Annotated in this window: 34 protein-coding genes; 10 read left to right on the top strand and 24 right to left on the bottom strand. The window is 61.9% G+C overall.

What is annotated here, in order from left to right; translation table 11 throughout:
- Positions 1-117: 117 nt before the first annotated feature.
- The 6 genes from adhP to HMPREF2779_RS08035 form a co-directional block, all read right to left on the bottom strand.
- Positions 118-1158 carry an alcohol dehydrogenase AdhP gene (adhP, locus tag HMPREF2779_RS08060; protein ID WP_083311214.1) on the bottom strand — a complete coding sequence of 347 codons (1041 nt, stop codon included), beginning with the start codon at positions 1156-1158 and terminating at the stop codon, positions 118-120.
- A 422-nt stretch (positions 1159-1580) separates the two neighbouring features.
- Positions 1581-2981 carry a phosphoenolpyruvate synthase gene (locus HMPREF2779_RS08055; protein ID WP_105361259.1) on the bottom strand — a complete coding sequence of 467 codons (1401 nt, stop codon included), beginning with the start codon at positions 2979-2981 and terminating at the stop codon, positions 1581-1583.
- A gap of 506 nt (positions 2982-3487) precedes the next feature.
- Complete coding sequence (gene lgt / locus HMPREF2779_RS08050; RefSeq protein WP_105361258.1) at positions 3488-4492, bottom strand: prolipoprotein diacylglyceryl transferase; 1005 nt, start codon at positions 4490-4492, stop codon at positions 3488-3490.
- On the bottom strand, positions 4492-5346 hold the full coding sequence (gene trpA, locus HMPREF2779_RS08045) for a tryptophan synthase subunit alpha (protein WP_105361257.1): 855 nt from the start codon (positions 5344-5346) through the stop codon (positions 4492-4494). The genes lgt and trpA overlap by 1 nt, the downstream gene beginning before the upstream one ends.
- Positions 5346-6680, bottom strand: a complete 1335-nt coding sequence (trpB, locus tag HMPREF2779_RS08040; RefSeq protein WP_049337950.1) for a tryptophan synthase subunit beta — start codon at positions 6678-6680, stop codon at positions 5346-5348. Before trpB ends, trpA begins: the two co-directional genes overlap by 1 nt.
- A 322-nt stretch (positions 6681-7002) precedes the next feature.
- Positions 7003-10302, bottom strand: coding sequence for a chromosome segregation SMC family protein (locus tag HMPREF2779_RS08035; protein WP_105361317.1), 3300 nt, complete (start codon positions 10300-10302; stop codon positions 7003-7005).
- Between the two features lie 324 nt (positions 10303-10626).
- Between HMPREF2779_RS08035 and HMPREF2779_RS08030 the strand changes: the two genes are divergently transcribed.
- From HMPREF2779_RS08030 to HMPREF2779_RS08020, 3 genes are all read left to right on the top strand, one after another.
- Positions 10627-11679, top strand: coding sequence for a 3-oxoacyl-ACP synthase III (locus HMPREF2779_RS08030; RefSeq protein WP_105361256.1), 1053 nt, complete (start codon positions 10627-10629; stop codon positions 11677-11679).
- Positions 11680-11764: 85 nt separating this feature from the next.
- Complete coding sequence (locus HMPREF2779_RS08025) at positions 11765-14779, top strand: alpha/beta fold hydrolase (RefSeq protein ID WP_105361255.1); 3015 nt, start codon at positions 11765-11767, stop codon at positions 14777-14779.
- 33 nt (positions 14780-14812) lie between these two features.
- Positions 14813-16069: an NAD-dependent epimerase/dehydratase family protein gene (locus HMPREF2779_RS08020; RefSeq protein ID WP_105361254.1), complete on the top strand. Its 1257-nt coding sequence runs from the start codon at positions 14813-14815 to the stop codon at positions 16067-16069.
- A gap of 148 nt (positions 16070-16217) precedes the next feature.
- Here the strand turns inward: HMPREF2779_RS08020 and mutM are convergent, their stop codons facing one another.
- From mutM to murA, 14 genes are all read right to left on the bottom strand, one after another.
- Positions 16218-17279 (bottom strand): bifunctional DNA-formamidopyrimidine glycosylase/DNA-(apurinic or apyrimidinic site) lyase, encoded by a 1062-nt coding sequence (mutM, locus tag HMPREF2779_RS08015; RefSeq protein WP_105361253.1) that lies wholly within the window; start codon positions 17277-17279, stop codon positions 16218-16220.
- 75 nt (positions 17280-17354) lie between these two features.
- Entirely contained in the window at positions 17355-18044 is a 690-nt protein-coding gene (gene rnc / locus HMPREF2779_RS08010; protein WP_070686585.1) for a ribonuclease III, read from the bottom strand.
- 16 nt (positions 18045-18060) lie between these two features.
- A complete protein-coding gene (gene rpmF, locus HMPREF2779_RS08005; protein WP_005505656.1) occupies positions 18061-18264 on the bottom strand; it encodes a 50S ribosomal protein L32 in 204 nt (67 codons plus the stop codon).
- A 30-nt stretch (positions 18265-18294) separates the two neighbouring features.
- Positions 18295-18903 (bottom strand): YceD family protein, encoded by a 609-nt coding sequence (locus HMPREF2779_RS08000; protein WP_105361252.1) that lies wholly within the window; start codon positions 18901-18903, stop codon positions 18295-18297.
- A 240-nt stretch (positions 18904-19143) separates the two neighbouring features.
- Positions 19144-19620 (bottom strand): pantetheine-phosphate adenylyltransferase, encoded by a 477-nt coding sequence (coaD, locus tag HMPREF2779_RS07995; protein WP_070686587.1) that lies wholly within the window; start codon positions 19618-19620, stop codon positions 19144-19146.
- A 106-nt stretch (positions 19621-19726) separates the two neighbouring features.
- The gene (gene rsmD / locus HMPREF2779_RS07990; protein WP_070686588.1) at positions 19727-20356 is read right to left on the bottom strand and encodes a 16S rRNA (guanine(966)-N(2))-methyltransferase RsmD; all 630 of its coding nucleotides are present in this window, start codon (positions 20354-20356) and stop codon (positions 19727-19729) included.
- 110 nt (positions 20357-20466) lie between these two features.
- The gene (locus HMPREF2779_RS07985; RefSeq protein WP_105361251.1) at positions 20467-24231 is read right to left on the bottom strand and encodes an ATP-dependent DNA helicase RecG; all 3765 of its coding nucleotides are present in this window, start codon (positions 24229-24231) and stop codon (positions 20467-20469) included.
- Complete coding sequence (locus HMPREF2779_RS07980) at positions 24228-25583, bottom strand: DAK2 domain-containing protein (protein ID WP_105361250.1); 1356 nt, start codon at positions 25581-25583, stop codon at positions 24228-24230. Before HMPREF2779_RS07980 ends, HMPREF2779_RS07985 begins: the two co-directional genes overlap by 4 nt.
- Positions 25584-25861: 278 nt before the next feature.
- A complete protein-coding gene (locus tag HMPREF2779_RS07975; protein WP_070686593.1) occupies positions 25862-27217 on the bottom strand; it encodes a thiamine-phosphate kinase in 1356 nt (451 codons plus the stop codon).
- Positions 27218-27295: 78 nt separating this feature from the next.
- On the bottom strand, positions 27296-28624 hold the full coding sequence (locus HMPREF2779_RS07970) for a PT domain-containing protein (protein WP_233992322.1): 1329 nt from the start codon (positions 28622-28624) through the stop codon (positions 27296-27298).
- A gap of 732 nt (positions 28625-29356) precedes the next feature.
- Positions 29357-30475, bottom strand: a complete 1119-nt coding sequence (locus tag HMPREF2779_RS07965; RefSeq protein ID WP_070686598.1) for a D-alanine--D-alanine ligase family protein — start codon at positions 30473-30475, stop codon at positions 29357-29359.
- Between the two features lie 227 nt (positions 30476-30702).
- A complete protein-coding gene (locus HMPREF2779_RS07960; RefSeq protein ID WP_070686600.1) occupies positions 30703-31821 on the bottom strand; it encodes an NAD(P)H-dependent glycerol-3-phosphate dehydrogenase in 1119 nt (372 codons plus the stop codon).
- A gap of 103 nt (positions 31822-31924) precedes the next feature.
- Positions 31925-32782 carry a lysophospholipid acyltransferase family protein gene (locus HMPREF2779_RS07955; protein WP_105361248.1) on the bottom strand — a complete coding sequence of 286 codons (858 nt, stop codon included), beginning with the start codon at positions 32780-32782 and terminating at the stop codon, positions 31925-31927.
- The gene (gene murA, locus HMPREF2779_RS07950) at positions 32782-34215 is read right to left on the bottom strand and encodes a UDP-N-acetylglucosamine 1-carboxyvinyltransferase (RefSeq protein WP_070686604.1); all 1434 of its coding nucleotides are present in this window, start codon (positions 34213-34215) and stop codon (positions 32782-32784) included. Before murA ends, HMPREF2779_RS07955 begins: the two co-directional genes overlap by 1 nt.
- 697 nt (positions 34216-34912) lie before the next feature.
- Here murA and HMPREF2779_RS07945 point away from each other — a divergent pair.
- Positions 34913-36361 (top strand): transcriptional initiation protein Tat, encoded by a 1449-nt coding sequence (locus tag HMPREF2779_RS07945; protein ID WP_070686606.1) that lies wholly within the window; start codon positions 34913-34915, stop codon positions 36359-36361.
- Between the two features lie 159 nt (positions 36362-36520).
- Here the strand turns inward: HMPREF2779_RS07945 and leuD are convergent, their stop codons facing one another.
- Together leuD and leuC are read right to left on the bottom strand one after the other, a co-directional pair.
- Entirely contained in the window at positions 36521-37114 is a 594-nt protein-coding gene (gene leuD / locus HMPREF2779_RS07940; RefSeq protein ID WP_005505627.1) for a 3-isopropylmalate dehydratase small subunit, read from the bottom strand.
- 26 nt (positions 37115-37140) lie between these two features.
- Positions 37141-38583 carry a 3-isopropylmalate dehydratase large subunit gene (gene leuC / locus HMPREF2779_RS07935; RefSeq protein ID WP_070686608.1) on the bottom strand — a complete coding sequence of 481 codons (1443 nt, stop codon included), beginning with the start codon at positions 38581-38583 and terminating at the stop codon, positions 37141-37143.
- Positions 38584-38994: 411 nt separating this feature from the next.
- Between leuC and HMPREF2779_RS07930 the strand changes: the two genes are divergently transcribed.
- Positions 38995-39882 carry an IclR family transcriptional regulator gene (locus HMPREF2779_RS07930; protein WP_369825422.1) on the top strand — a complete coding sequence of 296 codons (888 nt, stop codon included), beginning with the start codon at positions 38995-38997 and terminating at the stop codon, positions 39880-39882.
- A gap of 112 nt (positions 39883-39994) precedes the next feature.
- Here the strand turns inward: HMPREF2779_RS07930 and HMPREF2779_RS07925 are convergent, their stop codons facing one another.
- Both HMPREF2779_RS07925 and HMPREF2779_RS07920 read right to left on the bottom strand, forming a co-directional pair.
- On the bottom strand, positions 39995-41875 hold the full coding sequence (locus HMPREF2779_RS07925) for a GTPase (protein WP_105361246.1): 1881 nt from the start codon (positions 41873-41875) through the stop codon (positions 39995-39997).
- 48 nt (positions 41876-41923) lie between these two features.
- Entirely contained in the window at positions 41924-43885 is a 1962-nt protein-coding gene (locus HMPREF2779_RS07920; protein ID WP_105361245.1) for a dynamin family protein, read from the bottom strand.
- A 645-nt stretch (positions 43886-44530) separates the two neighbouring features.
- Between HMPREF2779_RS07920 and HMPREF2779_RS07915 the strand changes: the two genes are divergently transcribed.
- The 5 genes from HMPREF2779_RS07915 (at position 44531) to HMPREF2779_RS07895 (ending at position 49875) form a co-directional block, all read left to right on the top strand.
- On the top strand, positions 44531-45352 hold the full coding sequence (locus HMPREF2779_RS07915; RefSeq protein ID WP_233992321.1) for a DUF6318 family protein: 822 nt from the start codon (positions 44531-44533) through the stop codon (positions 45350-45352).
- 271 nt (positions 45353-45623) lie between these two features.
- A complete protein-coding gene (locus HMPREF2779_RS07910; protein ID WP_105361243.1) occupies positions 45624-46796 on the top strand; it encodes a DUF6318 family protein in 1173 nt (390 codons plus the stop codon).
- A 285-nt stretch (positions 46797-47081) separates the two neighbouring features.
- Positions 47082-47936 (top strand): DUF6318 family protein, encoded by an 855-nt coding sequence (locus HMPREF2779_RS07905; RefSeq protein ID WP_105361242.1) that lies wholly within the window; start codon positions 47082-47084, stop codon positions 47934-47936.
- 106 nt (positions 47937-48042) lie between these two features.
- On the top strand, positions 48043-48981 hold the full coding sequence (locus HMPREF2779_RS07900; protein ID WP_105361241.1) for a DUF6318 family protein: 939 nt from the start codon (positions 48043-48045) through the stop codon (positions 48979-48981).
- Between the two features lie 117 nt (positions 48982-49098).
- Positions 49099-49875: a DUF6318 family protein gene (locus HMPREF2779_RS07895; protein ID WP_070686619.1), complete on the top strand. Its 777-nt coding sequence runs from the start codon at positions 49099-49101 to the stop codon at positions 49873-49875.
- Positions 49876-50263: the final 388 nt, after the last annotated feature.

Raw genomic sequence — 50263 nt, 5'->3', positions numbered from 1 at the left:
CCCCCCCCCCCACCACATGGGATGCGCCCTAGGCGTTATAACCATCGAAACTACCGGCAGGACCCCAGCCGAGTGAGATCTTGAAGCCCTACCGGGGGCCTCGAATCATCCGCCAGCTTAGAGGCTGGCGAAGTCCAGAACCATACGGCCGGTAATCTTACCTGCCGCCATTTCCTCGAAGACAGCCGGTGCCTCGTCAACCTCACGAAGCTGAACCACCGGAACCACGATACCGTCAGCACCGAACTGGAACGCCTCCGCCAGATCCTGACGGGTGCCCACCAGGGAGCCCACCACGCGGATGCCATCCAGAATAATCTTCACAATGGACAGCTCCATCATCTCCGAGGGCAGACCAACAGCCACCACGGAACCGCCCGCACGAACCGACTCAACAGCCTGGTTGAATGCAACCTTCGATACCGCGGTCACCACAGCAGCGTGAGCGCCACCGCCGGTCAGCTCGCGAATAAGAGCCGGAACGTCCTCAACCTCACGACCGTTGATGACGTGGTCAGCGCCGGTCTCACGAGCCAGAGCCAGCTTGTCGTCGTTAATGTCAACAGCGATAACCTTGGCGCCAAAAACCTTCTTAGCGTACTGAACAGCCAGGTTACCCAGACCACCAGCACCGTAAGCAACCAGCCACTCACCGGGGCGAACCAGCGACTCCTTGATCGCCTTGTAGGTGGTCACACCAGCGCAGGTAATGGAGCTTGCCTGTGCCGGGTCAAGGCCCTCGGGAACCTTCACGGCGTAATCAGCGGTCACCAGGGTGTACTCGCTCATGCCGCCATCAACCGAGTAGCCTGCGTTCTTCACCGAACGGCACAGGGTCTCACGGCCCGAGGTGCAGTACTCACAGTGGCCGCAGCCCTCGAAGAACCAAGCCACCGACACTCGGTCGCCTTCCTTCAGGGACTCAACACCCTCACCGACCTTGACGACACGACCGATGCCCTCGTGGCCCAGAATACGACCCGGAACCTCGCCAAAATCACCGGAAGCCACGTGCAGGTCAGTGTGGCACACGCCGGAGTACTCAATCTTCACGAGCGCCTGGCCGTGACCGACAGCCGGAACGGGAACCTCACGGACAACAACCGAACCGTCAACCTTCTCAGGGACAACAACAGCCTTCATGGTTTCCTTGCACATGACCTAAACTCCTTAGTTATTGGTGGCCGTGCTCAAGCCGCAATCTGCAATCTGCGCTGTGCAACCTAGCGGGGTGAGCGCGCGTTTTCTTTACATTTCCACCGTAAAATGATGAGCCGCCAATCTAAAGGACCTTCCCCGAATATGACAGAGGGGTTAGATAGAGGCGTTCTCACGAGCAAGGATGATCTTTCGATAAGGTCTATTCCGACCAATGCGCTAAACCGCCAAAGGTTGATATGACGCTATGACGAAACAACACAGAAGATGAGAATGCCTCCCAAAAAAGCGGTTTGGGAGGCACTCAGAAAAAATTTAAATATTAAGTTTGAGGCGCATACCACCCTAAAGAAAGGGTTCAATCTACACCTATACGATTCCTACAGGCACATAGGAACTCTTAGCCGATGAGATTTAGCTGCCTAGAAGCAGAAAGCAACCTCAATATAGCCAGCGCCGCGCTCACCCGGACCATTCGGAGCGTTCAACGCCCACCCCAGATCCATGATGCGCACCGTAGAATCCATGAACGTACCGCCGCCAGCGCCACCGCCAGCCAGCTGCACCGAACCCACCGCATAGCGGGCACGAGCCGAATCGTTATTCCACTTCTGCGACACCACACGAGCCGAAACGCTCAACGCAGCACCGGAGCCGCCGCCGCCATAACCGGCGCCACCGCCTCCAGAAACCACCGACTGGTAGCCGTTAAACAGCTCGCCAGCATTCGACGGGCGGTTATCAGCACCCTCCGGAGTCTGATCCCACTGGTACGAATAGCTCGCCACACCATCAGCGCCCTTCGCGCGGAAACCGCTCGCACCCGCCGCACCGGCAGTCGCAGTGCTCACCAGCTTCTGGGTGGAAGTGCTCGAAAAACCAATCACCGGACCATCAGCAGTCGGCGGGTTCAGCTTCTCGCCGCCAGCACCACCCACACCACCGGCGGCACCCGAACCCGGGTTCACCGTCAGAATCGGATTAGACTGCGCCTCATACGAGGTGAAACCAACAAAACCGGGCGAACCGTCGCCATCACCCGAACCAGCGCCACCACCGGTACTGAACTGGTGCTCACCACCGGAACTATCAAGCGAATAGTGCGCGGTCGGGCGCACAGCACCCGCATTCGCGGGGTTCGGCAGAACCGTCGCATACGACGCCAGAACACCAGCACCGCCGCCGCCACCGGCAACAATCATCGGCACGCCATCCACCTCAATAGCGGACGAACCACCGCCGGACGCCGAATACAGCACGGCACTCATGCCACCGCGACCGGTCACACCGCCAGAAATGCGGGTCAAATCATTGATCGCAGAAACAACATTCGCGGGAACCGGCGAAGAAGCCTTCGAGGAGCCGCCCACACCGTAGCCGTCGCCGCCCTCAGCGGGCTTCAGCTCACCATTACCGATACCGCCCGAACCGGCAGTCAAAGTAATAGTCTGGCCGCCGCGCACAGCCATAGAACCCTCCACCATGGCACCGGAACCGGCATCAGCCACAGTGTAGTTCGTGCCGCCAGCACCGCCCACAGCGGTAAAACGCATACGCTTAGCACCCGCAGGAACCGTCAGCACGGCAACCTTCTTCACGCCGTCACCGGCAGTGACCATCGTCGAATCCTCGTAAGGTCCGGTGCACTCGCCTTCCTCATCAGAAGCCGCATAAGCGGGAATCACCGAAGAAGCCACAACAACCGGAGCAGCCCACGCCGCACCAGCCACCAGACGGCGGCGCGACAGGGCGGAATTCAGGGGGCGAGAAGAAACAGACTGCTCAGTCTCGGAAGAATCAGCCTGGAAAGAAAAAGAGCTCACAATAAGTCCTGTGTTTCTGGAAGAGTGTTTGAGCCAAAACAAGGGGTGCCTCGCGCACATCCCGCCGGAATACGGCGTAAGAAATGATGCGTAAACTGAACCGGGTGAGTTAGTCCGGTCAGCACGGGTGCGCACCCGAGTGATTTGAGTCGGTGAATACGGTCATGCGGCAGCCTCGCAGAAGCCGCCCGTGAACACCCAACGCACAAGGAAAATCAGCAGAAAAAACCCACCACGCAAAATGCGCAGGATGAATCAGCCGCTTGAAAGAAGTCCAGAAGTTGAGTGGACACAACCTAATCATTATGCCTTCTCTCCCGCCTAAATCCATAACATTCGCCGCTATCTGCAGGGCGTGGCGCAAAGATGACGGCATCAAGCCAGGAGGCGGTGCACCCGTACGTGAGCGCAGCTACAGGTGAGGCACAGCTACAGGTACAGCAAACCCGCCGTGCGGAGTGCGCCTCCACACGGCGGGTTCAACCAAGATGAAATTTAGACGAAAGCTAGGAGCCCTTCGTCGAAGACTCAGGAGAGTCAGAATCCTCGGCGGGCTCTGCCTTCTCGGGTGCATTCTCCCCAGCGTCCTCTGCGGACTCATCTGCGGCAGGCTTCGGAGCGAACTCCGCAGGAGTCGGCTCAATACCCGCAGCAGCCTTCGCCGCAGCACGACGACCAGCCACCACAAAACCAGCAGCACCCAGCAGAACCAGCAGCAGAGCAGTCCACACGTGAATACGAACGCCCCAGAGCATCTCCGACGTATCAATACGCAAGAACATCTCAATGAAGAGGCGACCCACACCGTAGTAGAACACGTACAGCCACAGAGTCTGACCCAGCTTCAGCACGCCCTTACGGCCCAGCCACAGCAGCAACGCCACACCCAGCAGGTTCCACAGCGACTCGTACAAGAACGTCGGATGGAACAGCGTACCCGCCGGATACTGCGACGGGAAATTACCGCTCGACGCGCTAATCTCCAAGCCCCACGGCAGAGTCGTCGGTTTGCCGAACAGCTCCTGGTTGAACCAGTTACCCCAGCGGCCAAACGCCTGAGCCAGCAGAATACCCGGCGCTACCGCATCTGCAAAAGCCGGGAAATTCATCCCGTAGCGGCGGCAACCGTACCAGGCGCCCAACGCACCAACCGACACGGCACCCATAATGCCGATGCCGCCCTCCCAAATCTTCAGGAAAGCCCACGGATCAGCAACATTCGGACCGAAATAGCTACCCGGGTCAGTAATCAGCACGTGGTAGGCGCGGGCACCAATAATGCCCGCCGGAATAGCCCACATCGCCACGTCAAAAACGCGTTCAGGGGTACCACCCGCCGCCTTCCAACGGCGAGCGCCCAGCCACAAGCACACCGCCATGCCCGCAAGAATACACAGGGCATAGAAATGCACACGGAACGGGCCCAGCTGCAGGTACGAAATGTTCGGGGAGGGAATCGAAGCCAGCACGTTAGCTACCGGCACGCTCGCCAGCGACAGCACATCAGACATTAGCCTTCACGCCCCGCCAGCTCACGGGTCAGCTTAGCCACCGCCTCAACACCGCCAGAAGCCAAAGCCTTCACCAGCGCGGTACCGACAATCACACCATCCGCATAAGCGCCAATCTCCTCAACGTGGGCACGGGTCGAAACACCCAGACCCACGCACGCACGAGGCGCACCGGCAGCCTTAATGTCCGCAACCAGGGTGCGAGCCGCCTCCGACACGGAGGTGCGGGCACCGGTCACGCCCATCACCGACACAGCGTACACGAAGCCGCTCGACGCCTTCGCAATAGTCGCCAGACGCTCCGGCGACGAAGACAGAGCAGCCAAGAAAATACGATCCAGACCGTACTCGTCAGAAGCCTCAAACCACGACGATGCCTCATCAGGCACCAGGTCCGGGGTAATCATGCCCGCGCCGCCGGCAGCCGCCAAATCACGCGCAAAATTCTTCACACCGTACGCCAGAACCGGGTTCCAGTACGTCATCACGACAACCACTGCGTCAGTCGCCTCGGTAATACGGCGGACCGCCTCAAACAGCTGAGGAAGCTTGAAACCGTTCTCCAACGCCACGCCGGTAGCCTTCTGAATCACCGGACCATCCATGACCGGATCAGAATAAGGCACGCCCAGCTCAATAATGTCCGCGCCGTTATTGCCCAGAGCAATCGCTGCGTCAATCGACTCATCCAGAGTCGGGAAGCCCACCGGCAGGTAGCCGATCAGCGCCGCACGGCCCTGCTTCTCGCACTCAGCCAGACGAGCCGCCAGAGGCGACTGCGCATTCGGAGCGGGGAAAGAACCATCCAGCACCGTAAAAGGTGCCGCCTGAGAAATAGCGTCCTGGTAGCTCATTACTTAGCCTCACTTTCAGCCTGTGCATTCTGTGCAGCGGATGCGGCAGCTTCCTTATTACCGGTCATCAGGGTCGAGGACGGAATCGCCTTACCCAGGCCGAACCACTTCAGCGCGGTCTCCATGTCCTTATCACCGCGGCCCGACAGGCACACAATCATGGTCTTCTCGCGTGCCGCCTCCGGGTCCTCAGCAGCCCAACGCTGGCACACGCGCAACGCGCCCGCCAGAGCGTGCGAGGACTCAATCGCCGGGATAATGCCCTCGGTGCGGCAGAGCAGACGCAGAGCGTCCATCGCCTCGGTGTCAGTCACCGGCTCATAGGTCACGCGACCAATATCGGACAGGTAGGAGTGCTCAGGACCCACACCCGGGTAATCCAGACCAGCAGAAATCGAGTGGGACTCAATGGTCTGGCCGTCCTCATCCTGCATCAGGTAGGTCATCGCGCCGTGCAGCATGCCCGGGCGGCCCAGAGTAATGGTCGCCGCGTGACGGCCGGTCTCCACGCCGTCGCCGCCAGCCTCAAAACCGTAAATCTCAACCGACGCATCGTCCAAGAACGCGTGGAACAGACCAATCGCGTTCGAACCGCCACCCACACAGGCGGCAATACCATCGGGCAGGCGGCCAGTCTCAGCCAGAATCTGCTCGCGCGCCTCCGAACCAATAGCGTCGTGGAAGAAACGCACCATCGCCGGGAACGGGTGCGCACCCGCAGCGGTACCCAGCAGGTAGTGGGTGTTCTCAACGTTCGCAACCCAGTCGCGCAGCGCCTCATTAATGGCGTCCTTGAGGGTGCGGGAACCGTTCTGAACCGCAATCACCTTCGCGCCCAGCAGCTGCATACGAGCCACGTTCAGCGACTGACGCTCAGTGTCTTCCTCACCCATGTAGACCACGCACTCCATGCCGAAGAGCGCAGCCGCGGTCGCAGTCGCAACACCGTGCTGACCCGCACCGGTCTCAGCGATCAGACGGGTCTTGCCCATACGCTTAGCCAGCAGAGCCTGACCAATCACGTTATTAATCTTGTGGCTACCCGTGTGGTTCAGGTCCTCACGCTTGAGGAACACACGCGCACCAGCATGCTCAGAGAACTTCGGAACCTCAGTCAGCAGCGACGGACGGTTCGAATACTCGGCAGAAAGACGCTGGAACTCGGCAATGAACTCGGGGTCGTTCTTCGCCTCGTTGAAGGTTGCCTCCAGCTCATCCATGGCGGCAATCAGCGACTCGGGCATCCACCGCCCGCCGTACTCACCAAAATAGGGACCGGGGGCATTCTTCAACGACTCGCCGTTGAGGAAAGCATCTGCCAGGTTCTCGCTCATCACTATTCCTTCCCTGGATGGTTGCCGCCGGATGCGCACCGCGGGTAGGGCGGGGCATCAGGCCTGATCACAGCGAAACACCACGCCAACCGCGAATAGGTGGGCGGTGTTCGCACATATCCCCCTATAGTACCCGGGCGCAGGCGGTGACCTGTACCCCGGAGTGCACATGACCATTCCTAGGACATGTGACGTTCGCCGGGGTGGGTGCGCCCGCGGGTATGGGCGGCTCGCATGGGGAGGTTTAAACGCTGGGAATGTGCGGCGAGGCAGGGTCGCGCAGGTTGAGGGGCGCACCGCAGGGTCTGGCAAGCGCGGCGGGCTACAGCAGCTCGCGCAACTCCTCCATCTGCTGAGAAAGCACCGTCGACACGCCACCGCGCATCGACACCCCGTACAGGGTCTCCGCAATCTGCATCGTGCGCTTCTGATGCGTAATCACAATCAGCTGCGAACGCTCCCCCAACTCACCAATCACCTGCAACAGGCGCGAGAGGTTGCGGTCATCCAGCGCCGCCTCAACCTCATCGAGGGCGTAGAACGGCGAAGGGCGAGACATATAAATCGCAATCAACAGCGCCAGCGAAGCGAGCGAACGCTCACCGCCAGACAGCAGCGACAGGCGCTTAACCTTCTTACCCGCCGGGCGCGCGTGAATCTCCACACCCGAATTCAGCGGATCGGACGGGTCGTCCAGCTCCAGGTGGCCCTCGCCTCCCGGGAACAGGGTCTCAAAGATGCGGCGGTAGTGGGTGTTAATGTCCTCCATCGCGGCGGTGAACACCTCCGCAATGTGGCTGCTGACCTCATTCATGACCGTGTTCAGGTCGCGGCGGGTCGCCTTCAAATCCTCAATCTGCTGGTTCAGGTAGGCGTGGCGTTCGGACAGCGCCTCGTACTCCTCCAGCGCCAGCGGGTTAATGGCGCCCAGCGCCTCCAGTTCGGCACGGGTTGCCTTGAGGCGAGTGCGCACGCTCTCGGTGGAGGCTTCGGTAGTCTCTGATGCCGTTTCGATAGCAGTATTCTCGGAAGCGGCGTTTTCGGAAGCCTCCTCTGCGGGCACGTCAACCGGCAGCTGCTCGGAGTACTCCTCCTCCAGCTGCTCCAGGGTCAAACCGGTCACCAGGCGGGCACGCTCAGCCAGCGCCTGCACGCGCTCCTGCACGCGCGCCGCCTCCGTCTGGGTGCGGGCTAGCAGGGTCAGCGCCGCCGCGTGCGCCGCCTGCAAATCCTGCACCTCATCATTGGTGCTGGTCAGGCCATCCTGGGCGTTCTTCAAAGCGGTGTTCAGCTCGTGTAGCTGCTGCTCACGCTCGCTCACCTGCTCGGCAAGCACCTCGCCCAGACGCTGGGCGCGGCGCTCAATTGTCGCCGCGGGAGCCTGCTCCTCCGTGCCCGCAAGGTAGAAATCCTCGCGGGTGCGCGCCGATTCGTAGGCGGTGCGTGCTTCGGCTACGGATTCTTCCGCGGCGGTGAGGCGCTCGTTCAGGCGGGCGCGCTCATTCTGAATATTCTGCGCGGAGGCTTCCAGGGACTCCGCCTGGGCGCGGGCGCGGGCATGCTCGGCGCTCGCCACGCCCGCCGCCTTTGCAGCCTCGCGTTCTGCTTCGACCGCCGATTCTGCCGCGGTCTGAGCCTGCTGAACAGCATGTTCGGCTTCGTCCAGTTCGGCGCGGGTGCGGGTCACGACCTGGGCTGCGGCGCGGTATGCGGCGGCAAGTTCCAGGGGGCTGGCGCCCTCAGCCGGGTAGAGCAGGCTGTAGCGGGTGTGCTCGGTGCCTGCGGGGTCAAAAATACGCCACATAGTGCGCTGACCTGCGAGGGGATTCTCTGCGAGCAGGTGCAGGGCTTGCTCTGCGGAGGCGGCATCCGGCGCGAACAGCACACCCGCCAGGCGCTCACCCAGCGCCGCGGTGACGCGCGCCAGGGCGTGCTCGTCGATGCCGGCGAGCGCGGCGGCGTCCTCGCTGAGCGGTTCAATCATCTCGGTTGCGGGGCGGATACCCAGCTCGCGCAGCTCGGCGGCGCAGGATTCTGGCAGGGTGGTTTCAGGCAGTTCTGTTGAAAGTTCCTTCGCGGCAGATTCGCTGCTTTCATCACCCTTATCACCGCGCAGCTGCGATACCTCGGCGCCCTCAGCCGGCACGCTCAACGCCGCGGTTGCCAGCGAGGTCAGCGCAGCAGACGCCGCACGCGCATACTCGGGGTCAATCTGCACGGCATCCAGCACACGCAGCAGGCTCGCACCCTCGCTCGAAGAATCCATGAGCTCGCCAGTCTCGGGATCGAACACCGCCTCAGCAGATTCAGCGTCCAGTTCGGCGGGTGCTTCACCCAGGCTCTGGCCCAGCGCCTCACGCAGGGTTGCGGCACGCTCAGCCGCCGCCGCGTAGGCGCGGGTCGCCTCCACCGCAGCGGTGCGGGCGGCATCCAGCTGGGCCTGCGCGCGGGCACGAGACTGCGCCGCCTCACCCGAGGCGCGCTCAGTCTGCGCCACCTCGGACGCCGCCTTCTCAACGTTCTTCAGCGCCGCATCGTAGCGCTCCTCAAAGCTGGCGTAGCTTTCCACCGCGCGCTCTGCCTCTTCGCGGCGTTCCTCCAGCAGTTCCAGGGCGCGTTCGTATCCGGCGCGGGCGGCGGCGGTCGCCTCGGTCAGCTCCACACGGTAGGTGCGCACGCGCTCGGCGGCGATGGACTGCACGGTGCGCACGCGCGCGGCGGACTCGCGCAGGGTCGACACAGCCTTCTGGCAAGCGGTGACCTCGGCGTTCAGGCGATTCTGCTCCTGCTGATGCTTCGCGGACGCTGCACGCGCCGCCTCCAGCTGTTCTTTCAGGGTTTCGGCGCGGCGGGTGCCTTCCGCCTCGGAGGCGAGAGCCTGCGCCTGCTCAGCCTGCAGAACACCTAGCTGACGGGTCAAAAGCACCGCCTCCAGCTGGCGGATGCGCGCCTGCAGCTGGCGTGCAGTCGCGGCGGATTCTGCCTGCTCGCTCAGCGGCAGCAGCTGCGAATCCAGCTCGGCAACCAGGTCGCTCAGGCGGGTAACGTTCGTTGCCACAGACTCCAGCTTGCGGCTGGTCTTCTCCTGGCGGCGGCGGTACTTGACCACGCCCGCCGCCTGCTCGATCATGTCGCGGCGCTGCTGCGCGGTGGCGTGCAGGACCGCATCCAGCTGACCCTGGCCGACGAGCACGTGCATCTGCTGACCCAGACCCGCCTCCGAGAGCAGGTCCTGAATGTCGGCAAGGCGCGCCGGGGAGCCGTTAATCTCGTACTCGCTGCCGCCGGAACGGAACATGGTGCGCGAAATCTGCACCCGATCAGCAGGAATGCTGAGGATGCCGTCAGAATTATCGAAAGTCAGGGTGACCTTGGCGCGGCCCAGGGGCGCACGCTGGGCGCCGTCGCCCGAACCAGCCTCGCCGGAGCCCGCGAAGATAACGTCCTTCATGCTGCCGCCGCGCAGGCTCTTAGCGCCCTGCTCGCCCATAACCCAGGCGAGCGCATCCAGCACATTGGACTTGCCGGAGCCGTTGGGTCCAACCACCGCGTTAATGCCGGGGGTGAACTCAAAAGTGGTGGCGGAGGCGAAAGACTTGAACCCGCGCAGGGTCAGCGACATCAGGTGCACAAGGGGCCTTTCTGCAGAAGAACTGGTGTGTGCCGGGCACGTTTTGTGGTGCGTGGCGGCATCCCTCTAGTGTACGCGGTGCGGCGGGCGGGCGGCGTGAACGTGCACGAGGTGAAGGGGGTTCAAAGTTCCTCATTGTGCATCATCTTACGCGCGGGGTGAACGGGCGCGTTCATATTGGGTCTACGGATACGGGTTCGCCCGGTCGGTGCGGTAGATTGGAATGAGCATCACGAATTCTGCGGGGCCGCTGTTCGCATCCCCGCGTTTTTCTATGTATCCCACTGACTTCTATTTTCAAGGGCCACACCATTGATGAATGCATCCGCCGATAAGGTCGGCACGAACTCTGACATTCGCCACGCTAATGCAGCTCTGCTGTCTATTACCCATGAGCTGCCTCCGGAGGTCGTCACGAGCGACTACTTCGATGAGCAGCTGGCCCAAACCTATAAGCGTCTGCGCATGCCGAAGGGTCTGCTGGAGCGTCTAGCCGGTATTAGCACTCGCCGCGGTTGGGCTGAGGGCCAGACCTTCGAGGACGGCGTGGTTGCCGCAGCCGAGAAGGCTATCGAGCAGGCGGGTATTGACCGTTCCCAGATTGGCCTGCTGATTAACGCTTCGGTGACTCGCGATAACTTTGAGCCCGCCGTTTCGGTGGGTGTGCACGACCGCCTGGAACTACCGCGTCACGCCCTGAACTTCGATATTACGAATGCCTGCCTGGGCTTTGTGAACGCGATGACTGTCGCCTCCACCATGATTGATGCGGGCGCTATCGACTACGCCCTGATTGTCGCTGGCGAGGACCCCTCCCCGTGGCACCGTACCGCGGTGCGCATCCTGAACAACCCCGAATCGACCCGCGAGGATGTGCTGGCTCAGTTCGCGACCCTGACCCTCGGTTCGGGTGCGGCGGCGGCTGTGATTGGTCGCGCTGACCGCCACCCGGAGGGCCACCGCATCGTCGGTTCGGTGTCCCGCGCGGGCACTGAGCACCGTAACCTGTGCATCGGTGGCGAGGCGGATCAGGGCATGAACACTGACGCCGAGGGCCTGCTCAAGCACGGCCTGGAGCTGGTGGCGCAGGCGTGGGAGCAGGCGCATCAGGACGGCTGGGAGTGGAACGATATGACCTCCTACGTGACCCATCAGATTTCTAACGCCCACACGAACGCCATTATCGAGGCGGTCGGTATTGAGCGTGAGCGCATCCCCTTGACCTTCCCGAAGTGGGGCAATGTGGCTGCGGCGGCTCTGCCGATGACTCTCGCCGAGTGCGCGCCGACCTACACGGAGGGCGACCGTATTCTGTGCATGGGTGTGGGTTCTGGCCTGAACACTGCCCTGCTTGAGATTCAGTGGTAACCCGGTAGCCAGCAACCTTTAGCCGGTAACCCGTTAGCTTTTGCGGTAGACATTCACCGATTCGATCCGGAAGGATTCCCCCAGCATGCGCCATTTGAACTTCCCTAAGGCTCAGCCCCCGTATAACCCGGAGGAATGGGCGGGCGTGAACCCGCGCTACTCCCACCTTCTGGAGGTGCCCACCTCCGCCCCCATTGAGCAGCGGGCGCAGCAGGCTGGCGCGCGCCGCTGGCACTACCTGGATAACCTTCCAGTGCTGGTCGAGCAGGGTTTGGAGCCGATTGGCACGATTCTGTGCGTGCACGGTAACCCGACTTGGTCGTACCTGTGGCGTACCGTACTGGATGCGGGCGTGAATGAGCGCGCCCCGTGGCGTGTGGTTGCGGTTGACCAGATTGATATGGGTTATTCGGAGCGCACCCACCTGGATTTAGAGGGTGAGCGCCGCTCCCTGACCGACCGTATCGCTGACCTGGGTGATTTCACGAAGGCACTCGGCCTGGATGAGACCGATAAGCCGCTCGTGACTCTCGCCCATGACTGGGGTGGGCTGGTGTCCTTTGGGTGGGCGCTGGAGCATCGTGAGATTCTTTCGGGCGTGATGCTGACGAACACCGCGGTCTACCATGACGGCATTGAAAATATCCCTGCCGCCCTACGCCTGGCGTTGGGTGTGCACGAGTGGGGTACTCACGATTCGACCGCGTTTATTGATGTGACCTTGGGTTTGGCTCAGAATGAGGGCCGCCTGCCCGCGCCGGGTTCTGCCGGTGCCGGGGCGCTTGATGGTGCCCTGCCGCAGCCGGTGGGTCAGCAGCCCAAGCGCCTGTACCCGAGCCCTCTGAACGAGGCGATTTACCGTACGTACCGTGCGCCGTACGCTCATTCGGCGTGGCGTGAGGGTGTGCGTAATTTTGTGGGCGATATTCCGACCGGCACCGACATTCCTTCCTATACGCCGATGCAGCGTATTGCCGAGCAGATCCGTGACCTGGACGTGCCCGCGTTCTTCCAGTGGGGCACGAAGGACCCGGTGTTCCAGCGCCGCTACCTGTTCGACCTGATGGAGCGCATGCCGCAGGCGAAGGTGCACCGCTACGAGAAGGCCTCGCACCTGGTCATTGAGGATTACGACATTGCCTCCCCCATGATTTCGTGGCTTGCACAGACTTTCGGCACACTGGAGGATGGTGTGCTGGTTCCGGCGCGTAATGCGGAGGCGGAGCATCGTGCCGCCCGCGCGCGCCGCCACGGCCTGACTACCGGCGAGGGCACTGCCGCGGAGGGTACTGAAGGCGCTGAGGGCGCTGTTCCTGCGGCGTTCCGCCCCATGCTCGCTGCCCTGGCTGAACGCGCCAACGACGCCTCCACCGCCGTGGTGGATATGGACCCCAAGGGTGACGGCACCTCCGTTTCTGTGACCCTGACCTGGGCTGAGCTGAACCAGCAGGTCAACGCCGCCGCGACCCGTCTGCACGCCCTGGGTGTGCGTCCGGGCGACCGTGTGAACCTGATGGTGCCTCCGGGTGCCCGCCTGACCACCCTGATTTACGCCTGCATGAAGCTGGGCGCGGTCATTGTGGTGGCTGATACCGGTCTGGGTATTCCGGGTCTGACTCGCGCGTTGAAGGGCGCTAACCCGAGATTCCTGGTGGGTATTCCCGCCGCGCTCAGTGCCGCCCGTACCCTGCTGTGGCCGGGTGTGCGTATTTCTGTGGAGCCGCTGGGTTCGGTGCAGGAGAAGCTGTTGGGTGTTGCCGGTTCGGTGTTTACCGCGCCCGCCGCTGACGGTACTCCGGGTGCGCCGGTACCCACCCCGACCGTGGTGGAGTTCCCCTCCCCCGTGCCGGATGCTGATGCGGCGGTGCTGTACACCTCCGGTTCGACCGGCCCGGCTAAGGGTGTGGTGTACACGCAGCGTCAGCTGGCGGGTATGCGCGACGCCATTGCGAATACGTACGGTTTTGCGCCCGGTAGCGGCCTGGTAGCTGGCTTCGCGCCGTTTGCGCTGTTGGGCCCGGCGCTGGGTGCTACCAGCGTGACCCCGACGATGGATGTGACCCGCCCGAAGACTCTGACGGCTTCGGCATTGGCATCGGCTGCGGCGGCTATTGATGCGTCGGTCGTGTTTGCTTCCCCCGCCGCCCTGGTGAATGTGGTGGCGACCGCCGATGAGCTGAACGCTGAGCAGCGTGCAGCGTTGGCTAAGGTTCAGACCGTGCTGAGTGCTGGCGCGCCGATTCCCGTGCCGCTGCTGGAGGCGCTCTCCGCCCTGGTGCCGAACGCCTCCCTGCACACCCCGTACGGCATGACCGAGGGTCTGCCGGTGACCGATGTGTCTTTCGAGATGATTCGCCAGGCAATTGCTGAGGGCACCCCGAATGCTGCCGGTGAGGTGCTTGACCCGTTCGCCCGTGACGGCGTGTGCGTTGGTTTCGCGGTGTACGGTGCGGCGGTGGCCATTGCGCCGCTGTTGCAGGACGGTTCGGTGGCGGATGAGCTGACCCATGAGCCGGGTGTGACCGGTGAGATTCTGGTGTCGGCACCGCATGTGAAGGACCGCTACGATACCCTGTGGGTGACTGAGGAGCAGTCCATTAGCACTCCGGGTTGGCATCATACCGGTGACGTCGGACACCTGGACACTTCGGGTCGCCTGTGGGTTGAGGGTCGCCTCGCGCACGTGCTACTGACTTCGCAGGGCGTGCTGACCCCGGTTGCGGCTGAGCAGTCCGCCGAGTCGCTACCCGAGGTTCGCCGCGCCGCCCTGGTGGCGGTGGGCCCTGCAGGTACTGCGGCACCGGTGCTGGTCATTGAGGCATCCGCGAATACTGCTGCGTTGGAGGCGCGCCAGTCAGCATCGGGTCTCAAGCGTGCCCTGCTCAATCGCGTACCCGGCGCGCGCCGCTTCCCCATTGCGGAGGGTGTGGCACCCTTCGAGCTCTCGCAGCTGGTGCGTCAGAAGGTTGCCGATGATACCGGCGTGGAGCTTGCCGCGGTGCTGGTGGTGCACGAGCATCCGACCGATATTCGCCATAATTCGAAGATTGACCGCCCCGCTCTGGGTGAGTGGGCGTCGAAGGTCCTTGCGGGGGCGTAAGCGCCTGCCGGATCCCTATGCCTAAGGAGTATGATGTCCCCTCATTCTTCGCGTGAGTCCTCTTCCCACGAGCCCGCACCCCGCTTGTCTGTGTCCCACCTGTCTGGGCACCGCCTGTCGACTGCGCACGCGGTGACTTCCCCGACGGCGCGGTTCCGCAAGCCTGCGCAGCCGCTGGCGGCACGCTACACCGACCCCGCCCCGCGTTCGCTGCGCCCGGTTGAGGAGCCTGATTTTGCCCCGCGTATTGGCGAGCGCATCCTCTTTACCGGTGCGAGCGGCCTGCTGGGTCGTGAGAGCGTTCTGGCGTTGCTGCGTGCCGGCTATGATGTGCGCGTTTTTCAGCGCGGCGATTCGGGTATTGCGGCGCTTCTGCCCGATTCGATTCGCCCGCGTTTTGAGCAGGTGCGCGGCGATATTACGAACACGCAGGCTGTGGATCTGGCGATGACCGGCGTGAACGGCGTGGTGCATGCCGCGGCGAAGGTTTCGGTCAGCGGCGAGTGGGCTGATTATGAGCGCATCAACATTGAGGGCACCCGCACCCTGTTGCAGGCGGCGCTGAATCACTCAGTGGGTTCGTTCCTGTATATTTCGTCGCCGTCGGTGGCTCATGCCGGTGCGGCGATTGTGGGTGATGGTGCCGGCGTGGCATCCCCGGAGCACGCGCGCGGTAACTATGCGCGTTCGAAGGCTGCCGCTGAGCTTCTGGCGCTGGAGGCGAACGGCACTGCTCTGCCCGGTGGCGGAGTTTTGCGCGTGGGTGCGTTGCGTCCCCACCTGATGTGGGGTCCGGGCGATACCCAGCTGGTCGAGCGTATTCTGGAGCGTTCCGCCGCGGGCCGTCTGCCGCTGCTCTCTGGCGGTACGGGCCTGATTGACACGCTCTACATTGATAACGCCGCGGATGCCGTGGTGCGCGGCTATCAGCGCCTCGACGCTTTTGCGGGCCGGGCGCTGGTGGTGACGAACGGTCAGCCGCGCACTATCGCTGAGCTACTGGGCGGTTTCTGTGAGGCGGTGGGCGTTCCCGCCCCGCGTTTCTCGGTTCCGGCGAAGGTTGCGGCTCTGGCAGGTAAGGTCATTGAGCGCGTGTGGGAGCGTCTGCCGAAGAACGTGACTGCCGGTGATGAGCCGCCGATGACGGAGTTCCTCGCCGAGCAGCTGTCGACCGCACACTGGTTTGATCAGCGCCGCACCCGTGAGCTTCTGCAGTGGGAGCCCGCCGTGTCGATTGAGGAAGGTTACGAGCGTCTGGGCTTGTTCTACGGGGACAGGTACAGCCGCTAAGCGCTTCTTGTCGGGGTGGCTTTCGGGTTGACTCCCTCGCCCCCCGGTATATACAATTGAGGTTTAAACGAATGACGGCGTAGCTACATCCCCCATCTGGGAGGAACGTAGCTACGCCGTCATTCGCATATCTAGCGTGAGCCTTTATCTAGCGAGAACGTGGCGCCCGCTGGCAGTGCGGGCAACGATAGGACGAACGGTTCTGGAACGGTTCGCGCACCATCAGGGAGGTGCGGCCCGCCTCCGCGCAACGGTGGCAGGGCTCCCCGGCACGACCGTAAGCGTTCAGCGAGCGCTCAAAGTAGCCAGACTCGCCCAGCACGTTCACGTACAGGGCGTCGAAGCTCGTGCCGCCAGCCGCCAGGGACTCGTGCAGCACCTGGGTGACCGCCTCCAGCAGTTCGCGGGTTTGAGCGGCGCTAAGGGTGCGTGCGGGCTTCGCGTAGTGCAACCGCGCACGCCACAGCGCCTCGTCGGCGTAGATATTGCCCACGCCGGAGATGACCGACTGGTCCAGTAGCACCTTCTTAATGCCGCTGGAGGTGCGCAGGAACTTGCGGCGCACCGCTGCGGGGTCGAAGAACTCATCCAGCGGGTCGCGGGCAATGTGCTTGACCGCTTCCGGTACCAGAAAACGCTCCGCTACTTCACCCGCCGCTGCTTTATTTGTTGCAACCGCCGCGGGTACGTCCGGTACCAGCGGGCTGAGGAACATGCCGCCGAAAATGCGCTGGTCCACGAAGAGCAAGCGCTGCCTGGTGCTTGCCCGGTTGGTGCTCACCGCGCCGCTGGTAGCTCCCACCGGTCCTAGTTCGAGCGCCACGCGCAGGTGCCGCGGCTGCTCATCAAAGGCCGCGCGAGCCTCCGAATCATTACCCGAGTCGCTGCCGGAATCTCCGCCTGATTCGCCGTCCACATTGCCGCCCGGCTCATCGCGCACGAGCAGCTGACCGCTCATACCCAGATGCACCACGAGCGCCTCCTCGGCAAGCGTGCCGTCCGCCTCGCTCAGGGTCAGCCACAGGTACTTGCCGCGGCGGTAGGCACCGCGCAGCGCCCTGCCGGTCAGTGCCGCCTCAAAGTGGGCGGGACCGGGCAGGTACCTGCGCAGCGAACGGGCATCGACCACGCGCACCGCCCGCACGGGCCGACCCAACGAATGGTCGGCTAGACCTGCGCGAACGGTTTCCACCTCGGGTAGTTCGGGCATGGTTCCCTCCAATCAGCGGGGCTGCAGAATCAAGAGCCCGCAGAGCTAACAGACCTGCAGGATGATTGAAAGAGCCTAAACCAGAACGCGGTACGCCTGCTCAGCGGCAAGGCGCTCCGCCTCCTTCTTGCTCGGACCCACACCGGTACCGGCCTGCTGGTTCGCCACAATAGCGACCGCAGTGTACACGCGCGCGTGGTCGGGGCCCTCGCCGGTCACCTCGTAGCGCACGTCTCCCCAACCGCGGGCGGTGGCGAGGTTCAGCAGCTCGGTCTTCCAGTCACGTCCAGAGTTCAGGACCTTCTCATCGTCGAGCAGCGGCGCAATCAGGCGCAGAACCAGGTCACGAGCCGCCTCGCGACCGCACTCCAGGTAGGTCAGGCCAAAAATCGCTTCCATGGTGTCGGCAAGGATCGAGTCCTTATCGGCGCCGCCGGTGTGAATCTCGCCCTTACCGAGCAGGATGTACCTGCCCAGATCCAGATCGCGTGCCACCTTCGCCAACGCCACCGTAGACACCACCACGTGGTGCAGCTTCACGAGCTCACCCTCGGGCAGGTCGGGGTAGCGTCGGTACACTTCTTCAGCGATCGCCAGGGAAAGCACCGAATCGCCCAGGAACTCCAGGCGCTCATTATGCTCCGCCCCGGGGTTCTCGAAGGCGTAGGAGCGGTGGGTTAGGGATAGCAAAAACGTCTCGGCGTCGATATCGACTCCGAGACGTTTACGCAACTCCCTAGTATCAACACTAGGAAATTCAGTCATAAGGATTCACCGCTTCTTAGGCGTCTGCAACCTTACGGCCCTTGTACTCCAGGAACAGGGCGTTGCCTGCAGCGTCGGTTACAACCTTTGCCTGGTGGGGCAGGCTGTAGGTCACGCGACCGTTTTCAACGGTCTTAACCAGCTGGGGCACGGATGCCTTCCACTGGGAACGGCGTGCGCGGGTGTTAGCGCGGGACATCTTGCGCTTGGGAACAGCCACAGCTATCTCACAATCTCTAGTAACAACAATTTAGTTTTCGGTATCTGCACCGAGCAGGCCCTGTAGGGCCGACCAGCGCGAATCCAACACCTCGTGATGATGCCCGGGGTCATCCTCCAGGCGCGCACCGCAATCGGCGCACAGACCCTGGCAGGTGTCCCTACAAACAGGCTGGAACGGCAGTTGAAGGATTACTGCGTCCCGCAGAGCCGGTTCAAGGTCGATGGAATCATCCTCAACGGCGTACTGCTCATCTACTTCGTCTTCGGGGCCGCCAGCCGGGGCCTTCTCAAAGACGAAAAGCTCTTGAATATTGGCCGACATCTCGTAATCAATCGGATCCAAGCAGAGGCTACACTCGCCGTGTACATCCACAACGACGGAGCCGGTAACTAGGATACCATCAACAACAGACTCCATACGAATATCGAGGTCAATATCCGAACCCTCTTCCACGCCGATGAGCGTGTTACCCAGGTCTGCCGGTGCGGGCAGAACCTCAGTGAGAGTTTCCATGGTGCCGGGGCGGTGAATCAGGTTAGTGACTGATACAACCAGCGGCGATGCGTCTGCACGTGAAATGGCGTTTCTCCTTACGAAATGTATAAACCAAAGTCCCATTTTAGGGGTCATTCGCACCGTTAATCAAGATTAAGCGCCTTTTAAATCTCTTTAAGTGGCGCTCACCTCTTAAATATCCCCTTAAGGAGGCACCGCGCGGCGCTTAATCGGTCGGTCAGGGGTACTACGGGACTACTACTGGAAGGGTTTAATCGCCCGGTCGGCGGTGCGAGTTATTCTGCCGGGCCCTGCCGGTGGGCATGTCGGGCGTGTTGGATGGGTGTGCATCCGGGTTGCCCGGGTTGCTTAGGCGTTTTTCTAGGCGCTCTTCAGGGCGCGGGCGACCGCCTCCGGCACGAAGGGAGTCACGTCACCACCCAGCGACGCCACCTCACGAATAATCGTGGACGACACCGCACCATAGCGGTCCTCACCCGCCAAGAACACCGTCTCAACCTGCGCCAGGTGGCGGTTCATGCTCGCCATCGGAGCCTCATAGCTGTAGTCCGTCGCCGAACGCAGACCCTTCACCAGCACCTTCGCGCCACGCTCTGCCGCGTACTCGGCAAGCAGCACACCCGGCGGAATCGGCTCCACGCTCACGCCCTCAATGCCGAGCTCCTCCAGAGACTCACGCACCAGCTGCACACGCTCCTCCAGAGAGAAACGGTACTTCTTGGAACTATTGTGCGCCACGCCCACGATCACCTCGTCAAAGAGCTGAGCGGCGCGGGCAATGATTTCCAGGTGGCCGTGGTGCACGGGGTCAAAAGATCCGGGGCAGAGGGCAATCATGGCGGTCCCTTCACTAATAAATATCAGATGTTGGAATGAATAGAAGCGGGCGAATTTAGGATGCGGATTAGTGGCATGCGGACGAGCGCAGGCTGAGGCGGCAAGATTAGGCGGCGAGCTCTTCAGCGTCCTCGCCGGATTCGTCGCCCGCCTGCTCCTCCACCTCGTCAGGCTCCACATAGTAGAGAACCGTCTCGCCGTGCTGACGGGTCGAAAAACAGTACAGGCCCTCGCCCCACACAGGCTCCGGGTCGCGCGAAGAACGCTCCACCACGACCACGGCACCCTCGGCAAGCTTGGGGGTGAGCGCCTCCAGCAGCTCGCTGACCTGCTCATTCGGCATGGCGTAGGGCGGGTCAACAAACACCAGGTCCCACGGACCGGAGACGGACTTCACGTAGGTCAGCGCCTGAGACTGCTGCACGCGTGCTGCAGAACCGGTAGCGCTACGGCCCATCGCTTTCTCCACCGCGGCAACGTTCTTGCGAATCACCGCAACAGCCTTCGGGTAGGTGTCCAGCAGAGTCACGGAGGCCGCACCGCGCGAGAGCGCCTCGCAACCGAGTGCACCCGAACCGCCAAAGGCGTCCAGCACGCGGGCGCCACGAATAATGTCGTAGCTCTCCAGCTTGGAGAAGAGGGATTCCTTCACCCGGTCGGTGGTGGGGCGAGTATTATCCCCCGGAACCGAAACAAGGCGAACGCCTCCGGCGGCACCGGAAATAATACGGCTCATAGGGTCTCTCCTCTTAACTAGTGCGGTGTGTTGAAGTCACGGTTTCAGTCGGTGGTGGGCAAGGCAGATTGGTGGGCAGGACTGGCAGAGCGTTCTGCCCCGTTGGGCGCTTATCCCCTGCCGAGGAACGCCTCACGGTCAGCGTCCAGGGCACGGTCAATCGTACGCGCCAAAGACGGATGCTTAGCCAGAGTCGGGTCCTTCTCCACCACCGAGCGGGCATCCTCGCGGGCACGCTCAATAATGTCAGCATCGGCGAGCGCCCGCAAGAAGCGCAGGGTGCTCTTCGAGCCCGATTGTGCAGCACCCAGAATATCACCCTCACGGCGCTGCGCCAGGTCGATGCGGGAGAGCTCAAAGCCGTCCGTGGTAGAGGCGACCGCATCCAGGCGCTCCCGGGACACGCCGCCCTCTTCCTGGCGGGTAACCAGCAGGCAGGTGCCCGCGTAGCCGCCTCGGCCCACACGACCGCGCAGCTGGTGCAGACCCGAGATGCCGAAGCGGTCGGCGTCCATGATGATCATGAGCGTGGCGTTCGGGACGTTCACGCCCACCTCAATGACGGTGGTGCTGATGAGCAGGTCAATTTCACCGCGCTCGAAAGCGGTCATGACGGCGGTCTTCTCTGCCGGGTCCATGCGGCCGTGCAGGGTGCCGATACGCACGCCGACGAGGGCGTCCTCAGCGCTCAGGTAGGAATACATTGAGGCGACCGAGGTCAGCTGAACCTTGCCGTCACTGCTCGCGTTACCGCCCTGACCGAAATAGCCCTGGGCTGAGCTGCCTGCGCCCGCACCGTTCAGGCTGGATGCGCCAAAGAATGCGGCGCCTTCCTCCAGGCTGTCGCCGTCCTCCCCGATTTTGGGTACGACAACATACACCTGGTGGCCCGCATCGATTTCTTCGCGGGCGCGCCTCCACAGCCGGGACGCCCAGGCGGGCTTCTCGGCAAGGGGCACCACGTGCGTTGAGATTTTCTGGCGGCCGACGGGCAGGGTGTCGAGCACGGACACATCCAGGTCACCGAACACGGTCATCGCGACGGTACGCGGAATGGGCGTTGCGGTCATGACCAGGCGGTGCGGCAGGGCGCCATCGGTGCCGCGCAGGCCGTCGCGCTGCTCCACGCCGAAACGGTGTTGCTCATCCACGACGACCAGACCCAAATCGTGGAAGCTCACCTCATCGGAAAGCAGGGCGTGGGTGCCAATCACAATCTGGGCGGTGCCGTCGGCGAGTTCCTGCAGTACCTTGCGCTTGGCGCGGGTACCCATGGAGGCGGTCAGCAGGCGCACACGCACACGGCCGGGCTCCCCCCCGCTCCCCGTGGGGATTCCCTCGGCAGAACCGGCGGCAGAATCATCAGCATCAGAGTCTTCGGGGGCCGCCATATCCCCCAGGATGTCCAGCACCGAACGCAAATGCTGCTCGGCAAGCACCTCGGTCGGGGCGAGCATCGCGGACTGGCCACCCGCATCGGCAACCTGCAGCATGGCGCGCAGAGCCACCACGGTCTTACCGGAACCCACATCACCTTGCAGCAGGCGGTTCATGGGCGATTCACTCGACAAATCGGCTGCAATCTCAGCGCCCACCTTCTGCTGCCCTTCGGTCAGCTCGTAGGGCAGAACCTCAAGCAGCCGATCGGCGAGGCCGCCCTCCACGGCGGGGCGCGGCTGGGTCAGGTCCGCGGCACGCACCGAATGCAGGCGGGCGAGAGCGCTCTGCAGCACGAACGCCTCGCGGTAACGCATCTGTGCCTGCGCGGCACGCCAGGTGTCCTCCGAGTCGGGGGTGTGCAGGGCGCGGTACGTCCACTCCAGCGAGGGCACCTTGCGGGCGCGACGAATCGTGTAGGGCACCGGGTCTTCGAGTTCTTTGAGCGGCACCTTTTCGAGCAGCTGCGCCATGTAGCCGCCAATGCGGTCGGTGGGCAGCTTCACGGGGGCGCGGTAGACGGGCACGGGGGCGGTGGCGGCGTCGGTGACGTCCGCGCCGGAGGCGTCCTTCGAGAGCAGGGCGTAGTGCGGGTTGGTGAGGGTGTATTCGCCGCGGTAGATGCCGACCCTGCCGGAGAACATCATGGTTTCACCCTCGCGGATTTCGCGGGCGGCGGTCCAGGCGTTGAAGAAGGAAAGCTTCATCTGCGAGCCGATGAGCTCACCGGGGTTCGTCATGCTGGGCGCGGGCACGCCAAAGAGGCCTCCCTGCGCGAAACTATCCTGCGCGAACGAATCTTGACCGTAGCTGTCTGCGTAGCCGCTGTAGGAGGCGGGCTGCGCTCCCCTGCCCTGTGCAGGGTTCTGAGCGGCGAGATTCTGGGCGCGGGGAATCTGGGCGGCTGGGTTCTGCGTGGAGTTAGCGAGCGCGTTAATGCGCGGGTTGTGCTTCCCGGTTGCCTGCCAGTTCTGCGCGGGCGCACCGGATACGATGGATGTGCTGGATGCGCCGGGGCGGTTAGCGCGCCCGTGCACCACGGATACAGGACCGTCAGCACCGAGGCCAGCGGCACCAAAACCGGCAGCCCCAAAACCTGCAGGTGCATCCTGCCCGGTGGCGTCGGAGAGCCTGTCGGTGATGGTCACTTCCGTGATTTTGCCGCGGCGCGCCGCCATAGTTCGGGTGCTCACGTGTACCACGCGGGCAATGATGGTGACGTCCTGACCCTCAACAAGTTCGGCGAAGGAGCTGAGCTCACCGCGCGGCAGGTATTTGCGCGGGAAGTATTCGAGCATCTCCCCGACGGTGTGCAGGTCCAGGTGCGTGGAGATTGCCTTGGCGGTGGACGCGGGCAGGTACTTTTTGAGCGGCGCATTTTCGATGCGGTCTTCGGAGGCGTAGCGCGCCAGGGCACGGCTCTTAGCCTCCGCGGCGGCTGATGCGGGCTTCTCAGCCGCAACCTTCGCAGTAGTTGCCTTCTTTGCGGAAGCTTTCGTCGGCGTGGTTTTCTGCGTAGCGTTTTTCGGCGCGGGGGTTTTCTGCGTAGCGGTCTTGGAGTCAGCTACCCTCTTCACCGAGGATTCGGATTCGGTTGCTTTCTTTGCGGGAGCAGTCTTCTTCGCTACAACCTTTTTAGGTGCAGTCTTTTTGGGTGCGGGCTTTTCAGCTTCCGCCTCGGGCTCGATCTTCTTCGGCGCATTCTTCTTCGGCGCAGGCTTCTGCTCGCCCTCTTCGCTTGCCTTCGTTGCCTTTTGCGGGCGCGCCGAAATATCCCGCGCGGCAGTTTCGCTCTCCTGCGGGCTCGGTTTGTTCTGAGTTAGTTCCTTCTGAGCAGGTGCCTTCTGAGTCGGCTTCTTCTGGGCTAGCTTCTTCCGGGCGGGTGCTTTCCGGGCAGGTTCCCCCGGCAGATGTGATTCCGACTGAGGAGATTCTGGCAGATGTGCTTCCGGCTGAGTAGCCTGCCGTGCCGCCAACGCAATATCGACCAGCTCGTAGAGAGCGTCGTCGGTCATGGTGTGCGCGGCGGGACCCAGCGAATGTTTGAGCGTCTTGAGCGCCTTACGATAAGGGGCGCTGGCACGCTGTGCCGCGCGTTCGCTCAGCTCGGCGCGGCTCACCTCGCCTCGGGCGTAGGCGGCAAGATCGCGCACGGTCAGCTCGGCGGTGGTGCGGAGCTGTTCATCGCTCAGTAGCGGTGCATCCTTTTTCCGCGGCTGGGCACGGGTCACAGAACCGGCTCGGGTCGCGGAATCAGCATGGGTCACAGAACCAGCGCGGGTAGGATCCACAACCGTTGAATCTACGGGCTCACCCTGCGCTGCCTCAGCTTTCGCGGGCTTAGTATTTGTCGGCTTAGCTTTGGCGGGAGCAGGCTCGGGAAGCCCCAGGTCCAGGGCTTCCTGCTGCGGGTTCACGGAACGTCGGGCGGGGCTCATGCGCCGCCCTCCGCACCGCACGCGTGGTCGGCGTGGTGACCGTCCGTCAGGGAGGAAATACGCTCATCCGACCACTGACCGTAGCCCATAATCAGCTTGCGGGCGGGGTCGATTTCGGGAACGTGCACGTGCAACGCCCAGAGTCCAGCCGCCATGTCCAGGGGCGTAATGAGCAGGCTGTCGCCCATGGCTTCAAGTTCGGGGCGTAGCTGCGCCAGGGCGAGGGGCTCGCAGGTCAGCGTACCCATGATCTCCCAGCCGCTCTGCCCCGCGTGTTCTGCGTGCCCACCTTCTGCGTGCTCGGCAAGTTCAGAGCCCGCCTGTTCAGAACCCACTCGTGCCGCCGAACCGGCTATAGAAGTCACACCGGCAGAGGGAGCACGCAGCATGGACTCCACCTGCGCCTCGCTCAGAGTTGCGCCCTCCCAGCGCGGGTTGGAGTGCACCACGGCAAGGTAGAAGCCGAGCGCGCCGGCATCCACGAAACCGGCAAGCTCGGGCGAGGGCGGGAATTGTGCGGTACGTTCCAGGGCGGCACGCATCAGCGCACGTCGACGCTCTTTCAGCGTCTCGTCAGTGGCTTCTGCGTCCTGCGATGCATCATAGTGTGCATCCAGGCGGGCGAGCTCCACCATGACCGACAACATCGTGGAGGGCACCATCTGCTCCCCCACGCTGGCTCGAATACGCTCAGCCGCGAACGCCATCGCGCGCGCCTCCGCGTGGGCGTACTCCAGCTTCACTTCGCGATGCTTCGGCTGGGAACCGCCAGCCAGCACACGCTCGTAGTCTGTCTCCAGGGCACGCACGAGCGGCAGCTCATCGGCTGCGTCGCCGAGCTCCCGAGCGAGGTTTCCGGGCAGGAACCAGTAACTACGCACCGCCTCCAGCGCCCAAGCGCAAAGCAGGGTACCCGAGTTGCCGCGTGCTACGCGGGATGCGCGCATAATCGCGTGCTCGTAGATTCCGCCCAGCTGAATCCACAGGTGGGCGAGGGTTTCCTCTTCGGAGGCGCCCGCCGCCTCGGGCACGCAGGCACCCTCTCCGCCGGGAATTTCGCCAGCGGGAAGAACCTCACTAGGCAGAACCTTACGGGGCAGAGCCTCACTGGGCAGAACCTGTTCCATGCCTCGCTCAAACTCTTCGGTCAGGGTCAGCAGGGTATGGGCGATATTGGAGCCGGTGTCCTTATCGGGCACGGGGAACCCATTGAGTTCGTTGAGCGCCTCGCGGTAGCGTTCGATGGTGGTGCGGGCGGCGGTGGACCACGCTACGCCGAAGCGGTAGGCGCGCACGCAGGCGCGGCGGTAAATCTCGCGTTCTTCGGTGCGCTGGTTCTGTTCTGCGTTCACGCTACCCTCCTCGTCGGTTTCGTCGGTTTTGTCAGTTTCGCTCGGTTCTCGGCTGATTTCTCAACTAGTTCTCGGCTGAGTTTGTGGCTAGTTCCCGACTGATTTCCCGGTGCCCGCGGTACGGGCGGAATCCAACCTATTTCGTACTTCTATTCTAGGTAATTTCGGTTAAATGTACGGTATTGCCCGTCGTCTATCCCGCGGGATGAAAGCCCAGAGGATGAAAGCACGGACTAAACATACAAACCGCACGCGCCTCGCGGCACTCGGTGGAACTCCTACGCGGAAGCCCCGTAGTGTTCCCAGCCCATGCCGTCCAGGGAACGGCCGTCCATCACGACCGCCGCGCCGGTCACCGCATTGTGGCGGCGCTCGGCACCGTAGAGTTCGGCGCTCAGACCTCGCTCCGGGGCGTCCGCAACGCAGGTGCCCAGGGGCACAAACTCTTCGGGCACCTCACCGGGGAAGGTCGCCAGCAGGCCGTGGTCCTCTCCGCCAACCAGCACGAAGGTGCGCGCCAGGGATGCGGGGCTCTCCCCCGCCTCGTTGCGCTCACCAATCGCCAGCAGCAGGCGCGCCAACGGTAGTAGCGGCTCGGCGAACGCATCCACGACGGCACGGTCGAGACGCATCTGCACCCCGGAGGCGGCGGCAAGTCGCCCGGCGTCCTTGACGAGCCCGTCGGAAAGATCCAGCATAGAGCTTGCCTGATGCTGGCGCGCCACCTCACCGGCGGGGATGAGGCTGACCGGGTGGTGCTGCGACGCGACGGCGCGCTCGCAGACCGCAATCATGTGCGCGGCATCTTCCGGGGTGAGGGTGCGGACAAGCTCGATGAGCCCCTCGGGAAGAGCAACAGCCGATCCCTCGCCCTGCTTTTCAATCTGCTTCTGAGCCCACGCCTGTCCCACCGCATCCAGCGCCGCTTCGACTTCCTGGCCTGCGGCGATGGCACGCAACAGTGCCGTGGCGGGCAGGGAGAGCCGGTTGAGCAGCAGGCGCAGACCGGCATCAGACCACGCGGTACGTCCCGCCAGGGCGATAGTGTCGCCGGGGCGTGCGCCGGAGCGCAGCACGGCGCGATTCGTGTAGCCGAGGGCTGTGACAGTCACAGACATTTCGGTGGAGTCGCCAATATCGCCACCGCCAATCACACATCCGGTGGCTCCGCAGACGTTGATTCCGTCCACAATGCCGTGGGCGAAGCCGTCAATCCAGCCGTAAGGAGTGCTACCAGGCAAGCTCAAGGAGATGAAGAGGCTCACCGGGCGTGCACCCATGGCGGCAACGTCGGCAAGGTTCTGGGTCGCGGCTTTGCGCCCCACATCGTAACCGCTGCTGCGGGCAGGTTCCAGAATGAACTCACCGGCCTCACCCACCCGTGCAATACCGCCGGGCCACAGGTTCATGAAGTCCTGGTTCTCAACGAGAGTGTCGGTGGTGACCACGGTACGCTGACCGGGCGCGGGTGCGGCGAGGACGGCACAGTCGTCACCGGGACCCACATCAAGGGGTTCAAAGTGCCCCGCCTGGCGTGCCGTAGCGGCGACCTGCTCGTTGTGGGCGTTGATAATCGGCATGAAAGCGCGCAGAACGCGGGACTCTCCTAGCTTTGAGAGAGGTGTCTCTCGCATGGGGTTGTCCCGCGTTTCGCTAAAAGTCTGAGGATTCACATCCTCTATTATCGCGTATTCTTACGCGTTATGTTCGCCTTATGCTCCGCGGCTAAAGTAGCGGATTGCCAGAGCAATCAGCACCAGAGCGATGAGCGAGAAGAGAATCAGCGGTGCAATGCCGGAAAGTCCGGAATCATCCGCGTCCGCATTTTTCACGGTCTGCTCCTGGGCGGCGTTCGCGCCGTCAGCCTTTGCAACGCTCTTTGCGGAGCGGCTGGCGCTATCCGAGGCGGAGGAGCTGGGCGACTTCGAAGCCGATGCCGAGTTTGAGGAGTTCGAGGGGCTTGCCATCTGGGAGCGGTCCTCACCGGTCTTATTGCGCGAGAGGTATTCAGCAACCCAGTCTGCCGCACCAGGGATGGAGTCATTCGAGCCGTTATTGGCTGCGATTCGTCCGAGGGTGGTGCCCCCAGAGCGCAACGGATCATTCTCGTCGTTACCAAGCCTGCCATTCGGTGCCTTGGTACTCGATGAAGAACTTGAAAATCCCGAAGAGGATCTTGAAGCTTCAGAGGAGTCGCCCGGTCGCGGAATCTCAATGGAGATAATGACATCTTCCCCAGAGATTTTCTGACGGTTGTTGGGGGTGGTCACTGGGTTGTTCGCCGGAGGAATCGGAGCAACAGGTTCGGTCTCAATCGGGGTAACCGATTTGGAGTCCGAGCTGTCCTTGTTATCCTCTACCGGAGCTACGGGAGCTACCGGAATCACGGGGATGACCGCATCCTTGGTCGGCTCGTTAGTCGGCTCCTGCTTAGCTTCCTTGGAGGGCTCCTGAGTCGGATCCTGAACCGGGGCCGGAACGACCGGAACCTGAGAAGGATCCTGGGTGGGTGCCTCAGTCGGTTCCTGAGTCGGCTCGGGAGTAGGTTCAGGAGTGGGCTCTACCGTAGGCTCAGGAGTCGGATCCTGAGTAGGCTCAGGAGTTGCATCCTTGGTGGGTTCTGCGGTGGGCTCCACAGTAGGCGCTACGGTCGGCTCCGGAGTGGGAGCAACAGTAGGTTCTGCCGTCGGCTGGACCGTAGGATCCGCAGTCGGAGCTACAGTCGGCTCAACCGTCGGAGTTGCGGTAGGAGCAACACTCGGTTCGGCACTTGCGCTAGGAGCTACAGTCGGCGTAGCGGTAGGCTCAGCGGTCGCATCCTTAGAAGCCTCTACGCTAGGACTCGCAGAAGCGGAAGGCTCGGCAGTGGGCTGCGCGGTAGCGTTCGGGGTAGGAGTCGCATCCGGGCTGGGCGTAGCACTCGCGGAAGGCTCGGCGCTAGCGGTGGGCTGAGCGCTCGAAGAAGCGCTAGGCTGAGCGATGGGCTCTGCCTGCGCGTTGTCAGTCTTATTGTCCCCCTGAGCGGTGGGCCATGCGCTCACGGTTGCGAGCGTGGGTACTGCCGTCTGAGAGGAAGATGCCGCGTTAGCGGTGGGGTCTAGGGCTTGTTCTGCGGCGTCAACAGGGTTTGACGGAAGCTGTGACGCCGCCTCCTGCACACCTTGAGCAAATAAGGCTACGTATGGACTTCCGGAAGCAACCAGTGCTGTCGCCAGACTCGCAGAGACCACCTTACGGTTTCGTTTTCCCAAAGGTTGTCCTTGACTTTCTAATACATTGTGAGTGAATAGATATCCGGTCATTAGGTGAACCGGAGATGCCTTCATCTATTCTACCGAATCAGCTTTTTCTTCATTACCCATTTTAGCGCTTTCCTAGCGAGCTTTGAGATTCACCAAGTGCAAGAACCATCTATCGAATCTTTTCATTATCCAGAAGCATCATTTTATGCACTTGTGAGCAGAATTCCATTTCTCCTTATCAGTGCCGCTTTAGAACTTACGCTCCCCCATTCGAGTAGCTCCAAGGTGGGTATAAGTGATTTTTTCATGAATTAAAACAAACGATTCTCATCAGCATATATGCTGGAAATACGTACCAATTCACCGCTTTCCTCGGCAACCGACTTGCCAGCCGCGCAAGAAAACCCCGGTACAGACTCTCAAGAATCCGCACCGAGGCGCCTTGCGGCAGGGGCGTTCCCCCACCGTTAAATATTCATATGCTAAGCGTCACCTAAAGAACTTAGTCCGCTCGTTAAGCACTCTCTAAAACTAGCGCAGACCCAGGGGGCGTTCCATCGCCAGGGTCAGCAGCTCGCTAATCAAATCAGTGTAAGAGATACCGGTGTTCTCCCACATGGTCTTGTACATCGAAATCGGGGTGAAGCCGGGCATGGTGTTCACCTCGTTGATGACCAGGCGGCCGTCCTCAGTGTAGAAGAAGTCCGCACGAGACAGACCCTCACCATCCAGCGCCAGGAACGCCTTCACGGCCAGCTCACGCAGGCGCTCCTGCACATCCTGCGGCAGGTTTGCCGGGCACACGGTCACAGCGGAAGACTCAGAAACGTACTTCGCCTCGAAGTCGTAGAAGCCGTGGTCCTGGTCCACAACCTCAATCTCGCCGGGGTAGGATGCGCGGGGCATCTCGCCGTGGTGGCCATCGAGCACAGCGCACTCGATTTCGCGGCCCACAATACCTGCCTCAATAATGATCTTCGGGTCGTGGCGGCGTGCCTCTTCAATCGCGGGCACGAGCTCCTCCACCGAATCCACCTTGGTAATACCGAAGGAAGAACCTGCGCGAGTCGGCTTCACGAACAGGGGGAAGCCCAGCTTCAGCACGCGCTCCAGAATCTGCTCGCGGTCCTCGTGCTCCCACTCGCGGTTGGTGACAACCTCGTAGGGGCCGACCTCCAGGCCAGCGGACTCGAAAGCAACCTTCATGAAGTGCTTATCCATGCCCACAGCGGATGCGGTCACACCGCAACCCACATAGTGCAGGTCAGCCATTTCCAGTAGACCCTGCACGGTGCCGTCCTCACCGAAGGGGCCGTGTAGCAGCGGGAACACAACGTCCACCGGTGCGGTGCGGGTAACGATACCCTCAGCATCCACCAGGGTCAAGCGGGAATCACCAGTACCCATCGGCAGGAACACCTGCTGGGTACCCTCGGGGAACTCTGCGGTACCGCGAGTGCCAGCGGTCAGCTCGGCAAGCTGCTGCTCATCGGTCAGGTACCAGCGGCCGTCACGGGTAATGCCGATAGTGATGACCTCGTAGGCGGTGCGGTCGATGGCACCCAGCACGCCAGCGGCGGTAATGAGCGAAATGGGGTGCTCGGAGGAGCGGCCACCGCACAGCAGGGCGACGGTCTTCTTCTCGGTCATATATTTCTCCTAGTCAATGTTCCCCTACCCTCAGGTCCGGAAGGTAGAACGGCAATGCGTCAATAATCCTAACGCATGAATACCGTCGCGGTCACTAATGCGTTTCTCGCGCACCGGTCTTCCGCAACGGTATCAGTCCTCGGATGTCTACGTTCATTCTTCTTCTAGCATGTCCTGGCACACACCATTAATCAAGTGGTTACCAGCACACCAGAAAGCTTCAAAACCTAGTGGCTCTCATGCTTGAGGCGGCGACCCAGCAGCTGAGGCGCCAACTCCTCAATGCCAATACGGCCCGAAAGCACAGCCACCACAGCCTCAACAATGGGCATCTCCACGCCGTGACGACGAGCCAACTCAGCCACCACCGGCGCCGACTTAATCGACTCAGCGGTCTGGCTCATGTGCTCGTGCAGGCGGTCAGGGGTAATACCCTGAGCCAGCAGACGGCCCGCCGTGTGGTTACGAGACAGCGGCGAAGAGCAGGTCGCAATCAAGTCGCCCATACCGGCAAGACCGCTCATCGTCGCAGCCTCGCCGCCCAACGCCACCGCCAGGCGGGTAATCTCCGCCAGACCGCGAGTCATGATGGACGCCTTCGAGTTATCGCCGTAATTGCGGCCCTCGCAAATACCCACACAAAGCGCAATCACGTTCTTCACCAGGCCGCCAATTTCGGTACCCACCACATCCGTGTTGGTGTACGGGCGGAAGTACGCGCACGCAATCGCGTGAGCAACAGACTCAGCCACCGGCAGGGTACGAGCCGCAACCACGGAGGCGGTAGGCTCCTCCCCCATGATTTCCTTCGCCAGGTTCGGGCCCGAGAGCACGCACACGCGGTGCGGAATATGGCCGATCGCGCGCAGATCAGCACCACGCAGAGCCAAGGACTCTTCCAGCTCCTCGGTAATGACCTGCGACATGCGCTGACCCGTGCCGGTCTCCAGGCCCTTCGCCAAAGAAACCAGCATGGCGTTCGGCTCAATATAGCGGGCGAAGCTCTGCAACTGCGAACGCAGAACCTGCGCGGGCAAGGCAAGAACCACAATATCGGCGCCGGTCAGCGCCGCGGGGGCATCCGCCGTGAAGTGCATGTTATCCGGCAGCTTCATTCCCGGAAAATAGCGGGCATTCTCGCGGGTGTGCTCGCACTCAGCCATCACCTGCTCATCACGACCGATGAGGGTCACGCGAGTGTCCTCACCACGCTCACGGGCAGCATCCGCCGCGATCTTAGCGAAAGCGGTGCCCCAGCTACCGGCGCCGAGCACCGCAATAGACTGTACGGTTGCCGGAGGGGTAAATTCAGGGCTTGCTGCGGGGGTGCGTCTAAAGAAGGTCACGAAAACACCAGCCTCTCTTCCTTGTGAGGTCCTTGGGTGAGCTACCGCTAGGTGCCCGATCGGACACCTATCGGTAGCTCTCATATGATTCCCAGCTGGGATGCTACTTTTCGTCCGGTTCACCGAGTGCGCCACCGACCGGACCCGAAGGGGCTCCGGGGGCTTCACGACGCTTAGCGCGCGGATTCCAACGACCCTCGGGGGCCTTCTCGCCGCGGATTTTCTCCAGCTCGGCGGTAATAGCATCCAGCATGGCGTCGGTGACCACGCCCAGTTCGGTGCGGGTGTGCTTAGCATCCGGGCTGGCATCCTCAACGAGGGAGGCAATATCCAATGCCTTGCCAACCTTCACGCGGACGGTCTTGCGCGGGAACAGCGAAATCTTACGCTTCTCCTTAATGCGGCCGTCCTCGCCGAGCTCATCCACGTAACCGAGAATCTGCTCGTCCCCCCAGTGCGCCACCGGGAAGACGGGCGCGCCGGTCGCAAGAGCCAGACGAGCCGCACCGGTACGCGCCTGCATGGGCCACAGCTGCGGATCGTGGGTGGTGGTGCCCTCCGGGAAAATCACGACAGCACCGCCAGCCTCAACAATCTTGCGGGCGGTGATCAGGGACTTACGCGCATCCACCGAACCACGAACCACGGGAATATGCGCGAGCTTACGCATAATGTAGCCGAACACGGGAGCGCGGAACAGCGAATCCTTCGCCAAGAAGCGCGGCAGGGCGCCCTCAACGAAAGCAGGGAAAGCCACGGTCACCGGGTCAAGCTCGGTGGTGTGGTTAGCCACGATAATGTACCCGCCGCTCTTAGGCAGGTTCTCACGGCCGGTAATCTCAACGCGCGCGATGAGCTTGTACAGCCCGCGCGCAGCGTTACCGAGCACCTTGTACAGAGCATCACCGGAGGCGGTGGGCTCAATCTCAGGCAGAGCCTGCTTTCCCTGCTGTCCGCTCATTAACCCTGAACCTCGACTTCCTCGGGCTCAACAACGACGATTGCAGCATCAGGCTTGGGAGCCTTCGACGCCTTGCGTGCCAGCACCTCAAAGTTGGCACCCAGGCCCTTGAGCTTCTCCTCGAAGTTCTCGTAGCCGCGAGCGATCAGCTCAACACCGCTCACGTGAGAGGTGCCCTTAGCAGCCAGCGCAGCAATGATGTGGGAGAAGCCGCCGCGCAGATCCGGAACCTCAATATCAGCGCCGGTCAGCGGGGTGGGGCCAGAAATAATAGCGGAGTGGCCGTAGCCCTTACCCTCAAAACGGCAGGGTGCTCCGCCCACGCAATCGCGCATAACAACGATATCTGCGCCCATCTGCTTCAGGGCGTTGGTGAAGCCGAAACGCTCCTCGTACACGGTCTCGTGCAGGATGGACGCGCCCTTAGCCTGGGTCAGCGCCACCACGAGGGGCTGCTGCCAGTCGGTCATGAAGCCGGGGTGCACGTTGGTCTCAAAAACGATGGGCTTCAGCTCTGCACCGGGGATACGCTGAGCCGGGTGGGTGAAGCGAATACCATCAGCGGTCACCTCGTACAGGCCGCCCATCTTGCGGAACTGGTTCAGGAACGCAGTCATATCCTTCTGAGCTGCACCGCGAACGAAAATGTCGCCGCCGGTAGCCAGAGCCGCGGAAGCCCAAGAAGCGGACTCGTTACGGTCGGGCAGGGACGCGTGATCGTAACCGGTCAGCTCGTCCACACCCTCAATGACGATGGTGCGGTCCTCATTGATGAAGATGATTGCGCCCATCTTCTGCAGAACAGCGATCAGGTCAATAATTTCGGGCTCAATCGCAGCGTTGCGCAGGACGGTCTTACCCTTAGCGCGCACACCGGTGAGCAGAACCTGCTCGGTAGCGCCCACGGAGGGGTAGTTCAGCACAATCTCTGCACCCTTCAGGCCCTCTTCGGGAACAATCAGGGTGGTGCCGGTTTCGTCGTCCTTCTCAACGACTGCGCCGAACTTGCGCAGTGCAGACATGTGGTAGTCGATGGGGCGGTCACCGATCTTGCAACCACCCAGGTTAGGGATGCGTGCGGTACCGAGGGTGTGCAGCAACGGGCCCACCATCAGAATCGGGATGCGGGAATTACCACCGAAGAGCTGAATCTCCTCTGCGTTCTTTGCAGCGGTGGTTGCATCCTGTGCGGGGTTGAGGGTCAGAACACCAGCTTCGCGGTCGTAGTCAACCTTTGCGCCGTGCAGCTCCACGAGGGTGGTAACGATTTCGACATCGCTCAGGTCAGGGACGTTACGCAGGGTCGAGGGGGTCGAACCGTGCAGTGCTGCGACCATCGCCTTGGGCACCAGGTTCTTGGCGCCTCGAACGTGGACCTCACCAACGAGCGGAGTGCCACCTTCAATGCGAAGCTTGCTGATGTTCTCAGTCATTAAAAATCCTTTGTGGAGTCGGCTGGTTTAGGCCGAACTTTAACTTTAACAGTGTGCTGATGCGCCGTGTTCTCATACGTGCCGCACCCTGTCGGTAGCAGGGTGAAACGGGCGCATATATTCATCATTATTCTAAGCCCTGTGTAAAGGTGCTCCAAACAACGAAGAAGCTTCGGAAAGGCCGACCAGGATTTTGCTCTGCCGTGTATATGAAAAACCGACCTGAACCCTTCAGATTCAGCGCCGAAAAACAAAAAGATACACCAATATTCACACTAATGCAAACATTTTTTGGATTCTTCACCAAAATTAGATGTTAGTTTCATTTTTTAACATCCGAATTTGCACTTGAGGGCAATATCTCCCCTACAATAGAGTGCACACTCGTGCCCAGTGAACGACACCTCCGCTCTCTAGGAGGAGCCAATCAGCTCTACACTGCAGCACTGGCGCCAACACCGCCTTTGTAACCACGCAGTATAGAGCCCCACGGGAAGGCACGGGGCGTGCATTCACTGCATAAAGCTTTGCGATGGTGCCCAACCAAAACGGTTTAGCTTCCTGATTCACTTCAACTTCAAAAAATTCATCTCAACATCACCGTTAAATATTCGAAAGTCAATTAGAAACCAGGGCACATCGCAACCAACCACAGGTCACTTCGCGGCTGCATCCGCGAACTACCGGAGGGCCCAATATGACACATCACAACACTGCATCAGCCATTTCACGCCGTCGCCTCGTACAGGGTGCGGCATGGAGTACCCCCGTTATCCTCTCCAGCGCCACCGTCCCTGCATGGGCGGCAAGCGGCGAGCTCACCTGTTCCCTCGCCCTCACCCTCAAGCCGACCGCAACCGGCTTCGACGACAAAGCTGGTGCATACACCGAATGGCTCGTTCCTGAAGGCGTTGGTCGAGTACGATTCGACCTCATGGGAGGTGCCGGCGGTGCCGCATCTTCCTTCACCCCCAGCTACCTGATCAATGTCACGAACGCATGCCTGGCTGGCGGCGGTGCCGGCGCACATCTCAGCGGCGTTCTGACGGTCAAGTCCGGAGATATCCTTCGCGTCTGGGCGGGTAACGGCGGCGTCGGCTCCAGGGCCGGCGCGCAGCCCGCATTCGGCGGCGAAGGCTACGCAGCCGGTGGTGACTCCACCGGTTCCAGCACCGCAACCGGCAGCGCGCAGGTAGTGGGCACCAGTAGCGGCTACGTCTACGGCGCTTCCGGCGGCGGCTCCTCCGCTGTGGAGCTGGTCCGTGACGGTGCAATCACCGTCGTGGCTGTTGCGGGTGCAGGTGGCGGCGGCGCCCAACTGGGCACCCTCACCACCCACCAGCACGTCTTCAACGCACAGCCCAAGGATCAGCTGAACCCGGCACTGCGCGTGGCACTGGACGGCCGTGACGTATCCACCACTGCAGGCGGCAGCGCAGGCGGTGACTTGGGCACCGATAACACCGGTCAGGGCGGCATGCTCATGGCGAGCCCCTACCAGGATTTTAAGCCCCTGGAAGAGGAGGACAAGCCCTTAGATATGCGTTTCATGGTCACCGGCGGTACCGCTGGTCGCTCCGGCGCACCCGGCACCCTCGGTGAGGCACTGGCCGGCATCCTCGATGAGAACAACGAGCTGAACCTCCAGCCAATGTCCGACCCCTGGTTCGAATCGTACAGCTTCCCGCGCTACTACCTCTACGGGGGTGACTCCGTGCATGAGGGCGAAAAGGGTACCGGCGGTGCGGACGCAACCGGATCCTACCGCGGTAAGGGCGGCTCGGGCGGCCTGCTCTCCCACACCCACGGCAGGCTCTCCCTCGCTTCCGTAGCATCCGGTGGTGGCGCCGGCTACGGCGGCGGCGGCGCAGGTCTGAACATCTGGACTATCGGCGCGTACTACGAGAGCGTTTTCGGCCGTCAGATGCAGTTCGAAAGCGAAGGCAACATCTACTCGATCAGCTCCCTGAGCAGTGGCGGCGGTGCAGGGGGTAGCTACATTAACCACGAGGTGGTTTCTGACTTCGCTCTTGCCACCGCGCAGAACGCGAACCCGACCGCAGGTGTGCGCTCCCCCGGTTCGGCGGCATTGTACAGCTGTACCGAGAACGCAACCTTGGAAACCCCTATCACTGAGGGCGACTAAGCTCTAGGCATTGAATAAATACGCCTCCCCGGAAGCTGATGCTCCGGGAAGGCCCTTTTATCTGCGTGCCAAGATTTTGGCTACAGACAAGCTTGAAGGCGGCGGCTGATTCAGTCGCCGCCTTCAAGCTTTATACCTCTAGGTTTTAGAGCTCTCGGCTTAGAGTTCCTGAGTGCGGGGCATCCAGGAGGGGCGCTTCGCCTCGTACGCCTCAATAGCCTCGAGGTTCTGCAGGGTCAGACCGATATCGTCCAGGCCCTCCATGAGGCGCCAACGCACGTAGTCGTCAATTTCGAAGGGAACAACCAGCGCGCCGACGGTCACGGTCTTGGACTCCAGGTCAACGGTGATTTCGGTGCCGGGCTCGTGCTCCAGCGCCTTCCAGATCAGCTCGATATCGTCCTGTGCAACCTGTGCGGTGACCAGGCCCTGCTTACCGGAGTTGCCGCGGAAAATATCGGCAAAACGAGCAGAGATAACGACCTTGAAACCGTAGTCGCGCAGCGCCCACACGGCGTGCTCACGGGAAGAACCGGTACCGAAGTCCGGGCCCGCGACCAGCACGCTACCGTGCTTGTAGGGCTCCTGGTTCAGGATGAATTCGGGGTCCTTACGCCAGTTAGCGAAGAGGGCGTCGTCGAAGCCGGTCTTGGTCACTCGCTTGAGGTAGACGGCGGGGATGATCTGGTCGGTGTCAACATTCGAAGAACGCAGCGGCACGCCAATGCCGGTGTGCTTAATAATGGGTTCCATAATGGCTCCTTAGCTATAGCGGCGTGCTAGGCCACGACGTCGGACGGGGCGGACAGGGTACCGCGCACAGCGGTTGCGGCGGCAACCACCGGGGAGACCAGGTGGGTGCGGCCACCCTTGCCCTGGCGGCCCTCAAAGTTACGGTTCGAGGTGGAGGCGCAACGCTCACCGGGTGCCAGCTGGTCGGGGTTCATGCCCAGGCACATGGAGCAGCCGGCGAAGCGCCAGTCGGCACCGAACTCCTTGAAGACCTTGTCCAGGCCTTCTGCTTCTGCCTGCGCGCGGACCTTCTGGGAGCCGGGCACGACCATCATGCGTACGTTCTCGGCGATGGCGCGGCCACGCACGATGTCCGCCGCGGCGCGCAGGTCCTCGATGCGGGAGTTGGTGCAGGAGCCCAGGAAGACGACGTCCACGGGGATTTCCTTCATGGGGGTGCCCGCATCCAAGCCCATGTATTCGAGGGCGCGTTCTGCTGCGACCTTGTCGTTCTCGTCCTCGAAGTCATCCGGGGAGGGAACGGCGTGGCTCAGCGGAATACCCTGACCGGGGTTGGTGCCCCAGGTGACGAAGGGTTCGAGCTCGTCAGCGTTGATGAAGATTTCCTTGTCGAAGACGGCGCCTTCGTCGGTGGGAAGGGTCTTCCAGTACTCGACTGCCTTGTCCCACTCTTCACCCTTGGGCGCGTGCTGGCGACCCTTGATGTACTCGAAGGTGATCTCGTCGGGGGCGACCATGCCGGCGCGTGCGCCCGCCTCGATGGACATGTTGCACATGGTCATGCGGCCCTCCATGGAGAGGGAGCGGATTGCGGAACCGCGGTATTCGAGCACGTAGCCCTGACCGCCGCCGGTACCAATCTGCGCGATGACAGCGAGGATGATGTCCTTTGCGGTCACGCCGGGCTTGAGGGTGCCTTCAACGTTGATTGCCATGGTCTTGAAGCGTGCCAGGGGCAGGGTCTGGGTTGCCATGACGTGCTCCACCTCGGAGGTGCCGATACCGAACGCGAGAGCGCCGAACGCACCGTGGGTGGAGGTGTGGGAGTCACCGCAGACGATGGTCATGCCGGGCATGGTCAGACCCAGCTGCGGGCCGACCACGTGCACGATGCCCTGTTCCTCGTCACCGAGGGAGTGGATGCGCACGCCGAATTCCTTGGCGTTGCGGCGCAGGGTCTCGATCTGGGTACGGCTGGTCAGGTCGGCGATGGTGCCGAAGATGTTGTCGGTGGGGGTGTTGTGATCCTCGGTGGCGATGGTCAGGTCGAGGCGGCGCAGGGGGCGGTTCTCGATGCGCAGGCCTTCGAATGCCTGGGGGGAGGTCACTTCGTGCAGTAGCTGCAGGTCGATGTAGAGCAGGTCGGGCTTGCCGTTTTCACCGGGGACGACGACGTGTGCGTCCCAGACTTTTTCTGCCAGGGTGCGCGGACGGGTGCCCGCGGTGGTTGCGTTCTGTTCGCTAGTCATGCTTTCTCCTGCTTGATGCGTTCCTACGGTGGATGCGTTCGGTGTGGTGCGTACCGCAAGTTTGCAGAGTTGAGGGGCGGATTATGTACCCTATGGGACCCTCAAATCGGCATTTCCCTGCGGCGTGTCGCATATTTTTTCACAGATTCTTAGCCTGTGAGACGGCCTAGAAACACCCCGAACTAGCGAGTGTTTTTATGTGGGTTTACTCTATGACTCCAGGGTAATTTTGCGGGATTGCACGCATTTTCCTACGGCTTTTTCGCACATTTTCACCCGTAAACCCACATAAACACTTATTATGAAAAATTCATAATTTATCCCGTAGGGGGTGATTCTATCTTCAGCTCTGCACCCCAAAGAGTCCACGAAGTCCGGGGTATCTTTCATATTCTGAGATAGAATATAAGAATGACTCCTTCCGCCTCACGTTTTAACGCACACGGAATGCGTCACCCCAACGCATCCACACACCACAACGCACCGATTGTCGATCCCGTCAAGCCGCCCGAACACATGGCCGCCGACGAGCAGATGGTAGAGGTACACTCCCACGGCTCCTCCGGCGTTGGCGTACTCGACAAGGCGACCCTCATCCTTGACTGCCTCGAGGCAGGCCCGGTATCCCTGGGCGACCTCGTCAAGGCAACCGGTCTGGCACGCCCCACCGCGCACCGCCTCGCCGTGGCGCTGGCTCACCACCGCCTCGTAGCCCGCGACGTGCAGGGACGCTTCATGCTCGGACCCCGCCTGACCGAACTCGCATCTGCCACCATTTCCGATGAGCTCATCACCGTGGCAGACCCGATTCTGCAGAAGCTCAGCCTCGAAGCTGACGAGTCCACCCAGCTGTACCGCCGCCAGGGCGACTGGCGTGTATGCGCGGCAACCGCGGCACGCCCCTCCGGCATGCACGAATCCATCCCGGTCGGTACCCAGCTGTCCATGCAGGCTGGTTCCGCCGCCCAGGTTCTACTGGCTTGGGAAGACCAGAACCGCATTGTTGAAGGCCTGCGCGACGCCCACTTCAGCGCCGCCATGCTCGCGGCTGTGCGCCGCATCGGTTGGGCGCAGTCCGTGGGTGAGCGCGAGCGCGGTACCGCCTCGGTGTCCGCTCCGGTGCGCGCTCCCGGTGGCAAGGTGATTGCGGCTGTGTCCATCTCGGGTCCGATGGATCGTATGACCCGCCAGCCGAACCGCAACTACCCTGAGCTGGTCGTCAAGGCTGCTCAGGCGATTACTGACGGTTTGCGTGAGCTCTCTGCCTCTCACTCGGCATCGGATGCTGAGGAAAGTTAAGGCTCTGTTATAGATAGTTTTAATGACAAGAATCCCTCCCCGCCTCGATTGAGGTGGGGAGGGATTCTTTTGTGCGCTCTCAGCCTGATGCGGCTTCTCAGATACTAGTTCGCTAAATGTCCAGCGCCTTGCGGTAGGAGGTGAGGCGCTTAGCTTCCAGCTGTACCGGGGCGACCACGCAGGACTGCACCGCCTTCTCCACGCCGGTCTGCAGGCGACCCCGCAGCTTACGTGAGTAGTAGCGTGAGCCCATGGCGGTAAGTAGCCTGCCCACACCCGCCGAGGCGATACCAAGCAGGATACCCAGCAGCAGAAGCAGGGTTGGCAGGGGCACCGGGGAGCCTTCGGGGGTCGGGGCGGGCGGCAGTTGAATCTGCAGGTACGCCATGCCGGAGATGAGGGTCAGCCAGCCGACGCCTACCAGGGCGCTCAGTAGCGCGATCCACTGCAGGGCATTGAAGATGACCCAGGGGGCGCGGATGCGGCCCAGACCGTAGTCGATGCGCACCATATCGCGTTCGAGCAGTTCGGGAAGCTCCGCCTCGCGGGAGAGGGCGGCTTCCTTCATGCTGCGCTTCCACGGTTCGTCGATGCGGGCCGCCATCTGCTTGCTGTATTGGCGCACGGCGTTTGCCATGCGTGCCTTCTGCGCGGCGCTCAGCGGAGGTAGTGAGGATGCCACCAGCTCGGGTGCGTTCTCGCTATCGGAACCGAGCATACCCGCGGACTTCTCAGCCTTAGACATGCTCTTCGTTTCCTCTTGCTGCCCCAGGTGTAGGCGGCGCAGGGGGTCAGCTTTCAGGCGGCTCATCCAGCGGGTTAGGATCCAGCCGGTGTGCTGACCCGCGGCGCGACGGTAGGAGGCGGTTGCCGCCTGCAAAACCTGCTCTGCCTGGCTGGAGGTGTAGCATGCCTTCACGAGCTTCTGTTCCGCTTCGAGGGCGTAGGCTCCGGCGAGCACGGTCCCTTCTCCCCCGGCGTAGGTGCGCAGTTGGGAGGCGGTGGCGTGCAGCTGCGCGTCGGTTCGCTGCAGGGACAGGCTCTTGGCGGCGGCTACCTGGGCGAGCAGGTCGCGGAGCACGTCCACGCCCTCACCGGTTCGTGCGGAGACGGCGATGGGTGCGGCGAGCAGGTGCGCTTCGGTGCCCTCAGCCTGGAGCAGACGGGTGAGGGATGCGAGCACGGCGGGCACCTCGGCGGGTGCGAGTTTATCCGCCTGGTTGAGCACGCAGAGTGCCTGCGCGCCGGAGGCGGCAAGCGGCACCATGAAGTCGCGGTGGATGACGGCGTCGGCGTATTTTTGGGGGTCGACAACCCAGACGAGTACGTCCACGTAGCGCATCATGCGGGCGGCGAGGTCGCGGTTGGCGGTGGTGACAGAGTCGAAGTCGGGCATGTCCAGCAGGATGAGGCCGCCGGTGCGGGTGCGCATTTCGCCGCGTCCACCGACGGCTCGGCGGATGCGGTTGAAGAGTCCGGGCGCCGGTTCGGTGACGGTATTGGGTGCAGCCACTCCCCCGGTTGCCTTATTACCCTCGGTTGCCTCTCCTTCGGCGGCGAGCGCCTGAGTTTGCGGGTAGACGCGCTTGTCGATACCGAGCCAGTCAAGTAGCTCTTCGCTGCCTTCTGCTTCCCAGATTGCCGCCTGCACGGTGGAGGTGGTCGGGCGTGTGGGCGCGGAGAGGGCAATGTTCTGCCCGGCGATGGCGTTGAAGAGCGTGGATTTGCCGCTGCCGGTCGCGCCGAAGAAGCCGATGACGGTGTGTTCGGTGGAGAGTTCGCGGCGCTGGCTGAGGCGTTCGAGGGTTTCGGCGGCGTCGAGCAGCACAGTTTCGGGGACTCGTCCTTCACCGTAGCTGATGGCGTCCTTCAGGGATGCGACGGAGCGCGCGAAGGGCGAGGTTGCCACGGCGGGGGTGGCGCCTCGCTCGGTATGGCGCTCAGCGGCTTTGTTCTCGAGTGTGTTCTCGAGTTTCTTCTCGGGAGTAGTCATAGTGCGTTTTTCTTCGTCTGTGGTGCGGGGGTGCCTGTCCGGAGTGGTTTAGCGGGCAACCGTGCCGTTAGTGTGGGCTGCGGCTTGGCGCTGTGTGGTTTGACTCTGGGCGCTCATTTCTGCGGCGATTGCCTGCACCTGCTCGGCGGCGCGGTGAATGTCCTCGGCGTCAGCCTGCGGGTCGGTTTCTTCCAGTACGGCGGTGAAGGGCTGAGCGTGCTCGGTGAGCAGATCCGCCATGCGTTCGAGCAGGTCGGTGCGGGCGCGGGTTGCCATGCGGCGCACCGCGTCTTCACCGAAGATGGACTCGAGCAGCTTGGTGCCGACCACGCCGCTACCGCCGGCAATACCCGCCTCAATACCGGTGATGCCGCCGGTGAGGCTGAACGCGGCGACCATGAGCATCACGGCGGCGGCGTTCACGCCCAAGGAGAAGAAGCGGGCACGTTTGCGCTTGTCGGCACCTTCTTCGCGGATCATTTCGAGGACGGAACCCTGCCAGAGGCGAATCTGCTCGGCAACGGCTGCGGAGAAGATGTCCTCGGCGGACTGCACTTCACTCTTCGCCTCGTCACCCTTCGCTTTGTTGCCCTTCGCCTCACCGTTTATGCCTGCGTTCTGTTCGGGTGCGGCGGAGGCAGTCTGCGGCGCAACAGAAACAGCCTGCGGCGCATCAAGGCGCGCCAGCAGGGAGCGTCCGGCGCGGCTGGCACGCCAGCGGGTGCGGGTGTTTTCGGAGGCACGGGCGGCTGCATCCAGCACGACGGCGTGGATGCCGCTTTCGAGGGCGTCTTCTACCTTCTGGGCGGCGGCCGGCTGGCCTCGCAGGGCAGAGCCGACGCGGTCGCGCAGGCGGCCGATGGTGCTGTCGAGGGAGCGGAAGAAGTCGCCGGTTCCTACGAAGTCGTGCCAGCGCGAGAGCACTTCGCCGCGTAGCAGCGAGCCGTCGGAGAGCGCGCCGTCGATGGTGGTCAGCGCGTCTTCGTATTCTTCGGCGGCGATGGTGGCAAGCGACTGGTGTGCTGCCTGCTGGCGTGCCTGTTCGGCGGCGAGCACCTGCAGGTTCCCGGCGAGGGTTTCGACGGCACCGGCGAGGGTCTGCCGGGCGATGGCGGCGCGGGCGGGTGCGTCGGCGCCGAGTTCGCGAATCCACAGGGTCAGCGGGGCGAGGCTGACGGGGGCGAGCATGCCGCTTTCGTCACGCGGCTGTTCGGTGACGGTGTGAATCAGTACGGCGTGGATTCCGGCTTCGTTGAGCATGCGTCGCAGGTCGTTTTCGATGGCTTCTTCGTCGCCTTCGGGCACGCGGTTGAGCACCACAGCGATGGCGATGGAGCGTGCGGCTGCTTCGTGGAGCAGTTCCCAGGGCACGGCGTCGGCGTAGCGGTTGGCGGTGGTGACGAAGAGCCACAGGTCTGCGGCGGAGAGCAGTTCCTTGGCGAGGGTGCGGTTTTCCTCGGAGACGGAGTCGATATCGGGTGCGTCGATGAGTGCGATGCCCTGCGGTAGCGCCGAGGTAGTAATAGGAATGAGGGCGCGCGCAATCTTCGGGTCGAGGCCGGGTAGTGCCTGCGATCCGGCGTTCATGCCGGAGGTGCGGGTGCGCGGCAGGGTGGGCAGGAAGCGTTCGGGTGATAGCGCCGCTTCGTCTTCTGCGCGGTGCAGGAGTACGGGGTGGCGGGTGGTGGGTCGAATCGCGCCGGACTGGGTGAGCGGTTCGCCGAGCAGGGTGTTGACGAGGGTGGATTTGCCGGCGCCGGTGGAGCCTCCGACCACGATGGTGAGGGGGTTGTCGACGCTGGCGCTGCGCGGCAGGATGTAGTCATCGAGTTGGCGTGCCATGGCGGCGAGTAGGGTGCGCGCGGTGGCGGTGCCGTGCTCGGCGGTGCCGTCGTGGGCGACGGTGTAGGGGGTGCCGGGGGTTTCGTCGGCTTCTACGTCGAGCGGAAGGGGGATTCGAGTGAGCAGTTCGCGAGCTGCTTTGAGCTGCGCATAGTCGGTGGTAGTCACAGCGCTATTGTCCCATAGGGTGCACCTGCTTCATGCCATGTGTGGGCGTTGCGGTGGGCGCGTTACGGCTACGGGTTGTTTGGGGGCTCATATTGAGGTGTTTTTGATAGGTGTTTGGACAACCTGAAGAGGTTGAGATACTACTTGCACACATGGTGCAACAACTCCAATTTATGATTTATTCACAAGAAGAACAGGTGAGAAAATCCTTGATTTTCCGCGGGAAATCAGCACATTTCAATGCGGTTATCCGGAACACATTGGTACGTTTTACAACCCGCATAAAACGGGCAAATATTAAGATTTGATAACTTTTTACCTTTAAGCGCAGATATGGTTATTTTGAACCTGAAAGTACGCTTAGAATCGTTGAGCACGACAACCAGGCAGGTCATAATCCACACCGAACCCCCAGGAGGTTTCTAACCTGCCCTTTCTATCGCATCCGCACTCACCGCGGTATGCCACACCCATCGGGAACGCTCACCGATCCCTCACACAGCTGCAATCAAGAGTTACTGCCATTGAGGTTCACTGCATCCGAGCTACCCGTTACTGCCTGCCCGTCTTTACTCTTGCGAAAGGTTGCGTATGTTCGGTTCGCTGTCACGTCGCCATCTTCTTGCTCTTTCTTCCGGAGCAGCGTTGAGTGCACTCACAAGCGCCTGCAGTCCCAGCGCAGTTTCTCGCCCTCAACCACTCGCTAACCCTTCCCCTGCTAAGGCTGATTCTCAGAGCCCCCAGACCAAATCTGCAACCACCACGCGTAGCATTACGCACACCGAGCCCCTGCCCGCATCGGCTCTGGATGGTCGCGGACCGGCTCTTCTGCCGGATCAGTTCTTTGAGCGTTCCGGGAATTTCTCGAACGGCACCCTGATCCATCGAGCCGTCAATGTCCCCCGCCCCACCATGCCCCCGGAAGCTAAAGAGCGCACCGTCGAGGGCCTGCACGCCTTCCTGCAGTACTGGGGTGCGGCGCAGAACTATATGCTCCTCACCGGCGATACCGATCCTTTCATGGGTCTGCCCGGCCAGGAGCACTTTAGTCAGATGGCGCAGATGTACCGCGATATCTACCGCTACAACATCGGCTGGCTGGTCTCTAAGAACAACCACCCCATGTGCATTAACCTGAGCTCCCCGCAGCCGGTGCCCGCTACCGAGCAGGACGTCTACTGCTGGAAGGCAACCCTGAAGGTGGACGAGAACGCGTTCCTGTTCAACCATGAGACCCGTCAGCGTGAGCAGCTCACCGGTATCTACGGCAGCAATCAGAAGGCGGATGCTTACGTCTACTTTGGTGAAGAGGGCTGGCAGATGCTTGAGGACCCCAAGAGCTCCCCGAGCGCTACCGCCACCCCTGCGGCTAACCCTGAACCCTCCACGAATACTCCAAGTGCACACCCGACCCCTCACGCGAGCAGCCCCTCGAAGGCGACTCGTTATATTCGAGGCTCAGCCTAAAGCTTCTTTACATCCGTGCCTCAAAGAACCCGTCATATTGGGTGATATGAGGCACGGATGAGGGCTTTTATTTTGTGTGCCACGCGTGAAATCTATAGGCTAGGGGTTAGATGAGGTCCGCCCATTTTCGCCTCAATACGCATCTACCCGCCCTGCGGGTGACTGCTTCGCGCCCTCCTGTAGGGGGCGTGATGTTAGGCTGAGAATTGGAGCGTGAGCTCTTCACTTATCACCGATACTTCCGCATCACAGCACATTCAAGGGGATCGCTATGATTCACAGCCGCCGCCACTTTATTGCGCTTACGGGCACCGCCGCCCTGGGTGCGATGCTTGCCGCTTGCGGTTCCAAAAAGACTGAGGAGGCGACTGCCTCCCCCACTGCTTCCGCTTCGATTGCGGGTGCCTACGACAACCTGTCGGGCGAGCTGAAGTGGACCAAGTATGTTGCGGGCAACGGTGCAGCCCCGATGAGTAGCACCGACCCGGAAACCGGTCAGGTGTACACGATTGAGCCGACCGCCGGCCCGGCAAGCGTTGATTCTAAGGCGAGTGCCGTGCCCTTCCCGATTGAGGATGAGAGCATGTACGACAAGAACGCCCGCGGTCTGCGCGCCACTTTCGCGTATTTTGCGGCGGCGGTGAACTATGCCCGCATGACCGGTGACCCCGGTCCTGCTCTGCAGGTGGTTCAGGCTCAGAACTCTACCAACCGTGCGGCGCTGGAGAAGCTGCGTGTGTTCTACGCGACCGGCACGAACTGGCTGGTGGGCGGCGAGTGGACGTTCCGTCTGACCGATAAGCAGCCGACGACCCGCGGCACTAAGTATGCGTGGGCGTGCACCGTAACTCAGGCGCACGGTATGCAGGTTGAGAAGGCGACTAATACGACCAAGCCTCTGGAAGACACTGAGGCACAGGAGATTAAGGCTCTCTACGCTGAGTACGATGAGGAGGCGAAACGCTGGGTCGTCATCTCGCCTCAGCAGTACGATCCCGCGTTGACCCCGAAGCCGACGCAGACTCCGCGTGCGCATCCTTCCTCGACCTATACCCCGACGGTGACTGATGACAGCACCGTGGCGGCTAATGCTGGCGCGAACGCCGGTGCGAATACTTCGGGTAACGGCGCGGCTCAGGGCACTGCTCAGAATGGTGCCGCGCAGAACGGTGGTGCGCAGGCTCCTGCCGCCCAGAACGGTTCCCGTCAGTACACTGGATCCCAGAATGGTGGTGTCGGTCAGGATTCTGCTGGTCAGGGTGGCGCGGTTCAGGCTCCTCAGCCTGCCGCTACCCAGGCGCCTGCGGCTCCCGCGCAGACTGTGGCGACTCAGCCTGCCGCTACGACGGCTCAGCCGAGTGTAGCTCCCGGTGCTCCTGAGCCCGGTGCCGCTCAGAATGGTGCCGCCGGTGCAGATGCTGCTCCCGCCGGGGGCGCCCAGTAGCCCCTCCCCTATAGACAATCCCTATAAACAACCCCTATAGACGTTGAACGCGTCCTCTCCTTCACTGTGCCCTGTACCCCCTCGGTGTACTGGTGCCGCTGCTTGCGGTAAGTTCGCTGATGGGCGGCATATCACGCTCGTTTGAGCGCTGGTACGCACGGGTGTGAAGGCGGGGGCGCGTTATACTTAGGACTGTCTCTAGAGGGATGTCCGCGTGTGATATCCGCTCGTCGAGGCGCACTCTCACTCGTCTCTCACCTGAGATTCTCACTCGAAAGGTACTCCGTGGCGCTTTTCCCCATGACCTCCGGGCTTCCCAGTTCCACTACCGGCATCAGCCGCCGTACTGCTCTGCGTTACGCGGGTGCGGGCGTTGCGGGCGTGTCTTTGAGCGCCCTACTGGTTGCGTGCGGTGGTTCTTCTTCCACCAGTGAAAACGCTGATGCGGATACCCCTCAGATTTCCCCTTCGGCTTCTTCGCGTACTGATTTTAGCGGCGAGGTCACCTTCGACAACTATGAGAAGAAGGGTACTTTCGTTCCGGCGACCGAGTCTGCGCCCGCTCAGAACGTGCCGTTCCCTAAGCGCCCGGCGAGCGCTTCGGAGAACTCGGTGCAGGGTCTGTACGATTCGATTGCGTTCGTGTATGCGGCGATTAACTACCTGGTGCTGACCGGTGATGCGGCTCCGCTGCGTGAGTCGAAGGCTGATGAGAAGTTCGTTGCGTCGTTCTCCTCGTTTATGGATGAGTCGAATGAGAGCTCGCAGAATCGTGACTGGTTTGTGTCGCCGAAGGTGACCATGTCTGCGTTCACTGCGGTTCCTGCGCTGGTGAAGAAGAGCGTGCAGTGGACCTTTGACTTGGTGATTGATTTGGGTCCGACCGTGGTGATTGACGGTGCTCCTGCGGAGATGTCTGAGAAGGTGCGCCGTACTGAGCGCGGTCTGGTGATTACCGGTGTGCGCCACGATAATGACTGGACTTTGACTATTCAGGATGAGTACGAGGCTCAGGCATCGGCTCAGCCGCAGAATGGCGGCGCTAATGGTGGTGCCAGCGGTGGTGCCGCTAACGATGGTAATGCTGGCAATTCCGGTAACTCCGGTAATGGCGGCAATTCTAATGGTGACAACCTTTAAGCCCTCAGATGGATGAGGCATCATGCCCTAACTCGCACTCGGGTTAGGGCATGATCTGTTTTACTCTGGTAGTAACGAGCTTTCCTGGATTCAAGGTTTTTCTCTTATGTCTTCTTTTTCTCAGTCTTCTTTCTCTCGCCGCTCCCTGTTGCGCCTGGGTGTGGGCGTTTCTGCTGTTGCCGGTTCTGCGGCGCTGTTGAGCGCTTGCGGTTCGGGCGGATCTAGCCAGCAGTCGGGTTCTCAGGGTGGTAGCCTGAACGGTTCGAAGTCGAGTGCTAACCCGAACGGGTACAGCGATGATGGTCAGAACTATTCGGGTCTGGTGGAGTACACCCACTATGAGAGTGCGGTGAATTATGAGCAGGGCACGGTGGATCATCCGCCGCGTAATGCTCCGAAGCCGAAGGTGACTGATGCTCTGTCGGCGAATACGGTGACGGGTTTTCATGAGGCGATTGCTTATTTTGCGGCGGCTATGGATTATCTGGTGAAGACCGGTAGCACGGATGCGTTCTCGACCGGTATTCAGCTGTCGTCGAAGACTCGCTCGGAGGTGGATGCTCTGTCGGCTTCTATTCTTGCGGGTGTGGAGAAGGGTTCCTGGTATGTGAACCCGTCGGCTTCCTATGCTCTGGCAAGCGCTCAGCCGTCCATTATGAGTGATGGCAATCTACTGTTTAAGGGCAAGTACACTCTGGACTTCGGTGCGGAGGCGGTGGCTGAGGGCAAGATCCAGCCGGTGGTCGCCTCCGCGAGTACTTCTGCTGAGCCTACTGAGCCTTCTGAGGATGCGCTGGTGTCTGATGCGGCGTCCCCGAGTGCTTCTGCTACTGCAGCGGGTCCGGCTTCTCAGGTGACGGTTCAGGAGTGTGATTTCCGCGGCCGCTACCACGCTGATTCTAAGATGTGGGAGCTGAGCATGGCGTACGGTGCCACTGTTCAGGGCGGTGTTCCCTCCGCGAGCGCGACAGCATCTGGTTCGGCTTCTGCGCCCTCTTCTGCCGCCGCTTCTGCTGAGGCGTCCGCTACCTCCGCGGCGTCATAGTTCGTCATAACGCTTTTATCTGTGAGGCGCTTCTCACGCTTCGTCCACTCGACTCTGTATCCTGTTGGGTTTGCGGCTAAACTGGTTGCAATCACCGACTGACTGAAAGGTATCACTATGTCCGAGAACCTGACCCGCCGCGCGGCGCTGGGTGTACTGGGCGTCAGCTCCATGGCTTTGCTGGCGGCTTGTGGCTCTAAGGCTACTTCTGAGGCGTCTGCTTCCGCTTCTGGCTCTGAGAGCGCTTCTACTGCAGCTTCTGAGTCTGCTACCGCCTCGTCCTCTACTTCTGCATCGGCGTCTGCTTCCTCGTCCGCTTCTGCGTCGGCTTCGGCTACTGCGACGAACTCTCCGCTGCCTAACGACAATAAGGATTACAGCGGCGTAGCGAAGCTGGAGAAGATGGAGGATCACGGCGAGTACCAGCCGGGTAACGCTGAGCACCCGCCGCAGAACGTACCGTCCCCGATTGTTCCGGAGGCTATGCACCAGAACTCGGTGGCTGGCTTTGCGGCGGCTCTGGCGTACTTCGGTGCGGCATTTGAGTACCTGCTGCGTACCGGCGATATGCACTACATGAACGAGGTCAGCACCGACCAGGAGACCCTGGCGGCGATGAAGAAGTACGCGGACTCCACCAAGGCAGGTATTGATGAGAAGAAGACCTGGTACGTGAACCCGACCGCTACTTTGACCATTGGCACCAAGCAGCCGGTTCTGGCGCAGGGTGCGTACAACTGGACCGTGACTCTGAACGTGGACCTGGGTGAGAAGCTGTTCAAGGACGGCAAGGAGCAGACCGTGGCGGCTGATAAGCGTCAGGTGAAGATGTTCGGTGAGGCTGTTGGCCGCTACCTGAACAACAAGTGGGACCTTCACATGGACATCAACTAGTCCTCTGAGACTGGTTTTCTCCCCCGCTTTTGCGTCTTTTCCATCTCAGGATGCAGTTTTTTACTGTTTTTCCATTGATGGCAATAAAATTTGTGGCTCCAGCTTGCGGTGAACGGAGTTCATCACTACTCTTATATACAGGGGTTGTCTTTTGGGCTACATAATGTTTCTAGAGAGCGCCGCACATTCATCGTCCTTTGTCGAGAAAGGGTTTGTGCGGCGCTTTTCTGTACCCTCTTTCTGAACCTCGTTCCTTGAGGTTTTTCTCTGGCATTATTACGAACTGTGACAGCAGGCTTACCCCCGCGTCCTGTGCGTAGTAGAGTTGCCACGTAACCGATTATTCATTGCGGAGACCCCGTCGCGGCTGGCCTCCCCCCCCCCCCCC

The sequence above is a fragment of the Rothia sp. HMSC069C03 genome (assembly GCF_001811075.1).
Taxonomy (GTDB): domain Bacteria; phylum Actinomycetota; class Actinomycetes; order Actinomycetales; family Micrococcaceae; genus Rothia; species Rothia mucilaginosa.
This window is presented reverse-complemented; position numbering and strand designations above follow the sequence as displayed.

Coding starts and splice junctions, on each gene's coding strand:
- HMPREF2779_RS07900 (WP_105361241.1), top strand. CDS start 48,043: ATGTCTTCTTTTTCTCAGTCTTCTTTCTCTCGCCGCTCCCTGTTGCGC.
- lgt (WP_105361258.1), bottom strand. CDS start 4,492: ATGTCTGATGTGCTGTCGCTGGCGAGCGTGCCGGTAGCTAACGTGCTG.
- adhP (WP_083311214.1), bottom strand. CDS start 1,158: ATGTGCAAGGAAACCATGAAGGCTGTTGTTGTCCCTGAGAAGGTTGAC.
- HMPREF2779_RS07930 (WP_369825422.1), top strand. CDS start 38,995: ATGACTCCTTCCGCCTCACGTTTTAACGCACACGGAATGCGTCACCCC.
- rsmD (WP_070686588.1), bottom strand. CDS start 20,356: ATGAGCCGTATTATTTCCGGTGCCGCCGGAGGCGTTCGCCTTGTTTCG.
- HMPREF2779_RS07975 (WP_070686593.1), bottom strand. CDS start 27,217: ATGCGAGAGACACCTCTCTCAAAGCTAGGAGAGTCCCGCGTTCTGCGC.
- leuD (WP_005505627.1), bottom strand. CDS start 37,114: ATGGAACCCATTATTAAGCACACCGGCATTGGCGTGCCGCTGCGTTCT.
- HMPREF2779_RS08035 (WP_105361317.1), bottom strand. CDS start 10,302: ATGTCGCTGACCCTGCGCGGGTTCAAGTCTTTCGCCTCCGCCACCACT.
- HMPREF2779_RS08025 (WP_105361255.1), top strand. CDS start 11,765: ATGCGCCATTTGAACTTCCCTAAGGCTCAGCCCCCGTATAACCCGGAG.
- HMPREF2779_RS07965 (WP_070686598.1), bottom strand. CDS start 30,475: ATGACCGAGAAGAAGACCGTCGCCCTGCTGTGCGGTGGCCGCTCCTCC.
- mutM (WP_105361253.1), bottom strand. CDS start 17,279: ATGCCCGAACTACCCGAGGTGGAAACCGTTCGCGCAGGTCTAGCCGAC.
- trpB (WP_049337950.1), bottom strand. CDS start 6,680: ATGAGCGAGAACCTGGCAGATGCTTTCCTCAACGGCGAGTCGTTGAAG.
- HMPREF2779_RS07945 (WP_070686606.1), top strand. CDS start 34,913: ATGACACATCACAACACTGCATCAGCCATTTCACGCCGTCGCCTCGTA.
- murA (WP_070686604.1), bottom strand. CDS start 34,215: ATGACTGAGAACATCAGCAAGCTTCGCATTGAAGGTGGCACTCCGCTC.
- HMPREF2779_RS07925 (WP_105361246.1), bottom strand. CDS start 41,875: ATGACTACTCCCGAGAAGAAACTCGAGAACACACTCGAGAACAAAGCC.
- HMPREF2779_RS07985 (WP_105361251.1), bottom strand. CDS start 24,231: ATGAGCCCCGCCCGACGTTCCGTGAACCCGCAGCAGGAAGCCCTGGAC.
- HMPREF2779_RS08020 (WP_105361254.1), top strand. CDS start 14,813: ATGTCCCCTCATTCTTCGCGTGAGTCCTCTTCCCACGAGCCCGCACCC.
- leuC (WP_070686608.1), bottom strand. CDS start 38,583: ATGACTAGCGAACAGAACGCAACCACCGCGGGCACCCGTCCGCGCACC.
- rnc (WP_070686585.1), bottom strand. CDS start 18,044: ATGACTGAATTTCCTAGTGTTGATACTAGGGAGTTGCGTAAACGTCTC.
- HMPREF2779_RS07910 (WP_105361243.1), top strand. CDS start 45,624: ATGATTCACAGCCGCCGCCACTTTATTGCGCTTACGGGCACCGCCGCC.
- HMPREF2779_RS07895 (WP_070686619.1), top strand. CDS start 49,099: ATGTCCGAGAACCTGACCCGCCGCGCGGCGCTGGGTGTACTGGGCGTC.
- coaD (WP_070686587.1), bottom strand. CDS start 19,620: ATGATTGCCCTCTGCCCCGGATCTTTTGACCCCGTGCACCACGGCCAC.
- trpA (WP_105361257.1), bottom strand. CDS start 5,346: ATGAGCTACCAGGACGCTATTTCTCAGGCGGCACCTTTTACGGTGCTG.
- HMPREF2779_RS07955 (WP_105361248.1), bottom strand. CDS start 32,782: ATGAGCGGACAGCAGGGAAAGCAGGCTCTGCCTGAGATTGAGCCCACC.
- HMPREF2779_RS08030 (WP_105361256.1), top strand. CDS start 10,627: ATGAATGCATCCGCCGATAAGGTCGGCACGAACTCTGACATTCGCCAC.